At 63.2% G+C, this 45,791-nt stretch carries 43 protein-coding genes and 1 pseudogene; 25 read left to right on the top strand and 19 right to left on the bottom strand.

What is annotated here, in order from left to right; genetic code table 11:
• The first annotated feature begins 11 nt into the window (after nucleotides 1–11).
• Nucleotides 12–1,100: a Zn-dependent alcohol dehydrogenase gene (locus tag BRAS3843_RS35270; RefSeq protein ID WP_008974045.1), complete on the top strand. Its 1,089-nt coding sequence runs from the start codon at nucleotides 12–14 to the stop codon at nucleotides 1,098–1,100.
• 183 nt (nucleotides 1,101–1,283) lie between these two features.
• Here the strand turns inward: BRAS3843_RS35270 and BRAS3843_RS35265 are convergent, their stop codons facing one another.
• From BRAS3843_RS35265 to mbfA, 4 genes are all read right to left on the bottom strand, one after another.
• Nucleotides 1,284–2,753 (bottom strand): amidase, encoded by a 1,470-nt coding sequence (locus BRAS3843_RS35265; RefSeq protein WP_008974044.1) that lies wholly within the window; start codon nucleotides 2,751–2,753, stop codon nucleotides 1,284–1,286.
• A 73-nt stretch (nucleotides 2,754–2,826) separates the two neighbouring features.
• Nucleotides 2,827–3,369, bottom strand: coding sequence for a cytochrome b (locus BRAS3843_RS35260; protein ID WP_008974043.1), 543 nt, complete (start codon nucleotides 3,367–3,369; stop codon nucleotides 2,827–2,829).
• A 27-nt stretch (nucleotides 3,370–3,396) separates the two neighbouring features.
• Nucleotides 3,397–4,269, bottom strand: coding sequence for a hypothetical protein (locus BRAS3843_RS35255; RefSeq protein WP_008974042.1), 873 nt, complete (start codon nucleotides 4,267–4,269; stop codon nucleotides 3,397–3,399).
• An 11-nt stretch (nucleotides 4,270–4,280) separates the two neighbouring features.
• The gene (gene mbfA, locus BRAS3843_RS35250) at nucleotides 4,281–5,252 is read right to left on the bottom strand and encodes an iron exporter MbfA (protein WP_008974041.1); all 972 of its coding nucleotides are present in this window, start codon (nucleotides 5,250–5,252) and stop codon (nucleotides 4,281–4,283) included.
• A gap of 200 nt (nucleotides 5,253–5,452) precedes the next feature.
• Here mbfA and BRAS3843_RS35245 point away from each other — a divergent pair, with 200 nt between their 5' ends.
• Complete coding sequence (locus tag BRAS3843_RS35245; RefSeq protein ID WP_008974040.1) at nucleotides 5,453–6,175, top strand: hypothetical protein; 723 nt, start codon at nucleotides 5,453–5,455, stop codon at nucleotides 6,173–6,175.
• 73 nt (nucleotides 6,176–6,248) lie between these two features.
• Here the strand turns inward: BRAS3843_RS35245 and BRAS3843_RS35240 are convergent, their stop codons facing one another.
• The 4 genes from BRAS3843_RS35240 to BRAS3843_RS35225 all read right to left on the bottom strand — a co-directional run bounded on the left by BRAS3843_RS35240 (nucleotide 6,249) and on the right by BRAS3843_RS35225 (nucleotide 11,078).
• Nucleotides 6,249–6,638, bottom strand: coding sequence for a hypothetical protein (locus tag BRAS3843_RS35240; protein WP_008974039.1), 390 nt, complete (start codon nucleotides 6,636–6,638; stop codon nucleotides 6,249–6,251).
• A gap of 114 nt (nucleotides 6,639–6,752) precedes the next feature.
• Nucleotides 6,753–7,826, bottom strand: coding sequence for an alpha/beta hydrolase (locus tag BRAS3843_RS35235; RefSeq protein ID WP_008974038.1), 1,074 nt, complete (start codon nucleotides 7,824–7,826; stop codon nucleotides 6,753–6,755).
• A gap of 361 nt (nucleotides 7,827–8,187) precedes the next feature.
• Nucleotides 8,188–9,717, bottom strand: a complete 1,530-nt coding sequence (locus tag BRAS3843_RS35230; RefSeq protein ID WP_008974037.1) for an acyl-CoA synthetase — start codon at nucleotides 9,715–9,717, stop codon at nucleotides 8,188–8,190.
• Nucleotides 9,718–9,905: 188 nt separating this feature from the next.
• The gene (locus BRAS3843_RS35225; RefSeq protein ID WP_008974035.1) at nucleotides 9,906–11,078 is read right to left on the bottom strand and encodes an acetyl-CoA C-acetyltransferase; all 1,173 of its coding nucleotides are present in this window, start codon (nucleotides 11,076–11,078) and stop codon (nucleotides 9,906–9,908) included.
• A gap of 137 nt (nucleotides 11,079–11,215) precedes the next feature.
• Between BRAS3843_RS35225 and BRAS3843_RS35220 the strand changes: the two genes are divergently transcribed.
• The 7 genes from BRAS3843_RS35220 to BRAS3843_RS35190 all read left to right on the top strand — a co-directional run bounded on the left by BRAS3843_RS35220 (nucleotide 11,216) and on the right by BRAS3843_RS35190 (nucleotide 19,687).
• Nucleotides 11,216–11,875 (top strand): TetR family transcriptional regulator, encoded by a 660-nt coding sequence (locus BRAS3843_RS35220; RefSeq protein ID WP_008974034.1) that lies wholly within the window; start codon nucleotides 11,216–11,218, stop codon nucleotides 11,873–11,875.
• Between the two features lie 86 nt (nucleotides 11,876–11,961).
• Nucleotides 11,962–12,720 (top strand): SDR family NAD(P)-dependent oxidoreductase, encoded by a 759-nt coding sequence (locus BRAS3843_RS35215; protein ID WP_008974033.1) that lies wholly within the window; start codon nucleotides 11,962–11,964, stop codon nucleotides 12,718–12,720.
• A 224-nt stretch (nucleotides 12,721–12,944) separates the two neighbouring features.
• The gene (locus tag BRAS3843_RS35210) at nucleotides 12,945–14,816 is read left to right on the top strand and encodes an AMP-binding protein (RefSeq protein ID WP_008974032.1); all 1,872 of its coding nucleotides are present in this window, start codon (nucleotides 12,945–12,947) and stop codon (nucleotides 14,814–14,816) included.
• A 153-nt stretch (nucleotides 14,817–14,969) separates the two neighbouring features.
• The gene (locus BRAS3843_RS35205) at nucleotides 14,970–16,097 is read left to right on the top strand and encodes an acyl-CoA dehydrogenase family protein (RefSeq protein ID WP_008974031.1); all 1,128 of its coding nucleotides are present in this window, start codon (nucleotides 14,970–14,972) and stop codon (nucleotides 16,095–16,097) included.
• Nucleotides 16,098–16,220: 123 nt separating this feature from the next.
• Nucleotides 16,221–17,465, top strand: coding sequence for an acyl-CoA dehydrogenase (locus tag BRAS3843_RS35200; protein WP_008974030.1), 1,245 nt, complete (start codon nucleotides 16,221–16,223; stop codon nucleotides 17,463–17,465).
• 121 nt (nucleotides 17,466–17,586) lie between these two features.
• A complete protein-coding gene (locus BRAS3843_RS35195; protein WP_008974029.1) occupies nucleotides 17,587–18,834 on the top strand; it encodes an acyl-CoA dehydrogenase in 1,248 nt (415 codons plus the stop codon).
• A 205-nt stretch (nucleotides 18,835–19,039) separates the two neighbouring features.
• A complete protein-coding gene (locus BRAS3843_RS35190; RefSeq protein ID WP_008974028.1) occupies nucleotides 19,040–19,687 on the top strand; it encodes a nitroreductase in 648 nt (215 codons plus the stop codon).
• 89 nt (nucleotides 19,688–19,776) lie between these two features.
• Here BRAS3843_RS35190 and BRAS3843_RS35185 read toward each other — a convergent pair whose 3' ends face one another.
• From BRAS3843_RS35185 to BRAS3843_RS35165, 5 genes are all read right to left on the bottom strand, one after another.
• Nucleotides 19,777–19,959: a hypothetical protein gene (locus BRAS3843_RS35185; protein ID WP_008974027.1), complete on the bottom strand. Its 183-nt coding sequence runs from the start codon at nucleotides 19,957–19,959 to the stop codon at nucleotides 19,777–19,779.
• 160 nt (nucleotides 19,960–20,119) lie between these two features.
• Nucleotides 20,120–20,803, bottom strand: a complete 684-nt coding sequence (locus BRAS3843_RS35180) for an acyl-homoserine-lactone synthase (protein WP_008974025.1) — start codon at nucleotides 20,801–20,803, stop codon at nucleotides 20,120–20,122.
• 106 nt (nucleotides 20,804–20,909) lie between these two features.
• Nucleotides 20,910–21,644, bottom strand: coding sequence for a LuxR family transcriptional regulator (locus tag BRAS3843_RS35175; RefSeq protein WP_008974024.1), 735 nt, complete (start codon nucleotides 21,642–21,644; stop codon nucleotides 20,910–20,912).
• 485 nt (nucleotides 21,645–22,129) lie between these two features.
• Entirely contained in the window at nucleotides 22,130–22,927 is a 798-nt protein-coding gene (locus BRAS3843_RS35170; protein WP_008974023.1) for an enoyl-CoA hydratase/isomerase family protein, read from the bottom strand.
• Complete coding sequence (locus BRAS3843_RS35165) at nucleotides 22,924–24,039, bottom strand: cyclic nucleotide-gated ion channel (RefSeq protein WP_008974022.1); 1,116 nt, start codon at nucleotides 24,037–24,039, stop codon at nucleotides 22,924–22,926. The genes BRAS3843_RS35170 and BRAS3843_RS35165 overlap by 4 nt, the downstream gene beginning before the upstream one ends.
• A gap of 310 nt (nucleotides 24,040–24,349) precedes the next feature.
• Between BRAS3843_RS35165 and BRAS3843_RS35160 the strand changes: the two genes are divergently transcribed.
• The 6 genes from BRAS3843_RS35160 to BRAS3843_RS35135 all read left to right on the top strand — a co-directional run bounded on the left by BRAS3843_RS35160 (nucleotide 24,350) and on the right by BRAS3843_RS35135 (nucleotide 31,308).
• Nucleotides 24,350–25,018: a cyclic nucleotide-binding domain-containing protein gene (locus tag BRAS3843_RS35160; protein WP_008974020.1), complete on the top strand. Its 669-nt coding sequence runs from the start codon at nucleotides 24,350–24,352 to the stop codon at nucleotides 25,016–25,018.
• A gap of 20 nt (nucleotides 25,019–25,038) precedes the next feature.
• Entirely contained in the window at nucleotides 25,039–25,923 is an 885-nt protein-coding gene (locus tag BRAS3843_RS35155) for a DUF6537 domain-containing protein (protein WP_008974019.1), read from the top strand.
• A gap of 369 nt (nucleotides 25,924–26,292) precedes the next feature.
• Nucleotides 26,293–26,643, top strand: a complete 351-nt coding sequence (locus BRAS3843_RS35150; protein ID WP_008974017.1) for a DUF3307 domain-containing protein — start codon at nucleotides 26,293–26,295, stop codon at nucleotides 26,641–26,643.
• Nucleotides 26,644–26,773: 130 nt separating this feature from the next.
• Nucleotides 26,774–27,166, top strand: coding sequence for a hypothetical protein (locus BRAS3843_RS35145; protein ID WP_008974016.1), 393 nt, complete (start codon nucleotides 26,774–26,776; stop codon nucleotides 27,164–27,166).
• Nucleotides 27,167–27,632: 466 nt separating this feature from the next.
• A complete protein-coding gene (locus BRAS3843_RS35140) occupies nucleotides 27,633–29,639 on the top strand; it encodes an alkaline phosphatase family protein (protein WP_008974015.1) in 2,007 nt (668 codons plus the stop codon).
• A 100-nt stretch (nucleotides 29,640–29,739) separates the two neighbouring features.
• Complete coding sequence (locus BRAS3843_RS35135; protein ID WP_008974014.1) at nucleotides 29,740–31,308, top strand: sulfotransferase; 1,569 nt, start codon at nucleotides 29,740–29,742, stop codon at nucleotides 31,306–31,308.
• Between the two features lie 16 nt (nucleotides 31,309–31,324).
• Here BRAS3843_RS35135 and BRAS3843_RS35130 read toward each other — a convergent pair whose 3' ends face one another.
• A complete protein-coding gene (locus tag BRAS3843_RS35130; RefSeq protein ID WP_008974013.1) occupies nucleotides 31,325–31,636 on the bottom strand; it encodes a YkgJ family cysteine cluster protein in 312 nt (103 codons plus the stop codon).
• Entirely contained in the window at nucleotides 31,629–32,327 is a 699-nt protein-coding gene (locus BRAS3843_RS35125; RefSeq protein WP_008974012.1) for a YafY family protein, read from the bottom strand. Before BRAS3843_RS35125 ends, BRAS3843_RS35130 begins: the two co-directional genes overlap by 8 nt.
• Nucleotides 32,328–32,433: 106 nt before the next feature.
• On the opposite strand from BRAS3843_RS35125, the gene BRAS3843_RS42555 reads away from it, so the two are divergent.
• Nucleotides 32,434–32,556, top strand: a complete 123-nt coding sequence (locus tag BRAS3843_RS42555) for a hypothetical protein (RefSeq protein ID WP_277996502.1) — start codon at nucleotides 32,434–32,436, stop codon at nucleotides 32,554–32,556.
• Nucleotides 32,556–33,284, top strand: a complete 729-nt coding sequence (locus tag BRAS3843_RS35120; protein WP_008974010.1) for a glutathione S-transferase family protein — start codon at nucleotides 32,556–32,558, stop codon at nucleotides 33,282–33,284. Before BRAS3843_RS42555 ends, BRAS3843_RS35120 begins: the two co-directional genes overlap by 1 nt.
• On the opposite strand, the gene BRAS3843_RS35115 is transcribed toward BRAS3843_RS35120, so the two are convergent.
• On the bottom strand, nucleotides 33,285–33,914 hold the full coding sequence (locus BRAS3843_RS35115) for a pyridoxamine 5'-phosphate oxidase family protein (RefSeq protein ID WP_008974009.1): 630 nt from the start codon (nucleotides 33,912–33,914) through the stop codon (nucleotides 33,285–33,287).
• A gap of 121 nt (nucleotides 33,915–34,035) precedes the next feature.
• Between BRAS3843_RS35115 and BRAS3843_RS35110 the strand changes: the two genes are divergently transcribed.
• On the top strand, nucleotides 34,036–34,920 hold the full coding sequence (locus BRAS3843_RS35110; protein ID WP_008974008.1) for a LysR family transcriptional regulator: 885 nt from the start codon (nucleotides 34,036–34,038) through the stop codon (nucleotides 34,918–34,920).
• A gap of 6 nt (nucleotides 34,921–34,926) precedes the next feature.
• On the opposite strand, the gene BRAS3843_RS35105 is transcribed toward BRAS3843_RS35110, so the two are convergent.
• On the bottom strand, nucleotides 34,927–35,346 hold the full coding sequence (locus BRAS3843_RS35105) for a PaaI family thioesterase (RefSeq protein WP_008974007.1): 420 nt from the start codon (nucleotides 35,344–35,346) through the stop codon (nucleotides 34,927–34,929).
• Nucleotides 35,347–35,752: 406 nt separating this feature from the next.
• Between BRAS3843_RS35105 and BRAS3843_RS35100 the strand changes: the two genes are divergently transcribed.
• The 4 genes from BRAS3843_RS35100 (at nucleotide 35,753) to BRAS3843_RS35085 (ending at nucleotide 39,290) form a co-directional block, all read left to right on the top strand.
• Nucleotides 35,753–36,769 carry a TRAP transporter substrate-binding protein gene (locus tag BRAS3843_RS35100; protein WP_008974006.1) on the top strand — a complete coding sequence of 339 codons (1,017 nt, stop codon included), beginning with the start codon at nucleotides 35,753–35,755 and terminating at the stop codon, nucleotides 36,767–36,769.
• A gap of 206 nt (nucleotides 36,770–36,975) precedes the next feature.
• Nucleotides 36,976–37,485: a TRAP transporter small permease gene (locus tag BRAS3843_RS35095; RefSeq protein WP_008974005.1), complete on the top strand. Its 510-nt coding sequence runs from the start codon at nucleotides 36,976–36,978 to the stop codon at nucleotides 37,483–37,485.
• A 6-nt stretch (nucleotides 37,486–37,491) separates the two neighbouring features.
• Complete coding sequence (locus tag BRAS3843_RS35090; RefSeq protein WP_008974004.1) at nucleotides 37,492–38,811, top strand: TRAP transporter permease; 1,320 nt, start codon at nucleotides 37,492–37,494, stop codon at nucleotides 38,809–38,811.
• Nucleotides 38,811–39,290, top strand: coding sequence for a DUF3237 domain-containing protein (locus tag BRAS3843_RS35085; RefSeq protein ID WP_008974003.1), 480 nt, complete (start codon nucleotides 38,811–38,813; stop codon nucleotides 39,288–39,290). The genes BRAS3843_RS35090 and BRAS3843_RS35085 overlap by 1 nt, the downstream gene beginning before the upstream one ends.
• Before the next feature lie 878 nt (nucleotides 39,291–40,168).
• Here BRAS3843_RS35085 and BRAS3843_RS42425 read toward each other — a convergent pair.
• Nucleotides 40,169–40,477, bottom strand: a pseudogene (locus tag BRAS3843_RS42425) (transcriptional regulator); the annotation flags it as partial.
• A gap of 159 nt (nucleotides 40,478–40,636) precedes the next feature.
• Between BRAS3843_RS42425 and BRAS3843_RS35075 the strand changes: the two are divergent.
• The 3 genes from BRAS3843_RS35075 to BRAS3843_RS35060 all read left to right on the top strand — a co-directional run bounded on the left by BRAS3843_RS35075 (nucleotide 40,637) and on the right by BRAS3843_RS35060 (nucleotide 44,086).
• Nucleotides 40,637–41,554, top strand: a complete 918-nt coding sequence (locus tag BRAS3843_RS35075; RefSeq protein WP_008974001.1) for a DUF1127 domain-containing protein — start codon at nucleotides 40,637–40,639, stop codon at nucleotides 41,552–41,554.
• Between the two features lie 636 nt (nucleotides 41,555–42,190).
• Complete coding sequence (locus BRAS3843_RS35065; RefSeq protein ID WP_008973999.1) at nucleotides 42,191–43,654, top strand: hypothetical protein; 1,464 nt, start codon at nucleotides 42,191–42,193, stop codon at nucleotides 43,652–43,654.
• A 192-nt stretch (nucleotides 43,655–43,846) separates the two neighbouring features.
• A complete protein-coding gene (locus BRAS3843_RS35060; RefSeq protein WP_008973998.1) occupies nucleotides 43,847–44,086 on the top strand; it encodes a DUF1127 domain-containing protein in 240 nt (79 codons plus the stop codon).
• Nucleotides 44,087–44,264: 178 nt separating this feature from the next.
• Here BRAS3843_RS35060 and BRAS3843_RS35055 read toward each other — a convergent pair whose 3' ends face one another.
• Entirely contained in the window at nucleotides 44,265–44,573 is a 309-nt protein-coding gene (locus BRAS3843_RS35055) for a hypothetical protein (RefSeq protein WP_008973997.1), read from the bottom strand.
• Between the last annotated feature and the right edge of the window lie 1,218 nt (nucleotides 44,574–45,791).

Raw genomic sequence — 45,791 nt, 5'->3', positions numbered from 1 at the left:
GGGAGGATACGATGAAGGCTGCCGTGCTGATGGAGGTCAACCAGCCGCTGGTGATCGAGGGTGTCAGTGTGCCCAAGCCGGGGCCGCGCGAGGTGCTGATCCGCACCGCGGTGGCCGGCCTCTGCCATTCCGACCTGCATTTCATGGAAGGGCTCTACCCGCATCCGCTGCCCGCGGTGCTCGGCCATGAATCCGCTGGGATCGTCGAGCAAGTCGGCTCCGACGTCACCTATGTGAAGCCGGGCGATCACGTCGTGACCTGCCTCTCGGTGTTCTGCGGCACCTGCGACAACTGCACCACCGGCCGGCCGGTGCTTTGCACCGATACGACCGTGAAGATGCCGCCGGGTGCCTCCAATCGTCTGTCATGGGCACGGTCGGAGAAGCTGCACCAGTTCCTCAATCTCTCATCCTTCGCCGAGCAGATGCTGGTGCACGAGAATGCGATCGTGAAGATCCGCAACGACATGCCGCTCGATCTCGCGGCGCTGATCGGCTGCGGCGTCATCACCGGCTACGGCGCGGTGGTCAACACGGCGAGGGTGCAGGCCGGCGAGACCGTCGCGGTGATCGGTTGTGGCGGCGTCGGCATGGCTGCGATCAACGGCGCGGAGATCGCAGGCGCCGGCCGCATCATCGCCATCGACACCAATCCGGCCAAGCTGCAGCTTGCGACGAAACTCGGTGCCACGGACATCATCAATCCCGCGGATGGCGATGTCGTGCAGCAGGTGCGCGAGCTGACAAAGGGTGGCGTGCATCACGCCTTCGAGGTGCTGGGACGCAAGGAGACCGCCGAGCAGGCCTTCGCGATGCTGGCGCCCGGCGGCACCGCGACCATCGTCGGCATGATTCCGTTCGGACAGAAGATCGAGCTGCACGGTTTCGACTTCCTGCGCGAGCGCCGTATTCAGGGCTCGTCGATGGGTTCGAACCATTTCCGGGTCGACATGCCCCGTCTGGTCGAGTTCTACCTCCGCGGCAAGCTGCATCTGGAGGACTGGATCTCGGCCAAGCTGAAGCTGTCGGAGATCAACGAAGGCTTCGCCAACATGAAGGCCGGCAAGACGCTGCGCAGCGTGGTGGTGTTTGATGCGTAGCCCGCTATCGTTCGGGGGCACAGGACGGCGAACAGAGGCGGACTGTTAGTCTGTCGTCCCGGCCTTGAGCCGGGACCCAGAACCAATGACTATCGTTGTGTGCGCAACGAGCAGTTCAACAGAATCGAGGCAACCCGCGGTATGGGTCCCTGCTTTCGCAGGGACGACAGATGAGCAAGCCGCTCAATCATCGAACATCGGCGGGGGGACGAAGCCGCCGAATTCGCGCTCGATCAGCTCGGCGAGCTTGAGCGGGGTGCGGTCCTCGAGAAAGGGTCCCACGATCTGCACGCCGACCGGCAGGCCGTCCGCCAGGCCGAGCGGGATCGCGGTCGCGGGCAGGCCGGGCAGGGTGGCGATCCCCGGCCAGGTGAGCTGATCGGTATAGACGTGATCGACGCCGTCGATTGTGATGCGGCGCTGCTCCTGGTCCGGCGAGTGGTCGTGCGGGAAGGCCGGTGTCGGCATGATCGGGCAGATCACGGCATCGAAGCTTTCGAACAGGCGGTGCCATTGCATCTTGAGCCGCGCGCGGGCGCCATCGGCCGCCAGCCAATCGCGATGGCCGAGGGCAATGCCGCGCAGGCGTTCGGCAGCGAGGCTCATGTCGTCAGTAGCAAGCTTTACTGCGGCGTCCTTCGCGCCGGCATAGGCGTCGGCGGGCATGCCGAGGCTCAGCGCGGACAGCAGCATCCGCATGTAGACTCGGCTGGACGCGGCGAAGTCCGGCAGCAGCGGGCTCTCGCGCACCACCGCGACGCCGGCCTCGGCGAGGTTGGTCGCAAGTCGCTCGATCGCCCCGCGCACGGCCTTGCCGGTCGGCATCACCGGGTCGGTTGCGATCAGCAACACGCGAAAATCCTGCAGCCGGGTGTGGCGCGGCGGCGGCAGCTCCAGCCGATACGCCTTGCCTGCATCGAGCGGGTCGGGACCGGCGAGGACGTCGAGCAAGAGCGAGAGGTCGGCGACCGAGCGCGCCATCGGGCCGATCACGCTGAGATCGCGCTGCATCGGGATGGCCGGAAGCGCCGGTGGCAGATGCCCGCGCGTCGCAACGAGTCCATAGCTCGGCTTATGCGCGGTGATGCCGCAATGAAAGGCCGGCACCCGCAGCGAGCCGCCGATGTCCGTGCCGAGCGACAGCGGACCATATCCTGCGGCCAGCGCCGCAGAAGAACCGCCGGACGAGCCGCCCGGCGTCCGGCCGAGGTCGAACGGATTGTTGGTGGTGCCGTAGATCTCGTTGTAGCTCTGCCAGTCGCCGAGCGCGATCGGCACGTTGGTCTTGCCGAGGATCACGCCACCGGCGTCCTTCACCCGCGTGATCGCCAGCGCGTCCTCCGCCGGCTTGAAATCCTTGTGCTGCGGAAAACCCCAGGTGGTCGGCGTGCCAGCGACGTTGAAGGATTCCTTCACCGTCAGGGGAACCCCGAGCAGCGGCCTGGTCTCGCCGCGGGCCAGCGCCGCATCAGCGGCGCGGGCCGCCTCCAGCGCCCGGTCGAAATCGCGGACACAGATCGCGTTGATCTTGCCGTCATGTCGCTTGATGCGGTCGATGGCATGCTGCGCCAGCTCGACCGCCGAGACCTCTCTGGCCGCCAGCGCTTTCGCGGTGTCGACGGCGGTGGCAAAACTCCATCGCGATTTGGTCAAGGCGCGCTCCCCCCATTTTGATCTGCTGGGGCGCTTCTAGCCGAAGCGAATGGCGATCGTTTGACTTTAATTGCTAAACGCTCGGCTCGCCCGGCAGCATGCGCTGCATGATGCGGTCGCGATAGACGTAGATGTGGACCAGCGCCGCACCGACATGGATCACGATCAGCGCGAGCAGCAGCCATTCGGCGGCCTGGTGCAGCCCGTCGATGACGCGGCCAGCCGCCGCATTGTCGGAGGCCAGCATCGGGAACGGAAACAGGTAGAAGAATGTCAGCGTCCAGCCGCGGAACGAGGCGAACAGCCAGCCGGTCAGCGTGGTTGCGAGCACCGCGACATAGAGCATCCAGTGCACGGCTTCGGAGCTCAGCCGCTGCCAGGCCGGCAGCGTGCTTTCCGGCGCCACCGGGTGGGTGAGCCGCCAGATGAAGCGCAGCACGATCACGACCAGGAGCGTGAGGCCGAACGAGACGTGCAGCGTCATCGGCACGCCCGGCTGCATGCCGCGATGAATGTCCGGCATCAGCCAGCCGATCGGATACTGGACAGCGAGCAGCACAACGACGAGCCAGTGAAAGACCTTGGCGGGTGTGCCGTAATGCAATTGACGCGTCATGGCGGAGATCCTTGCTGATGGACGCCGTTACGGCTGGAATGTCCGCATCGACGCATGCGCCATCGGATTGATGCCCCCGGTCGGTGTGCGTTCGCTGGAGGATGGATTGCCGCCGGGCACAGGGAAAGCGTAGCCGATGATGCTCTTGACCACCCAGCGATCGGAGGACGGCGTCAGGCCATAGCCGACACCGAAATTGACGTCAAAGACTCCGACCTTGAAATCGGTGACCGCGAACAGCGTATGCTGCTGTTCCTGCAGCGGTGAGAAGGAGCCGATCTTGCCGAAATCGGCATAATATTCGAAGCCGGCAAACAGGTCCTGGCCGAACTTGCGCACCAGCCGCACCGCCGGGGCAAAATCCGCCTCGCCGTACTTGCCAAAGCCGACGTCGACGATCGGGTTGACGATGAACTCATAATCGGCGTTGCGCCAGCCGATGATAGGACGGATTTCCAACGCCCAGCGCGTTTGCGCGAAGGCGGGCGCATCGTTGGAGAGCTCGAAATTCATGCCGTAGAAGAAGGTCTTCTGGTCGGCGTGTGGTGTCACGAACAGGGTGCGGATCTTGAAGTAGTCCGAGTAGAACTTGTTGTCCTGCACCGAGAACGGCAGGTAAAGGCCGAGCTCGAACCAATCAGTGATGCCGTAGGCGAATTCCGGCGTGCCGTTCAGGCTGTGATTGGAGACCAGGCCGCCAGGAAACGGCGCGTCTTTGACGCCGAGCGGGATGTAGTTCAGGTGCTGCTGGATCGTGAACTGTCCGGGCGCTGCGATGCCGGCGTTGTAGACCTGGATCTCGTCGGTGGCGCGGGCGGGGGCGGCGAGCGCCAGCGACAGTGCCGCCAGGCCGACCGGGATCGAGGCGCGACCATGTGTCGAACCGAAAAAGCCTATCATGATAGCCCCACTTAAGCTGCGCCGATGAGAATGCCCACGCCGAGCACGATGATGCCGCCCAGCACGATCTGGAACACCGCCTGCAGGAACGGCGTATCCATGTAGCGGGCGCGGATATAGGCGATCGCCCACAATTCGAAGAACACGACGAGGCTCGCGATCGCGGTTGCGATCCAGAACGCGTTCGGCAGCGAGTCCGGGACCAGATAGGGCAGCGAATGCCCGAGGCCGCCCAGTGCCGTCATGGCGCCGCAGACTGCGCCGCGCAGCCAGGGCGAGCCGCGGCCGGTCAGCGAGCCGTCATCGGACAGCGCCTCGGCAAAGCCCATGCTGATGCCGGCGCCGATCGAGGCGGCAAGCCCGACCAGGAATGTCTGCCAGTTCTGATGGGTCGCGAAAGCGGCTGCGAACAGCGGCGCGAGGGTGGAGACCGAGCCGTCCATCAACCCGGCGAGACCGGGCTGGACGTATTGCAGCACGAAGATGCGGCGCCGCGTCTCGTCTTCCTTCTCCCGCACGCCCTCGGTCAGGATCTTGTCGGTCAGTTGCGCCGCGACCTTCTCATGGCCCTTTTCGGCCTCGGCGAGATCGCCGAGCAGGCGGCGCACGCCGACATCCTTGGCCTGTTCGGCGGCCTTGGCGTAGAAGCGCTCGGCCTCGAACTCCATGGTGCCGACCTCCTTGCGGATGGTCTCGAGCGGCAGGTTCTTGGTCAGCCAGATCGGGCGGCGGCGCAGAAAGCCTTTGACGTTCTCGCGGCGGATCGGGGGCAGGTTGGGGCCGAAGCGCTGCTCATACATCTCGAGCAGCATGTGCCGATGGCCCTTCTCCTCCTCGGCCATCTCCTCGAAAATCTTTGCCGAGTCCGGGTAGCGCTCCGCCAGATCTTCGGCGAAGGTCATATAGATCCGACCGTCTTCCTCTTCCGCCGAGATCGCGATCGCCAGGATCTCGCGCTCGGTCAGATCGGCAAAATTCTTCATTCCAAGAGTCCCCGGATTGGCTCTCCAGCCAACGTTTTCTGATTTAGAACGTTTCTAAAGTCTATATGGATTTGCCGTGACCCGGTCAAATTGCTGCCGCTCTGCTTCCGCGAAACATTTGCAGGCGTTGCGCGGCGGCCACGGAACCTGTTTGGGCGGTCGCGGTTCGAGTTCCGCATTGAGACACTACGGGAGTTGCTATGGAGACCGTCAAATTCCGCATGAACGATCCGCGACTGGCGCCGCGGCGAACCAAGATGGATATTCCCGGCTGGGCCGGCGAGCGTCAGCCGCGTGCGGACGGCTCGCACGAGCAGGTCTGGCATTGCGTGCCGTTCTCGGAAGGCGCGCAATATGGCATCGAGCTGTTCTATCCGTATGATTTCGAACTGCACGTCACCACGCGCGACGGCAAGCTCAGCTTTTCAGGCGATTGGGGCGAGCCGCCGTCACCGACCCTGCAGTGGCCGCCGTTCCGCAACTTCGGCGATCATTTCTACACCTATCAGATCTTGCTCGATCTGAAGGCGCCGAAGGGATACGCGATTCGGACCGAGCCGCATCCGCGCTTCTACGCCGACCCAACTGACACCGTGCCGATCGCTGTGCCCGCGCTGATCCGCAACTGGTGGCCGATGCTGTTCTTCTGCGTGTTCAAGGCGCCGGCGGAAGGGCGCACGCACATCTTCCGTCCTGGCGAGCCGTTCGCCCAGGTGATCGTGATCCCCGAAGAAGCGAACTTTGCGCTCGAGCCGATGACCCCGGATGAAGCGGCCGAGCGCGAGTTGCAGGCGCGCCGCATCCATGCCAGCCGGCCGAACTTGGCCCAAGGCACGGAATGGACGTCGACCACCGACACCGTGTTCGACGGCACCTATCGCCATCTCCATCGCGCCGCGAAGGAGAAGGCGCGCAAGTCCTGAGGCTCGCGGCCAAAAAGCGAGGCGCCGACCCCGTCGGATCGGCGCCTCGTTCCGTCATGCCATCACCGCGCGATCAATAGCGGTCGTAGTACCAGTGATGGTGGTGGTGATGGTGATGATGGTGGTGGTGATACCAGCGCCGAGGCGGGGCCACGTAGACCCGCGGACCGCCCTCGTAATAGTCGTCGCCATAGCCATAGCCGCGCCAATAGCCGTGATGGTGGTGATGATGATGGTGGTGATGGTGATACCACTGCGCCACCTGCACCGTCGGCTCCGTCGATGGCGCCTGCTCGTCGAGCGCCTGCAGCACCTTCGCCGCATTCGGAATCGGTTCGAGCAGATCCGCGTAGGAATTGGCCCTGAGGACATCGGTCGGTGCCGGTGCCGGCGAGGCCTGCGCTGCGCCGAGCGCGCCGACGGCGGCAACCGCGCCCAACAAACTAGCGATCTTCTTATCCATCAATTCTCCTCCTGATGCGCATCGCCCGGATGCGGAAACGTCAGCCCAACGGGTTCGTTCCCCGACGCAGCTAAATGGTTCAGCACGACGTCGAAATTCAGGCTGTCGATTTGTTCATCCTGTCAGTCTGTTCATAAATCCGAGCAGCAACTCATTGACTGATTCGGCTTGCTCCTGCTGCACCCAATGTCCAGCGCCATCGATCAATTCGCACAGCACCATGTTGGTGCAGACGCGCGTTTGCATCGCTTCGAACGTGCCGGGCTTCTGATAAGTGCCCCAATCCCGCTTGCCCGAGATGAACGCCGATGGAATCTCGATGCGGCGATCGGACCACGTCTGCAGCTCCGCGTCGAAAAGTCGCGACGTGCCGCAGCGATACCATTGCAGTCCGCCCTGGAATCCGGTGCGTTCATATTCGGCGCTGTAAAAGGCAAGCTCGGAATCAGGAAGCCACCGATTGTTCGCAATCGCCTGTTGGTCCGGCATCACTTCGGCAACCGTCTTCGCCATCGTCTTGTCGAGGTCCATCACGTAATACGTCGGAAGCTTCGCAAGCTCTTCCGCCGTCCAGGCCTGGAGCGGGTAGGGTTGATTGCCGGGCCAATCCGCGCTCTTGTGGTGATAGTAGCCACGCAGAAAGGCATGCAGGCCTTGAGGCGGGCGATGCATGTCGGCGTTGACCTGTCGTGTCGAGTAGTACCATTGATAGTGCTTGCGTGGTCGCTGCAGCGCTGCAAGCGCGCGATGCACGGGATCTTCGGCCTGGGTAGCTGGCGGCGTATCCACCGTTCCGAACGGCAGCGATGGCGGTCCAGCGAACGGCGCGCTCATCATCACGACCGAACGGAAGACGTCGGGCCTGATCACTGCGCACCACGCCGCGACCAGGCTGCCGAAATCATGCCCGACCACGGCATCGACCTTGCGATGGCCGAACGCATAGACCAGACCGAGTGCATCCCGCACTAGATTGGTCAGCCGGAAGGGCGCGAGATCGCCGTCATAATCCGCGCTCCATCCGGTCGTGCGGCCATAGCCGCGCTGGTCCGGCGCGATCACGTGATAGCCGGCGGCCGCGAGCGCCGGCATCACCTTGCGCCAGCTGAAGGCCAGCTCCGGAAAGCCGTGGAGCAGCAGGATGCAGGGCCGCCCCTCGCTCTCGAAGCCAGCTTCCAGCACGTGCATGGAGAGACCGTTGACGCCCTCGACCTGGCGCGAACGGATGGACGGCGGAAGCGGTGGCGGCGGAAGAGGGGCTTCAGTCATGGCGGCGTACTCCTGTGCACCCTCTCCCCTCGGCGCGACGGCGGAGCCGTCGTCGCGGTGGGAGAGGGTAGCAGCCGCGCGGCGATGCGAAGCATCGTCCGAAGGCTGCCGGCTGAGGGGTTCTCTCCTCCTCGTAGATCTACGATTGCAGCACGAACCCCTCACCCAAGTGAGTATGTCGCAAGCGATTGTGTAGCCCTCTCCCGCAAGGGGAGAGAGTCATGATCAGCGCGACAGATCCTACGCCGACCTGTCGCCACGATGGCGGTTATGCTGATGCCTACTTCGGCCAATAGCGCTCGCGCAAGTGCCGCTTCACCAGCTTGCCGGTCGGCGTGCGCGGCAGCTCCGGTTCAAAGTCGATCGAGCGCGGGCATTTGATCGGGGACAGGTGCTTGCGGCAGAACAGGATCAGCTGCTCCTCAAACTCCTTGCCGGCGCGGCTCATATCATGTGGCTGCACCACCGCCTTGACCTCTTCGCCCATCTCCTCGTTCGGCACGCCGAACACCGCGACGTCGGCCACCTCAGGATGGGTGATCAGGATGTCCTCGGTCTCCTGCGGGTAGATGTTCACGCCGCCCGAGATGATCATGTAGGACTTGCGGTCGGTGAGATAGAGAAAGCCGTCGGCATCCAGATAGCCGACATCGCCGAGCGTCGACCAGCCCTTCTCGTTGTAGGCACGCTTCGTCTTCTCGGGATCGTTGTGATAGGTGAAGACCGGCGCATCGGCGAAATACACCGTGCCGATCTCGCCCGTCGGCATTTCCTCGCTGTCTTCACCGAGGATCTTGACCTTGCCGACCACGGCGCGGCCGACGCTGCCACGATGCGCCAGCCATTGTTGCGAGTTGCACACGGTGACGCCATTGCCTTCCGAGCCCGCGTAATACTCGATCAGGATCGGGCCCCACCAGTCGATCATCTTCGCTTTGACGTCGACCGGGCAGGGCGCGGCCGCGTGGATCGCGCCTTTGAGCGAGGAAACATCGTAGCGCTTCCGCACCTCGTCCGGCAGCTTCAGCATGCGCACGAACATCGTGGGGACCAGCTGCGATTGCGTGGCCTTGTGCTTTTCGACCAGCTTCAGGAACTCTTCGGCGTCGAAATGCTCCATGATGATCGAGGTGCCGCCGAGCACGATCGTCATCATGTTGAAGCGCAGGGGCGCGGCATGATAGAGCGGTGCCGGCGACAGATAGATGCTCTCTGCATTCATGCCGCACATGTCGGCGCAGAGCACCCGCAGGAACGGGTTCGGCTGGTCGATCTTGTTGTTCTCGAATGCCTTCTTGATTCCCTTCGGCCGGCCGGTGGTACCGGACGAATAGAGCATGTCGTAGCCCGCAACCTCGTCCGCAATGGGCGTCGGCGGCTGCGCCGCCACTTCCTTGTCCCACGCGCGGAAGCCGGGCTCGGCCTGGTCGAGCATGAAGAAGAGCGGCTCGCCCGGCGTGCCGGTCACGAGCTCGGCGACCTGCGCGGCGCAACCCGGCGAGGTGATGAAGACCTTGGCGCCGCAATCCCTGACGATGTAGGCGATCTCGTCCTTGGTGAGGTAGCGGCTGATCGCCGTGTAGTAGAGGCCCGAGCGTTGTGCCGCCCAGGCGATCTCCATGAAGGCAAGCCGGTTCTCCATCAGGAAGGCGATGTGATCGCCCGGCTTCAGCCCCAGCGCGCGAAACAGATGTGCGCCCTGATTCGAACGCTCATCGAGTTCGCGATAGCTGATGGCCGTGCCGCTGCCGGCCATCTGGTAGGCGATCTTGTCGGGATGTGTGCGGGCGTGGATGGAGGGGTGGGTCATGAGGGCACACCGCTGAGAGGAGCAAAGCTGTCGTCCCGGCCAAGCGAGCGGAGCGAGCGCGAGCCGGGACCCATGACCACGAAATCCTGTGTTGGGCCAAGCTGGAGTTCCAGCTTACGACTCATACTTGCATCGGTGGTTATGGGTCCCCGCGTTCGCGGGGACGACACCGTTGCTCGGGCCAGCGCTTACAATCGTTCCACGATCGTCACATTCGCCATGCCACCGCCTTCGCACATGGTCTGCAAGCCATAGCGCTTGTTGCGCTGCTTCAGCGCGTGCACGAGCGTCGTCATCAGCTTGGTGCCGGAGCCGCCGAGCGGATGGCCGAGCGCGATCGCGCCGCCATTGACGTTCAGCCTGTCAGGATCAGCGCCGGTGGTCTTCAGCCAGGCGGTCGGCACCGAGGCGAAGGCCTCGTTGACCTCGAACAGGTCGATGTCGTCGATGCCCATGCCGGCCTTGTCCAAAGCGCGCTTCGTCGCGTGCAGCGGCGCGTCAAGCATGATCACGGGATCGCCGCCCATCATGGTCATATGATGGACCCGCGCGAGCGGTTTGACGCCGAGCGATTTGAGGCCGCGTTCGTTGACGACGAGCACGCCGGAGGCGCCGTCGCAGATCTGGCTTGCGGTCGCCGCCGTCAGCTTGCCGTTCTCGGCAATCAGCTTGACACCCTTGATGCCGTCGAGGCTGACGTCGAAGCGGATGCCTTCGTCGATCGTGTGGGTGTCGGTCGAGCCGTCGGCTCTGACGATCTCGAGCGCAACGATCTCGTCCTTGAAATGGCCGGACTGCGTCGCCGCGATCGCGCGCTGATGGCTGTTATAGGCGTATTCGTCGAGCTCGTCTTTGGAGAGGCCGTACTTTTCGGCCATCATCTCCGCGCCGGTGAACTGGCTGAACTGGATGTTCGGATAGCGGCTCTCGATGCCGGGGCTCTTGTAATGGCCGAAGCCGTTCTTCGCCGGCAGGCTCGAGGCGAGCCCCATCGGCACCCGCGTCATTGATTCCACGCCGGCGGCGATCACCACATCCATGGCGCCGGACATCACGGCTTGGGCTGCGAAATGCAGCGCCTGCTGCGACGAACCGCACTGACGGTCGATCGAGGTGCCGGGCACGCTTTCGGGCAGCTTGGAGGCGAGCACCGCGTTGCGGGCGATGTTGTTGGACTGCTCGCCGGCCTGCATCACGCAGCCCATGATCACGTCTTCGATCTGATCCGGCGCCGCGCCGGAGCGATCGACCAGGGCATTCAGCACCTTGGCCGCGAGATCCGCCGGATGCCATCCGGACAAACGTCCCCCTTTGCGGCCGCCCGCGGTCCGGGCAGCCGCAACGATATAGGCTTCCGCCATGGGGTTTCCTCCCTAGACTTGGTCTTCGTGGTTGGAGGCGATTTAAACGAGCAGTTAGGGCTTAGTCAATCGATCAATTAAATCTTGTGATCGAGGACGCCTTCGGCTTATCTGGCGCGATCCTTGGAAGAGACCGGATGGGACCTCAGCTCCAGAGCAGCACACCGAACAAGCTTGCCGCCGGGCGGAATGCCACGGCGGAGAAGCTCCTGGTTGCGGCCAGCGAGCTGATGATCGAACGCGCGTCGATTGACGTGTCCTTGAGCGACATCGCCCAGAAGTCCGGCGCGAACGCCGCGTTGGTCAAATATCATTTCGGCAACAAGGATGGCCTGCTGCTGGCGCTGCTTGCGCGCGATGCCGCCACCGAGGTCGCCAATCTCGAATATCTGCTGGCGCAGCCGCTCTCGCCGACTGCAAAGCTGAAGCTGCATATCGGCGGCATCATCCGCGCCTATCACCGCTTCCCCTATATGAATCGGTTGATCCACTGCCTCCTGCACGAGAGCAGTGCGGAAGCCGCTGACGAAGTGTCGAAGTTCTTCGTCGCGCCGCTGCTGGAATTTCACCGCAGGCTGCTCGCGGAAGGCGTTGCGGCCGGCGAATTCCGCGAGGTCGATCCGGTGCTGTTCTACACCAGCCTGATCGGCGCCTGCGATCATCTGTTCTTCGGCCGCCACGCCATGTCGCGCGCGACCGGCGTGGGTCCGGTGACCGACGAAGTCTGCCGCCAATACATCACGCATATGGAAGCGCTGATCTGCGGCGGAATACTCAAGAGGGCGAGTGGCGATTAGGGAGTAGCGAATAGGGGAGTTAAGGCACTTCCCTACGCGATACTCGCTATCAGCCATTCGCAAAACAAAAAACAGGGAGGTTGCCCATGCAGTTGAAGGATGTTGCGGTTCTCATCACCGGCGGCGGGTCGGGGCTCGGTGCCGCCACCGCGCGTGCGATGGCCGCGAAGGGCGCCAAGGTCACGGTGCTCGACCAGAGCAAGGAGAATGCGGAGAAGGTCGCCGCTGAAATTCATGGTGTGGCTGTTCACGCCGACGTCACCGACGAGGAGCAGGTCAAGGCAGGCATCGCGAAGGCCGAAGCCGTCCACGGCATCGCGCGCGTCCTGGTGAACTGCGCCGGCATCGGCGGCTCGCAGCGCATCGTCGGCAAGGATGGCGTCTATCCGCTCGCGAAGTTTGCCCGCATCATCAATGTCAACCTGATCGGCACCTTTAATGTGCTGCGGCTGTTTGCCGAGCGCCTCGTCACCGCTGAGCCCATCGGCGAAGAGCGTGGCGTCGCCATCAACACCGCGAGCGTTGCGGCCTTCGAAGGCCAGATCGGCCAGATCGCCTATTCGGCCTCGAAGGGTGGTGTGGTCGGCCTCACGCTGCCGGCGGCGCGCGATCTCGCCAGCCAAAAAATCCGCGTCAACACCATCGCGCCCGGCCTGTTCCTGACGCCGCTGCTGATGGGCCTGAACGAAGAGGCGCGCAAGAGCCTGGGCGCGCAGGTGCCGCATCCGGCGCGGCTCGGCGATGCGTCCGAGTATGGCAATCTCGCCGTGCACATCGTCGAGAATCCGATGCTCAACGGCGAGACCATCCGTCTCGACGGCGCGATCCGCATGGCGCCGCGGTAGCTACCCATTCGGCTGTCGTCCCCGCGAACGCGGGGACCCATACCGCGTGATGTTGCTAGTGGAATCAGGTGGCTGACGTAGTGCCCATAACGACATCCTGTGGTTATGGGTCCCGGCTCGCGCTTCGCTTGGCCGGGACGACGGTGGAGAGAGATGCGAGCCGCTCTCGACCAACAAGCAAATATCAAGATCCGCAAAGGACGACTGTATTCGGGAGACGCAAGATGGACGGGAGTGCAGCGGCGGTGCTGGAGAAACCGGCCTTCCGCAAGGTCGACTGGCTGACGCGCGACATCGACGTCGAACGACGCGACGACGGCGTCATCGTCATGAGGTCGCGGATCCCACTGCAGGCCTACGAGCCGCACATTCCGGCACCTCTCGCAAAATGGGCCGAGCAGGCCCCCGAGCGCATCTGGCTGGCGCAGCGCGCAGGACCCGAACGACAATGGCGGAAGATGTCGTATGGCGAAGCCAAACGCATCGCCGACGGGCTCACGCAGGGCCTGCTCAATCTTGGCCTCGAAGCGGGCCGGCCCGTCGCCATCCTCTCCGGCAATTCGATCGAGCATGCGTTGCTCACGCTTGCCGCGATGCAGGCGCGGCTCCCGGCGGCGCCGGTGTCGCCGGCCTATTCGCTGATGAGCCATGATCATCTCAAGCTAAAATATCTGTTCGACCTGATCCGTCCGGCCGTGATCATGGTGCAGGACGGCCCGACCTTCGAGAAGGCGCTGAAGACGTTGCCGCTCGAGGGCGTCACCGTGATCCATGTCGCGCGCCCCTGCGACGGTATCGAAAGCCTCAGCTTCGCCGAGCTTGCCGCGACGCCGGTGAGCTCGGAGGTCGAGCGATCGATCGCAAAGATCACGCCCGACACGATCGGCAAGCTGCTGTTCACCTCGGGCTCGACCGGCATGCCCAAGGCGGTCATCAACACGCAGCGCATGATGTGCGCCAATGCCGCGATGATGATGCAGGTTCGTCCGCGTTCGCCTGATGCGCCCATTGCCACGGTGCTGGACTGGATGCCGTGGAATCACACCATGGGCGGCAATGCCTTGTTCAATCCGCTGCTGATCGATGGCGGCACGCTCTACATCGATGACGGGCGGCCGATGCCCGGTCAGTTCGAGGAGACGATCCGGAACCTGCGCGAGGTGTCACCGACCTATTATGCCAACGTGCCGGTCGGCTATGCCGCACTCGCGGCCGCGATGGAAAAGGACGATGCGCTTTGCCGCTCCTTCTTCAAGGACCTTGGCCTGATGGGCTACGGCGGCGCGCGACTGCCGGACGATCTGTACGACCGCATGCAGGCGCTGGCCGTGCGCGCCACCGGCGAGCGCATCGTGTTCTACACCGGTTGGGGCTCGACCGAGACCGGCCCAACCTCGACCGGAACCTATTGGGACACCGAACGCGTCGGCTTGATCGGTCTGCCATTCCCCGGCGTCGAATTGAAGATGGTGCCGTCAGGGACCAAATACGAGCTGCGGCTGCGCGGTGCGAATGTGATGCCGGGATATTTCGGCCAGCCCGAGCTGACAGAAAAGGCCTTCGACGAGGAAGGCTTCTACTGCATCGGCGATGCCGGCGTGTTTGTCGATCCTGACGATCCCGTGCAAGGCATCATCTTCGCCGGCCGCGTGGTCGAGGATTTCAAGCTGACGACGGGCACCTTCGTCCATGTCGGAGCGTTGCGAACCGATGCGATCGCCGCCGCGACACCGGTGATACAAGACGCTCTCGTCACGGGACAGGATCGTGATGAGGTCGGTCTGCTGGCCTGGCCGAATTTGCACGCCTGCCGCCAGATGATCTGCGATCCCAATGCCACCTTTGAGGAGGTCGTCAAACACCCTGCGGTGATCGCCTGCGTCAAGCGTGGGCTCGATGCGCACAACAGAGAATGCGAAGGCGCGACCAGCCGGCGCATCGCCCGCGTAATGCTGATGGTCGAGCCGCCGTCGATCGACGGGCATGAGCTGACCGACAAGGGCTACATCAATCAGCGCGCCGGGCTCGAACGCCGCGCCGCACTGGTGGAGCGGCTCTATGCCGATCCGCCGGCCGACGAGGTGATCGTGCTGTGATGAACGCACTCTTTCCACGCGTCATTCCGGGATGCGCCGCTAGGCACAGGCCCGGAATCCATAACCACCACCGGGAGTATGGATTCCGGGCTCGCGCCACGCGCGCCTCGGAATGACGTTCCTTATTGAGAATCATCAGGACGGGTAAAGCCCATGAATTTCGATTTCTCCGACGACCAGAAGCAGCTGCGCGATCAGGCGCGCAAATTCCTGGCCGAGAAGTGTTCGTCCAAGGCGGTACGCGCTGTGCTCGACGGGCAGTCACCTTATGACCGCGAGCTGTGGAGGGGGCTTGCCGAGATGGGCTTTCTCGGCGTCGCCATCCCTGAAGAGTTCGGCGGCGCGGGTGCGGGCCATCTCGAACTTTGCGTGATCGCCGAGGAGATGGGCCGGGCCTTGGCGCCGGTGCCGTTCTCCTCGACGGTGTATCTTGCAGCAGAGGCGTTGATGCTCGCCGGCAGCGAGGCACAGAAGCGAAAATGGCTGCCGAGGATCGCCTCTGGCGAGGCGATCGGCACGCTCGCTTTGTTCGAAGGCACCGGCAATCCGTCGCCCAAGGCCGTCAAGCTTGACGCATCGAACGGCGTGCTCAACGGCGTCAAGAAGCCGGTGGCGGATGGCGCGATCGCTGATTTTGTCATCGTCGCCGCACGCAGCGCTGCGACCGGCCGCGACAGCGACATTTCCCTGTTCATCGCGGACACGAAGGCCGGCGGCGTCGACGCCAAGGCGCTGACCAACCTTGATCCGACCCGCGGGCAGGCGGAGCTTGTCTTCGCGAACTGCAAGGCCGAGCCGCTCGGGGCGCCAGGTGAAGGCTGGGCCATCATCGCCCAGGTGCTCGATCGGGCGGCGGTCCTGGTTGCCTTCGAGCAGGTCGGGGGCGCCGATCGTGCGCTGGAGATGGGCCGCGACTACGCGCTCGATCGCATCGCCTTCGGCAGGCCGATCGGCTCGTTCCAGGCGGTCAAGCACATGCTCGCAGACATGTATGTATCTGCCACCCTTGCGCGCTCCAACTGCTATTACGGCGCCTGGGCGCTATCGACCAATGCGCCCGAATTGCCGGAGGCCGCGGCGTCGGCGCGCATCAGCGCGACCCAGGCCTTCCAGCACTGCGCCAAGAACAACATTCAGGTGCACGGCGGCATGGGCTTCACCTGGGAGTTCGACTGCCACATGTACTACCGCCGTGCCAATGCGCTGGCGCTCGGCCTGGGCAGTCTTTCCTACTGGGAGGATCAGTTGATCGATCGCATGCGCAAGCGCAATGCGGCGTGATCCATGCACGTCATTCCGGGGCGCAGCGGAACGCTGCGAACCCGGAATCTAGAGGTTGTCACATCGAGATTCCGAGTTCGAGACCTTTGGCCTAGCCCCGGAATGACGGGAAAGAGAACGACGATGAACTTCGACGACACCCCTGAGGAGGCTGCGTTCCGCAGCCAAGCGCGGGCCTGGATCGCCGCCAACGCGCCGAAAGAATACGAAGCAGAACTGCGCGCGTCCTCCTTGGGGCGCACCGCGCTGAAGAATGCCAATCTCCTCGAGGTCGCGAAAGCCTGGCAGAAGAAGAAGGCCGATGCCGGCTGGGCCTGTCTGCACTGGCCGAAAGAGTATGGCGGCCGCGGCGCCTCGCCGATCGAGCGCGTGATCTGGCAGCAGGAGGAAGGGCCGTTCAGCAAGCTCTCGGCTGTCTTCATCATCGGCCACGGCATGTGCGGGCCGACCATGATGGCCTACGCCTCGGAGGAGCATAAGCGACACTATCTGCCGCCGCTGGCCTCGGGCGAAAAGATCTGGTGCCAGCTGTTCTCGGAGCCCGCGGGCGGCTCCGATGTCGCCGGCCTGCGCACCCGCGCCGAGAAGCGCGGCGACGCGTGGGTGATCAACGGCCAGAAGATCTGGACCTCCGGCGCGCATTATTCCGACTACGGCATTCTGCTCACTCGCACCGATCCCGACGTGCCCAAGCACAAGGGGCTCACGATGTTCTTCCTGGACATGAAGAGCAAAGGCGTCGAGATCAGGCCGATCAAGCAGGCCAGCGGCCATTCGGATTTCAACGAGGTCTATTTCACCGATGTCGTGATTCCGGACTCACAGCGGTTGGGGGCAGTCAATGACGGCTGGAACGTGGCGCTGACCACACTGATGAACGAGCGGATGTCGATCGGGGCCGGCGTCGCCACCGGCTTCCCGGAGCTGTTCGAGTTCTGCTCCAATCTGATGCTCGACGATCGTCCGGCGATCGAGGACCGCAACGTGCGCGCCAAGCTCGCGAACTGGGCGGTGAAAGCGAGCGGCCTGAAATACACCAGCTTCCGTGCCATCTCCGCGCTGTCGAAGGGCGAACGGCCGGGCCCGGAGAACTCGATCGGCAAGCTGGTCGCGGCATCGATGGTTCAGGACGTCGCGACGTTCGCGCTGGATCTGCAGGGCGCGGCCGGCGTGCTGAGCGGACCGGAAGCCGAACTGGCCGGCAAATTTCAGGCGATGTTGTTGCGCGCGCCGGGCACCCGCGTCGAGGGCGGCACTGACGAGATCATGCGCAACATCATCGCCGAGCGCGTGCTCGGGCTGCCGGGCGATATCAGGGTCGACAAGGATCTGCCGTTCAATCAGATCCCGACCAGAGGACGGAATTAGTTCTCGTCATTCCGGGGCGGTCGCAAAGCGACCGAACCCGGAATCTCGAAGTGAGTCATCTCTGGATTCCGGGTTCGATGCTTCGCATCGCCCCGGAATGACGGTGCTGGAAGGAAGGACGATGAACTTCGACGACACTCCCGAAGAAGCCGCATTCCGCGCCAAGGCGCGGGCCTGGATCGACGCCAACGCGCCGAAGCAGTTCGAACAGGAGCTTTCGAGCGCCTCGCTCGGACGTATCCGTCTCAAGAACGCCGACATCGTCGAGGTCGGCAAGGCCTGGCAGAAGAAGAAGGCCGAGGCCGGCTGGGCCTGTCTGCAGTGGCCGAAGGATTATGGCGGCCATGGCGCCTCGCCGATCGAGCGCGTGATCTGGCAGCAGGAGGAGGGCGTCTACGGCAAGCTGACGCAGCCGTTTCAGATCGGCGAAGGCATGTGCGGCCCGACCGTGATGGCCTATGGCAGCGAACAGGACAAGCGACGCTATCTGCCGAAGCTGGCGTCCGGCGAGGAGATCTGGTGCCAGCTGTTCTCCGAGCCGGCCGGCGGCTCCGATGTCGCGGGCCTGCGCACCCGCGCCGAGAAGCGCGGTGACGACTGGATCGTCAACGGCCAGAAGATCTGGACCTCGGGCGCGCATTATTCCGACTACGGCCTCCTGATCACCCGCACCGACCCCAACGTGCCCAAGCACAAGGGACTGACGATGTTCTTCCTCGACATGAAGAGCAAAGGCGTCGAGATCCGCCCGATCAGGCAGGCCAACGGCATGCAGGAGTTCAACGAGGTCTACTTCACCGACGTCGTGATCCCGGACAGCCAGCGGCTCGGTGCGGTCGGCGACGGCTGGAACGTGTCGCTGACCACGCTGATGAACGAGCGCATGTCGATCGGCGCCCGGCTTGCGACCGGCTTCCCTGAGATGTTTGCGTTCTGCGCGAACCTGATGAGCGAAAACGGACTTGCGATCGATGACCGTGCGACGCGCTCGAAGCTGGCGTCATGGGCGGTGAAGGCGAGCGGGCTGAAATACACCAGCTATCGCGCGATCTCGGCGCTGTCGCGCGGCGAGCGGCCGGGGCCGGAGAATTCGATCGGCAAGCTGGTCGCCGGCACCATGCTGCAGGACATCGCAGCCTATGCCATGGATCTCCAAGGCGCAGCCGGTGCTCTCACCGGCGCGGACGAAGAGACGACACAGGGCCAGTTCCAGCAGATGCTGTTGACCTCGCCATCGATGCGGATTGCCGGCGGCACCGACGAGATCCTGCGCAATATTATCGCCGAGCGCGTGCTCGGCCTGCCCGGCGACATCCGGGTGGACAAGGATGTCCCCTTCAACAAGGTGCCGACGAAGGGGCGAGGTTAATCCTCATCCTGAGGAGCTGCGTAGCAGCGTCTCGAAGGATGAGGCCACAGCTTGGCCGCATGGTTCGAGACGGCGCTCCGCGCCTCCTCACCATGAGGGGGCGGCACTTTGGCTCGAATTGAAATTGGCTCGAATTGAAAGTCATTCCATGGAAGCAACGTCGACCGCTGGCCAGACAGATCCGATCACCACCCTCGAAACCCTGATGCGCGCGCGCTTCTCCTGCCGCCGCTTCCTGCCGGATCCCGTGCCGCGCGCCACCATCGAGCGGATCCTTGGCGTGGCGCAGACCACCGCGTCCTGGTGCAACAGCCAGCCCTGGCGGGTCGAGATCACCTCAGGGGCGGCCACGGAGAAATTCCGGCAGGCGATGTACGCCGCCGCCTCAGGCGGCAAGCCCACCGTCGGCGATTTCGAGTTTCCGCGCGAATATCGTGGCGTCTATCTCGAGCGGCGGCGCGAGAGCGGCTTTCAGCTCTACAACGCGGTTGGGATTCCTCGCGGCGACAAGGCCGGTTATGCGAAGCAGGCGCTGGAGAACTACAACTTCTTCGGTGCGCCGCATGTCGCGATCATCCATAGCGACGAGGCGCTCGGGGTCTACGGTGCGGTCGATTGCGGCGGCTATGTGACGAGCTTCATGCTGGCGGCGCAGGCGCTCGGCGTGGCCACCGTGCCGCAGGCAGCGCTCGCCTTTCATTCCGACGTCGTTCGTGCCCATTTCGGCCTCGGCGAGGACCGCAAGGTTATCTGCGGCATTTCCTTCGGCTATCCCGATCGCGACCACAAGGCGAATTCATACCGCACCAGCCGCGCGGCCATCACCGACACGGCTCGCTTTTTCGAGGAATGACCCGGCGATCGCTGCGTTGCCCTTAGCATATCGCAGTGCGCTCCTGCCTCCGCAGCTCGCTACGGGGCGGACTTCGGATTCGAAGCCCGTCAGTGGCAAGCGGTTCCGTTGCTGCGCTTGCCCAATTTATCCTTGAACTGGTCCTTCAGTTCATGGGCTTCCAGCAGCGATATTGACAAAACCCGCTCCAACATTTTGAGTTGAAGGGCTCTGGCGTCGACAATGCAAAATTGCAGGCGCTCAATGATCTTCTCGAGTGAAGCTTCGGTCACGGCTCATACCCTGAAAAGTCAGTGATGGATTCCATGCAGACGCCGCCTGAGCGCGCAGCCTTGGAACTGGCAGATTTGGAACTGGACGAGTCGACGGTCCATGGCCATCGGCTCTTCAAATCCTTCCACAAGCTGCGTCTGAAGCGGCATCGTGAGCAACTCATTGCGATGGCTGAACAGCTGGTGGAAGCGGAAGAAAGATGTCCGGAAGGGCCTGACGGCTGACGTCGTCGAGCCCCCGCCATGTCAGCGTCGGCTGGTTGAGGCCGATCTGCTGGCACAACGACTGCCACGTTGTGTCGTCGCAATCGACGAGCACCGCCAGCACCGACATCCCGTCCATCATGTGCGGTAGGCCGAGCGGGCGGGCTTTCCAGCCGCAGCGCTCGAAGCGCGGCAGCCACCAGCTCTCCAGCACGATGGAGAAGCCGGTCAGACCGATCGAAATGCCGTATTCCATGATCGCGGTGAGCAGCAACATGTCGATCCGCGGTCCGGCATGCTCGCCGCGCCGCTCCGGAATCACGAAGATGCGCGACAGCTCGTAGACGTCGGGCCGCTGGATGGGTCCCCGGATGTTGAGATAGGGGAAGATCTCGCTCATCAGGGTCGGCAGCAGGGTCGGCACCGCGCGCATCGCGCCGATCAGCTGTCCCTGGTCGATGCAGAACAGATAGACCGCATCTTCGGTGTCGAACTGGTCGATCTCGCGCCCATCCGGCCGGTCCAGCGCCATCCATTTGCGCTGCTTGACGTAGATGTCATGGCGCATCCGGAAATAAGGGTCGAAGTAGCGCTCGTAGAGATGTCGATTATCCCTTCGAACAACATGGATCTCAGGCATCGAAGCTCCCGCTCAATGTTCAATCGCGCGGTAAGCATGCCGATGCAGCTGAGAGATTCCACTGGGAGAAATGACAGCTCGGACCCTCGTCCCTGAAATGACCTAATCAGAGCAGGATTTCTCCATTGACCAATGCGGTCGCGACGGTCGCGGTCTTGTTGTTGGTCATCAGTTTGCGCTGCGCCTCCTCGAGGTGCCAGCGCACATTGCGCTCCGACAGGCCGAGAATCTGCGCCGTCTCCCATGCGGTCTTGCCGCGGGCCGCCCAGCGGAGCACCTCGGCCTCGATCTCGGACAGGCGGCGGCCTTGCTTTGTCGGTGACGAACGCCCCAATGCACGCAACCGCCCATAAGTGAAGATGCTGATCAGATGAACCGCGCTCTTGCTCTCGGTATCGAGGTGCGGCCGCTCGCCGGCGAGACTGATCGCGCCGACCGCATCGTCATAATGAATCGGGATACAGAAGCCCTCCTGGAGGCCGAAGTCCCGCGCCCGCATCATCACCTCATGGGCGGAACGGTCTCGCTCGCGATCATACGGCGCCTCCGACCACATGAAAGGGTTCAGCGTCCCCAGGCAATGCCGCGGGATTGGATCGGCCATATGGAGATTCTCGCGGGTGTAGAACTCGAACCATCCGGCAGGCCAACCGTTGGCCAGCATCAGTTGATCCAATGATTGGGTCGATGTCGGTATTCCCGCGATGATGTAGGAACGAAAGCCGATCTCGCCGATCAGTCGCTCGAATTGGGTGATCACGCTGGCGCTCGTCGTCGATGACTCCAGGGCATCGACAAAGTCGAGCGCGCGGCGCCCCCAATATGCGTCGGTCCCGTCCATGTTGCGCATCTCCGCCCACACTGAGGCTAGCCGCCGACGCATTGCTGTCAATCGTAAACTAGAATGAGATCAGCAATCCTGTTATCAACTGATGCGGGATACGGTGGCTTGAATGCACAGCTCCGCAGCCATTCTCATTATAGTATGTTGGTATAGTATGTTGGTCCTGCCTCCTGCGCTGACATTCGCATCAAATTGCAGCAAACCCTGATGCGACCATCAGCGGCTCGAGGACATCAGCGAATCAAAGTTTCTATTGTCCCGAATCGAGCTTCGTTTCATTCGAGGCGCCCTCGGAAGCGAATGTCGGATTCGAAGGACACCGGAAAACCCTCCGATCCGAGTGCGGTTTGCTTCGAATTCGCAACATCGATATCGCCGCGGAACTGAGCACCACGCTCGTGCCGTTCTGAATTTGCCATTCGCGTGCGAGGATTCGCGCTCGATCCTGCAGCGAATGTCACATCCGCATCTGGCATGCCTGTCTAAAATTTCGGCGGCCGCTTCTCGGCAAAGGCCTTGATGCCTTCCCGGATCTCCGCACCGGACATGCTGTCGCGATTCCTTTGCGCGGCGGCCGACTCGTCGAGGCTTCCGTGGGCAAACTCGTTGATCGCACGCTTCATGCCTGCCATTGCGGTCGGCGCATTGCCCGCAAGCTGCGTCGCAAGCCGGTCGACAGCGGAATCGAGCGCCTCCACCGGCACGAGAGTCGTGAGATAGCCGATGCGCAGCATCTCATTTGCGTCAATCTTCTCCGCGGTCAGAAACAACCGCTTCGCATTGTCGGCGCCGAGCCGCGAGACGTAACGCCTGATGCCGCTCGGATAGTAGTGCAGGCCAAGTCGTGCCGCCGGCATGAACATCTCAGCCGTATCGACGCCGATCCGGAAGTCGCAGGCCAGCGCCAGGTCGGTCGAGCCGCCATAGACGCCGCCATTGAGACGGCAGATGGTGGGCAGCGCGAGGTCTTCGAGCCGGTTGACCACGACCTCGAAGCTGGCGCCCGGATTGTCATGCCGGGCGCCCTCGGCGCGTTCGGCGATCGAGCCGAGATCATAGCCGGCGCTGAAGGCGCGGCCGGTGCCGGTCAGGACCACGACGCGGATGGCGGCATCGGCTTCGATGCGGTCGAACAGCGCCAGCAGCGCCTCGAGGTCCTCACGTTGCAGCCGGTTCAGATGTTTTGGCCGGTTCAGGCGGATGGTCGCGCGCGCCCCTTCGATGGAAAGCAGCGGCGTGCTCGCCTCGGGAGTGGCCTGCTCGGCCGGTGCGTCGGTCATGTCGTATTCTCCAATGCGCGCCGCTTGGCCTCGGCGTCGATACTTTGGACCAGATCAGGGTGGCGGGCCATCAGAAGGCGGAAATCCACCAGATCGAGCACCAACAGCTTCGAGAGCTTGGTGGTCGAGATATTGGCGGAGCGCAGATTATTCCCAAGCAGCGCCATCTCGCCGAAGAAAGCGCCTTCGCCGAGCCGGACCTTCTTGCCGGGCAGGTCGACCTCGACCTCGCCGGAGGCGATGAAGTACATGCAATCGCCCGGCTGCCCCTTGCGGATGATGGTGGTCCGCGGCAGCAGATCGATGGTGCGCAGCATATGGGTCACGTCGGCGATGGCGGACGGGCCGAGCGTGGCAAAGAAGGGAACCTTGCTGACGGACTCCCAGGTCTTGAGGAAATTGTCTCGCCTGGTCTCGGCGGCAAAGCTGGTGGCGAGAATACCGGTCCACAGCCCGAACACGCCCAGGCCCGAGATCATCACCATGGCCGCGATCACCCGTCCCAGCGGCGTGACGGGCACGACGTCGCCGTAGCCCGTGGTGGTCAGGGTCACGACCGCCCACCACAAGGTTTGCGGCACGCTGCCGAAGGTCGCCGGCTGGGCCTCGTGTTCCAGTGTGTATTCGGCGACCGAGCCGAGAAACAACACCAGAAGGAACAGCACGAATACGCTGAGCAGGGGCCTGGCCTCCATCACCAGCACCCGGCGCAGCCGCTGCAGACCGGGAATCCCGGGGATGACCTTGACCAGCCACAGGACCGCGAACAGCCAGGCCGATCTTTGCTCCACGCCGAGCGCCAGCGCGAACGGCACCCCAAGCGCCGAGGCGGTATCCAGCACGCCGCCTTCGGAACATAGATAAGAGAGGGTATAGCGGGCCTGCTGCGCCCAGTGAACCCGCACCCCCCACTGCAAGACGAAGAAGGCAAGACAAGCCCACAGCACGCCGCAAATTGCGCCCGCTGCCGCGTCATAGGCCGCATCCACCGTGAGCAGGACCATGGCGCCAGTGCCGATGACAACAGCCGCATAGTCCGCCCGCGTCGTCTGACGACCGGCCGTTGCGGTCAGGAACGACGCCAAATTCGGGAACAGTAACGGTTTGGACATCGAAAATGGGCGCCTGTGCTCGATGAAAATCCCGGTCTGGGGCGTTTATGGAAGGTGGCGGGGAAGGTGCCTGTCCGGGCCAGTGTCGTCAACGACACCGCCCGGGCGCCTTCTCTTACCTCTCCTCTTTTGCACCTGTCCCCTTTTCGGACGGCTTACGGAGCGGAATTTCTCTGCTGCACGGCGAAAGCCGGTTAAAACGTCGCTTTTTCGCCGTATATCAAGAGTCCTGGCGGACACAGTCAGTGAAGACCGAAACGTCCTAGTGGCGACGTTTCCGTCTCGCGTCCAGAAGTCTGGTTGAGCTCGAATGGACACTTCTCATCTCGTAGAGCACGCAGGTGCCGCCGGCAGCCTGTTTGCATCGATTTTCGTGGTAGCGACGCTGTCGATGCGGACGATGATCCCGCTTCGGGTCTTTGCGATCCTCACCAACATCGTCCTGATCGCGACCGCGATACCGACCCACAATTACCCGGTGATCGCGCTTCACGGCGTGCTGCTGCCGTTGAACAGCTATCGGCTTCACCAGATGCTGCAGCTCGTTCGCGACGTGAAACGGTCGGTCAGCAGCGATCTCTCGATGGAATGGCTGAAGCCGTTCATGACGGAGCGCAAATGCACCGCAGGCGAAGTGCTGTTCTACAAGGACGAGAAGGCCGACAGCATGTATTACATCGTCAGCGGCCGCTTTCGCCTGGTCGAGTCCGGCATCGAGCTGCCGGTCGGCGCCATCGTCGGTGAGTTCGGCATGATCTCACCCTCGAATACGCGGACGCAGACGCTGGAATGCGACGAGGACGGCCTCATCCTCTCGGTCAGCTATGACCAGGTCGAGCAGCTCTACGTGCAGAACCCTGCCTTCGCCTTCTATTTCCTGCGCCTCGCCAGCGCGCGGCTGTTCCAAAATATCGAGACCCTGGAGCGCCGGCTGGCACAGCAGACCGCCGCGGCCGCCGTTACGGCGAAGTCGGCCTGATCGGGAGGTCATGGCCAGAGGTGGCGAGCATTCTCTCCTCACTGCGTTACCTGTTCGCGGATGTCATCGGCGACGACGATGCGCCGACGCCATTCCTGCCTGAGGGCCTCCCGGAGGCGGCGGCGTCCATCGTCTCGGAGCACATCCATCTCCTGATCGACTATCAGGGGCCGAGTTACGCGCAGCTCTATGTCGATCGCATCAGGCGCTTTGTCGGCCGGCCGCACGTCGACACGGCCATGCTGTGTGAGCTCGCGCAGCTGCTGGCGCAGCGGATGGCCTATGAGGATCTGATTCGCATCGCGCAGCTCAAGCTGGCTGAATTGGAAGCCGGCGCGATGGCCCGCCATCGCGCAATCCACGACATCAGGCGGTTCCGCCTCGATGAATTGGTCGCCGTGCTGCCCGAGGCTGCGGCGAACTCCTTGATGACCGCGTTCGAGAAGGTCGGCTGGCTGCGCCGCAGGCGGATGTCGCTCCGTTTCTCGATTGCCTCCAAAGGCGCGGTCAGCCGCCTGAAATCCTTTGCCGCGCTCAAGAGATGGCGGTTGTCGTCTGTGCGCTACGCCGAAGAGCGGATCTGGGTCGAGCGCTGGCTGCATATGATCGCCCGCTGCCTGGACAAGCAGCCGGCTTCGGCGCCGGCCCTGATCGCGACGGCGACCATGGTCCAGGGGCAGGGCGACGCCTATTGGCAGGGGCTTGCCGATTGGCATGCGATCATCAACGGGCTGGCCAAGCCGACCTTTGACGGCGCGCTGCCGCTGGCCGACCTCGACGGCGCGATTGCGGAAGCACGGGCCGCCGCGATGCCTGATCCGCGGCAAGCCGCGCTGAAGCGTACCATCGCCCAGATCCGCGCCCGCGCCCTGGCGGAATATCCCGACGCCAAGGCTGCGGAGTGAAACCGGAGTGACGGTCTTCAGCGATGCTGCGCTGGTGGTATCTTTTTCCAATCACGCAACCAGCTGAGATGAAGATGATTTGCCGAGGCGGCGATCAGATCGGTAGTCAATGGAAAGTTGGCGCTGCATGGATTTACCGTTAAGTGCGGAAGCCGCCTTGCGACTGCTGTCCCGAGTTCCCTTTCACGTGCAATCCGAGATCGGAAATGTCATAAAAGCTGCACACGCGTCGAACTGGCCGGCCTTCGAACCGATGCCGCTGAACGCCTCCCGTTTCCGGTGCGTCGAAGCTTAGTCGTAGCGAGAGCGTCAGCTTTGTCTCTTCCTTCTCTATCGTCCTCGGTTCCGGTTGGTGCGCTCCTTGGCTGGATGCTGCTGCTCACCTTCAAGCACATCATTGCCGACTTCGTGCTCCAGACCGCCTGGATGGCCTATGGCAAGGATCAGAAGAAGGGGTGGGCACTGCCGCTTCTCGTGCATTGCCTGATCCACCTTGCCTGCGCTCTGGCCCTGATTCTGGTCGTCGCACCACGGTTCTGGTTTGTCGCCTTCATCGATTTCGCCATCCACATCACGGTCGATCGGGCCAAGGGCATCTGCTCGTCCCATTTCGGTATGACGCTGGAGCATCCCTGGTTCTGGACCTTGATCGGGGTGGATCAGGCTCTCCACCACCTGACCGGGTTCGGGCTGTCGATTTTCATGGCCGCGAACGGCTGATTCGGCCCTCAAACCCGGCCTGGACTGGGCAAATGCCGGAATATCAAGGCCCCCCGTACAACTACCGGTCGCGGTGGTTAACCCTTCGTTAGCGATTCGCATTGCAATCTGCGCATGAGGGGATCGAGCGATGTTTCCAAACCGCGACGCGTTTGACGACTCCTGCCCAGTTGGCGAGGAACTGCTTGGCGAGATGTATCGCGCCAGCGAGAACGGTCTGCCGGCGCTGGTCGAAAGCGTTTCGAGCGACGTGAGGGCGATGCTGGCGCTGTTCTGTTACCGCCGCAGCCACCTGCATTCGCTGGCTCTCGCCATCGCCGCAACCTGCAGCGAGCGTGAACTCCTGCAATCCGGCGGGCGGGTTGGCGCCGTGCTCTATGCCCAATCGCGCGACAGCAAAGTGTCGCAGGGCAGCACCGCCTCGAGCGGTCGCAAGCCGATCTCGCTCTCCACCAAGCCTTTGTCGGTGCTCGCCCCGCTCGAGGACGACCTCGATGATGATCTCGCGGCGGTGACGGGGTAAGCGATCAATCAAGGCCGGGCCGGCTGCTTACCGCCAACATTGCCTCGGCAAGGCGCAAGCCGTTGCAGCGCGAGTGTTCCTCACCAGCCGAGCGCAATTGATCGCAGCCGGTGGTTCTCCGCGCAGCCGCTGAGTCGTCAGCTCGTGACAGTTTCTTTAAAGCTGCATGACAGGCGCGGCGCGTCAGGTCCGTGTCGGTTTACCTCCGCGCTTGCACCTCGCTGACCTGTCTGCATTTTCTGCACGCCGCCCAAAATCCAACCTGTCATCGGAACGACGGCGTTGGGGCCAGGTCGCAGCTCCAGTCAAACCTCCGTAATCAATGCGACATATTCCCGCAGTCAGGCTGACATGAGTGCGGCTTAGCGTCGCAACGTTCTGCAACAGAGCGTAACCGATTTGAAACGCGGCGCGCCCTGCGCCGCCCGCTTTCCCCGCACCCCCTATCGATCTGCACGAGGACTCGATGCTGAAGCAGCTGACGAAACAGATGCGTGATCGCACTGTGATCACCGCAGCCATTATCTCCCTGATGGGAGGCAACGCCCATGCGATCGATGCCGATCTTGGCGGACCCAAAGTCAACGATCATAAGACCAGGAGCCCGATCAAGCATGTGATCGTGATCATGGGCGAGAATCGCACCTTCGATCACGTGTTCGCCACCTATGAACCGCGCTGGGGCGAGACGGTCGACAACCTGCTGTCGAAGGGCATCATCAACAAGGACGGCACGCCGGGTCCGAACTATGCCAAGGCCGCCCAGTTCGCGGCACAGGACACCAACGTCTTCACGCAATCGCCCGGCAACAAGACGCCCTACAACCAGACCAGCAACAAGCTCCAGGCACCCGGCACCTCCTACGCGCCGCAGACCTGCTACACCGATGTCAAGACCGCCGCGGTCAACGGGCCGGGCTGCGTGGCGACGCCCGCATTGGCCAAGCAGGCCGAGAGCGATGACAATGGCGCCCATTACAGCATCGCCAACCTGGCACTGATCACGACAGGCGCGACCGGCCTGCCCGGCGGCTCGCCGGATTCGCGGATTGCCAACTACAGCAACCTGCCGAACGGTCCTTATCCGCTCGTGACGGGGCAGGGCGGCAGCCTGTTCGACACCTATGGCGGCAGCCCGGTGCATCGCTTCTATCAGATGTGGCAGCAGCTCGACTGCGACGTGTCCAAGGCGACGCATGGCAATCCGAGCGGCTGTCAGGCCGATCTGTTCCCCTGGGTCGAGGAAACCGTGTCGTCCGGCGCCAATGGCGGCCAGCCTCATGCGCTGAGCGAGGGCAACATCGCGATGGGCTTCTACAACGTCGCCAAGGGTGACGCGCCCTATCTGACCAAGCTCGCCCGCGAATACACCCTGCTCGACAACTATCATCAGCCGGTGATGGGCGGCACCTTCGCCAACCAGATGATGTTCGGCTATGCCGACGCACTCTATTATGAGGACGACAGCGGCAATCCGGCGACGCCGCCGGCGAACCAGATCGAGAACCCCAATCCGCTGGCCGGTACCAACAACTGGTACATCAACGACGGCTATAGCGGCGGCAGCTACACCAACTGCTCCGACCAGACCCAGCCGGGCGTCGCCCCGATCACGGCCTACCTCAAGGGCATCAAGGTTTCGGCGAACTGCGCATCGTCGAGCTACTACCTCCTCAACAACTACGTCCCGGCCTATATCGGCGCCGGTGTCACCGATCCGACCAACAATGGTCCGTTCACGCTGCCGCCGGTCAAGAGCCAGAAGCACATCGGCGACGTGCTCAACGAAGCCAAGGTCTCCTGGGCCTATTTCGGCGAGCGCTGGAACGACTTCAAGACCGCGCCCGGCCTCGGCCTTAACCCGGCGATCGCGCCGCTCGCCTATCTTTATTGCAACATCTGCAATCCGTTCCTCTACTCGGCGTCGATCATGACCCATGCCGAGCAGCGGGAGGATCACCTCGCCGACACCAATGATCTGTACGACGCGATTGCCAAGGGCAAGCTGCCGGCGGTGTCGTGGGTCAAGCCGTCGACCTTCAACGACGGTCACCCGGCGTCGTCGAAGATCGATCTGCTCGAGTCCTTTGCGCAGAACATCATCGACAAGGTGCGCGCCAATGAGGAGCTCTGGGAATCGACCGCGATCCTGCTCACGGTCGACGAGGGCGGCGGCTACTACGACTCCGGCTACATTCAGCCCGTCGATTATTTCGGCGACGGCACCCGTATCCCGATGATCCTGGTCTCGAAGTACTCGACCGGCGGTCGTGTCTCGCACGAATATGCCGATCACGCCTCGATCCTGAAGTTCATCGAGCGCAACTGGGACCTGCCGAAGATCTCCTCGCGCAGCCGCGACAATCTGCCGAACCCGAAGGCTTCGTTCGAGAACCCTTACGTTCCGCAGAATCGCCCGGCGCTCGGTGATCTCTTCGCCAGCTTCAATTTCGGCGATCGTGACGATCACTGAAACGGCTTGATCGGTCCGGTCCAATATGGGCTTTGTTTGGCGGCTCCGTTTCGGGGCCGCCAAGCGTATTTGAGGGGTCGGCCGTCAGCCGTCGCTTGTGATGAATTCGCGAACACCCACTGAAGCATCGCCGCGATCGGCGGCCATCCAAGCTGCGCGATCTGCGTTTCGGACCGGGGACATCGAGACCACGGAACGGATCTGCGCACAAATCGTGGCAGCAAACCCGGCGGACTACGATGCCTGGTCGCTGCTCACCGAAACTGCTTTGCAGCGTGGCCGCCATGATGCGGCGATCGTTTGCGCCGATCGCGCCCTGGCCTCCGCACCCCACGACCCGATTGCCCTGGCGCTGCGCGCGAAATGCCTGTTCCTCAGCGGCGATCCCCAGGCAGCCCTGCAGACGACGGAAGCGGCGGCGCAGCGCGTCACCGATGCGGCTGACACGCTCGATGCGGTCGGCGCCATGTTCGGCCTGCTTGGCCGGCACCACCGCGCGGTGAGCCTGTTCTCACGGGCCGTCGTGCTGCGGCCTGACGTGCCGCAATATCTGTTCAATCTTGCTGCCACCGAGCGCATGGTCGGCGCGCTCGACGATGCGGAACGGCATTGCGATGCTGCCATTGTGCGCGACCGTGGCTATGCGCTGGCGCACTACTTGCGAAGCGATCTGCGGATTCAGACTTCCGAAAGCAACCATGTCGCGGAGATGGAAGCGCTTCTGGGCGAGCGACGTCTTGCCCCGTCCAGCGAGATTCTGCTGCGCTTCGCGTTGGGCAAGGAATGCGAAGATCTCGATCAGCACGACCGCGCCTTCGCGCACATCCAGGCGGGATGCGATCTGCAGCGTGTTTCGGCCAATGCCGATCCCGCTTCTGGCCTGGCCGAGATCGAACACATCATCCGTACGCACACGCGCGAATGGATCGCGCAGGCACCGCCCGGTCACGCAGGGGCCGCTCCGGTGTTCGTCACGGGCCTGCCGCGCACAGGGACGACGCTGGTCGAACGGATCATCTCCAGCCATCCCGCCATGAGCTCTGTCGGTGAAACCGGCGCGTTTGCGGCCGAGCTGAAGAGGGCGATGTCGGCCGGCGTACGACCCGATCCGGCCGAGCTCGGTCGCCGCTATTTGGAAACGGCGGCTGCCCTGGACCAGGGCGGCGGAATACGCTTCGTCGACAAGACGCTGGAGAACTATCTGTATTGCGGGTTGATCCACGCCGCGCTGCCCGACGCGAAGATCGTCCTGGTGCAGCGGCATCCGCTCGACGCAGGCTGGGCAATGTACAAGGCGCATTTCCAGGGCAAGTTTCAGTTCTCTTACGATCAGCTGCAGCTGGCCGACCATGTTCTGGCGTTCCGGCGGCTCTCCCAGCATTGGAGGGCGACGTTGCCTGCGGATAGGCTGCTGGAGGTACACTACGAGGACATTATCAATGACCACGCGGCCGTCAGCCGCCGCCTGATCGACTTCGTCGGTCTGACCTGGGACGACGAGGTGCTGCAGTTTCATCAGAGCAAGGCGCCGTCAGCGACGGCCAGCGCCGTACAGGTGCGGCGGCCGATCTATGCGTCCTCGATCGGCAAGTGGCGACATCACGCCGACCGTCTTGCGCCGTTGCGCGAGCGGCTGGCACGCGAGCTTCCGCCGTCGGAGCTGTCCTGACGCAGGCGCGCAGTCGTCAGAGCACTGGCAAGCCGTATTTGCGGCGCGCCATGGCGCATTCGGGGTCGCCGGGCATGCAGGTCCGGCATACCTCGGGCCGCAGGGCATAGATGCCGCAGGCTGTGGCCTTGCCGATCTCGCCCTTCAGCGCCGAACAGCGATCGCCGTCGCAGCGCATCCCCGATAGCCGCTCGTTGACGAGTTCGGCCGGAATCAGCTCGAGGTCGGCATCCTCTTCGACGGTGAAGCGCGGCCAGTTCGCGGAATAGGCGCAGCAGGCGCCGCAGGTCTGGCACGGATTGGCGTCGGGCGGGAGCAGGTCAGACATCCTTCGGTGCCTCCCAGACCAGGCTGCGTCGCCATTTCGCGCGCAAGGCCTCGCGCCTTTCCGGATATCTTTCGTCGAGATAGTCCGCCTCGATGACGCGATCGGTGCGGAAGCTGCGGAAGTCGTGCCGCAGCTCGCACCAGGCGGCCAGGATCCGCACCGCCTCGTGATAGCCGATCGCGATCGGCCAGATCGTGCGCTCGCTGTCCCGGCCCTGCTCGTCGCGATAGCGCAAGCTGATTTTCTTGCCTTCGTGAATCTGGGCACGCGTGCGCGCCATGTCGATCCGGTCCGGTTCGCGCGCCCAGGCTGCCCGCGCCCGGCTTGCAGGTTCCAGCACGAATGGCCGCAGCCGTTCGGGAACCGTGTCGGCAATCTTGGCCATCAGGTCCTCGGCGGCGCGGGCGAGCACCGGATCGGCGTGTCCGACCACCCATTGTGCCCCGAGCACGGCCGCCTCGATCTCGTCCGGTGTCAGCATCAAGGGCGGCAGGTCGAAGCCCTTCTCCAGGATATAGCCCATGCCCGCCTCGCCGCGGATCGGCACCCGCTGGCCGATCAGGGTGGCGATATCGCGATAGATGGTGCGCTTCGAGGTCTCCAGTTCGGCCGCGATCGCGTCCGCCGTCAGCGGGTTTCGCGTTCGTCGCAGCACCTGGATGATCTGAAAAAGCCGGTCGGCGCGTCTCATGATCTCGTCCTGCCGGCTCCCTGACGACTGCCGGCTTCCCTGATGCTGACAGCATGTTGGCAGCAGCCGGGTTTTATACCGGGGCAACGCTGCAATTGAAGGGGTGATGTCGATGATGATGCTTTATGCCTATGGGTTTTGGACCGCGCTACTGCCGCTGCTGACACCATGGTGGCAGCAGGGTCTCGATAGCGTCCGCCGCCTGTTGAAGAAATCGGGAGCGATCTGATGATTACGCTGTTTGGCCTGGGTACCGGGTTCGGCCTGCCGGAGATCAGCCCCTTCGCCACCAAGACGGAGGTCCAGTTGAAGATGGCCGGGCTCGCTTATCGCAAGCAGCGGGCGATGCCGCCGGCCTCGCCGAAGGGCCAGTTGCCTTTCATCGAGGACGACGGCGAGCTGATCGCGGATTCGACCTTCATTCGCGCGCATCTGGAACGCAAATACGGGTTCGACTTCGACGACGGCTACGACCTGGAGGCGCGCGCGCAGGCCTGGGCCTGCGAGCGCATGATCGAGCATCACCTCTATTTCGCGCTGGTCGGAGCCCGCTGGGTCGATCCGGTGAACTTCGCCAAGGGGCCGTCGCACTTCTTCGACGGCGCGCCTGACGACAAGCGCGAGCGGCTGCGCGAGGACGCACAGTTCCGCGTCGCCGAGAACTACCTGATCTCCGGGCTCGGCCGTCACGCGCCCGGAGATGATATCGAGCTTGCGGTCCGCTCGGTGCGCGCGCTCGCGGTGCAGCTCGGCGACAAGCCCTATCTGATGGGAGACAAGCCCTGCGGCACCGACGCGACCGCATTTGCGGTGCTCGCAGGCATCCTGACGCCGTTTTTCGAATCGGACCTGCGCCGCCGCGTCGAGACTTTCGGCAATCTCGTCGCCTATGTCGACCGCATGATGGCGCAGTACTATCCGGAGTTTGCGTGGAGCACTGCGGCGGAAGCCGCCTGATCAGACCGTCGCGCCCGGCTCCCCCTTCAGCCGGGCGAGCTCGGCCTCGAGCTCGGCGATCCTGCTGTCGCGCGCGGCGAGCGCTGCCGCGACGTCGGCCGCATCGAATTTCTGCGGGATGTGCTGCGGGCAATTGGTGTCCCAGGCCGTGATGGTGAACAGGATCACCTGCTCGGGACGCGCGCGGTAACCCTGCGGCATCAGCGAGCGCGTCAGTGCCGGATCGTCCTCGATCACGCGCGCCTCGCCCCAGATCTTGACGCGCCGGCGGTGCGCGTAATCCATGATGAAGATCTGCGCCTTGGGGTTTTCCGACAGATTGCCTTGTGTGATGTATTGGCGGTTGCCGCTGTAGTCCGCAAAGGCCAGCGTGCGCGTATCGAGCACCTTGAGGAAGCCGGCGGGCCCGCCGCGATGCTGGATGTAAGGCTGACCGTCGGCCGAGGCCGTCGCCAGATAGAAGCTCGTGGTCTGCGCCAGGAATGCCGCCAAATCGGGATCGATCTCGGTGCGCCAGCCGCGGTCCTGCTCGACATGGGCATAGGCCTCGCGCGAGCCCTTGCGCGATTGGATCGCTTTGACGGCGGGCGAGAAGGCGACGTCGCTCGGATAAATGAGGGTATCGGTCATCGGGATGCTCCCTGATGCAGGCGCGCCATGGGTTGCCTGCCGCCTCCATGTGCGTCTTCAGGCGTGCCGAAACAATCTTGCAGATTGACACTTCATCATTGCTCATTATGCAATAATCTCCATGGACCGCATCGACGCCATGCAAGCCTTCGTGACGGTGGCCGAGCTCAACGGCTTTGCGCCGGCGGCCCGAAAGCTGAAGCTGTCGCCGTCGGCCGTGACCCGGCTGGTGGCGGCGCTCGAGGAGCATCTCGGCGCCAGGCTGTTGCAGCGGACCACGCGCTCGGTGGCACTGACCGACGCCGGCTCGCGCTATCTGGAGCGCGCCCGGCGCATCCTCGCCGATATCGAGGAGGCCGAGCTCGCCGCCGAGGGCGAGCGGCAGACGCCGAGGGGCCGGCTGGTGGTCTCGGCGCCGGCCGGCTTCGGCCGGCTTCATGTCGGTCCGGTCGTCACCGCCTATCTGCAGCGTTATCTGGAGGTCTCAGGCGAGCTGCGGCTCGAGGATCGCATCATCAATCTGGTCGAGGATGGCGTTGACCTCGCCGTGCGCGTCGGGCATCTGCCGGATTCCACGCTGGTCGCGCGCCAGGTGGGCGAGATGCGGCGGATCGTCGTCGGCGCGCCGGCCTATCTGAAAGCGCATGGCGAGCCGCGGTCGCCCGACGGGCTTGCTGCGCACCAGATCATCCAGTTCGGACCGGCGTCCGACTGGCGCTTTGTGAAAGACGGCCATGAGCTGCGGATCGCGACCGCGCCGCGCTTCGTCAGCAACAATGCCGACGTCGCCGTCCAATATGCCGAGGCCGGCGGCGGTCTGACCCGCGTGCTCGCCTATCAGGCCGCGGATGCGATCCGGCGCGGCCGGCTCAAGATCGTGCTGGCGAAGTTCGAGCAGCCCCGGCTGCCGATCCACATCATCTATCCGACCTCGCGGCTGTTGTCCGCGAAGGTCCGCGCCTTTATCGATCTCGTCACCGAGACCTGCGACTGGCGCTTCGATTAAGCATCGTCACTGCTGCTTCGGCACCACGCGAAAGGTACCATTGGCGCGCGCGATCACGGCGTCATCGGCCTTGATCAGGCTCTGCGCGAAGCAGATCGTGCTGCCCGTCTTGATCACGTCGCTCTCGACCGCGAGCCATTGCCCGATTTTTGCGTTGCCGACATAGTCGACCGACAGGTTGATCGTGACCAGCGACACCTCCCAGCCAAGCGCCTGGGCGCAGCTGTAGCCCATCGCATTGTCGGCGAGCGCGGCAATCAGCCCGCCATGGATGAGGCCGCGCGCATTGGTGTGCGGCGTTGCCAGGCGCAGGCCGATGATCACCGCCTTCTCTGTCTTGTTCGCATAAAGGGGCTCCCAGGGATCGGTGAACGGGCTCTTGCGGAAATGCGGTTCGAATCCGGGCGGAATGGTTTCAAGGCTCATGCGCGTCGTCCGTGGTTTTCCGGGGCGCGGCCATTGAACGTCATGCGCACGCGGTTTGCATCGCCTACAAAGTTTTAAACCGCGTTCGCGCTTTGAAATGCTGTATCGTCTTTTGCGCGTGTCGCCCTCCAGCTTTGGGCTTCGCTGCGCGAGTACCGGCGGTTGTCCGGGACGAAGGCGATGGCGGTCTCGATATTCCGGCAGCCGGGTCGCGAGGGTCAATTCCGCGCCGGTCAAGCCTGCGGTTGCGCCTGCAACTTTCTTCGCAATATTTGCATCTGCTGATGCTATAGGCTCGGTTTCGGCAGGTGGTCGCGTGCGGCGCCGCGACGCTTGCAATGATGGTTATATCATATAACAATGAACCAAAGGGCCCGCGGAGGCCCGGTACAGGGAGACGATCTCGATGAGGAAGACGCTTCTGGCGTTGTGGCTTGCAGCCGCCGTGACGCCCGCGTTTGGGCAGGAAAAAACCTTCGATCTGAAGATTTCACATTGGGTGCCGGCCAGCCATCCGCTGCAGAAGGCGCTCGAGGACTGGGCGGCCGCGGTCGAAAAGGCCTCCGGCGGCACCATCAAGTCCAAGGTGTTCCCGGCGCAGCAGCTCGGCAAGGCGTTCGACCATTACGACATGGCGCGCGACGGCATCGCTGACGTCACCTACGTCAATCCCGGCTATCAGCCGGGCCGTTTCCCGATCATCGGCGCCGGTGAGCTGCCGTTCCTGGTTTCCGACGCCAAGGGCGGCTCGGAGGGGCTCGATGCCTGGTATCGCAAATATGCCGACAAGGAGATGAAGGACGTCAAATACTGTCTCGCCTTCGTCCATACGCCGTCGTCGTTCCACACCCGCACCAAGAAGGTCGTGGTGCCGGAGGACGTCAAGGGCATGAAGATCCGCCCGGCGGATGCGACGATCGCGAACTTCGTCACCCAGCTCGGCGGCACCAATGTGCAGTCCTCGGCGCCGGAAGTGCGCGACATCATCGAGCGCGGCGTCGCCGATGGCGTCACCTTCCCGGCGGGCTCGCTGGTACTGTTCGGCGTCGACAAGGTCACGAAGTACCACATGGACGCGCCGCTCTATGTCACGACCTTCGTCTTCGTGATGAACAAGGACAAATATAACGAGATGTCCGATCACCAGAAGAAGGCGATCGACGACAGCTGCACCCCCGAGATGGCCGGCAAGGTCGGCGAGCCCTGGGGCAAATTCGAAGATGCCGGCGTCGACAAGATCAAGGCGGAGCCGGGCCAGGAGGTCTACAAGCTGACGCCGGAAGAGACGGCGCAGTGGAAGAAGGCCGCCGAGCCGCTGTTCAAGACCTGGGCCGACGGCGTCAAGAAGACCGGCATCGACGCCGACGCGGCGATGGCCGAGCTGAAGGCCTCGCTCGCCAAGTACAACGCGCTGGCGCAATAGCCTCCGTACATCGCGGCGATGGAGGGCGTGGACGCCTGCCGTTGTCATTTGGATGCTAGCAGCATGCACAGATCTCGCCGCATGCTGGGTGTAACCTCACCCTAACCCTCTCCCCGCAAGCGGGGCGAGGGAGCCTACCGCCAGCTGCACAACAGCTTACTCATAAACTCGAGGATGTGTGTGCCTAACGTACGGATAGAGGCCCCATGAATCGCGTTGTCATGGACCGGATCATCGATGGGATCGAGTGGATCGCGGCGTTCTTCGTCGGCATCGTCGCGCTCGACATCTTCCTGTCGGTGCTGCTGCGCAACACGCTGAACTACTCGATTCCCGATTCCTTCGACATCGGGCGCATGCTGCTCGGCATCCTTATTTTCTGGGGCATCGCCGCGACCTCCTATCGTGGCACCCACATCACGGTGGACCTCATCTGGGGCAATGTCGGGCCGCGCTATCAGCGCTGGATCGACATCTTCGCCACGCTGGTGCTGCTGTTCGTCGTCACGGTGCAGACCTACACGCTGTTCGACAAGGTGCGCGGCACCTATCGCGACAACGTGCTGACGTTCGATCTCCACATGCCGACCTGGCCGTTCTTCGCGATCGCCTGGATCGGCGACGTCTCGGCGGTGCTGCTGATTGCGATCAGAACCTATCGACTGATCTTCCATCCCGAGGAGATCCATGAACCCAAAGTCAAGGTCACGGAGTAGCCTTTGATGAGCACGGATGCGGTCGCCGTCATCGGCTTCGTGTCGTTGTTTGCGCTGATGCTGTTGCGCGTGCCGGTCGGCATGGCGATGGGCCTCGTCGGCGTGTCCGGTTTCGGTTATCTGGTCTCGGGTCCGGCCGCGCTGAAGCTGGTCGGCCAGACCTCGATGCGCACGGTGACGGACTACACCTTCGGCGTGATCCCGATGTTCCTGCTGATGGGGACCTTCGTCTCCAATTCCGGCATGAGCCGCGAGCTGTTCCGCGCCGCCAACGGCTTCGTCGGCCATATGCGCGGCGGCCTCGGCATCGCCACCGTCGCCGCCTGCGGCGGCTTTGCCGCGATCTGCGGCTCGTCGGTCGCCACCGCCGCCACCTTCTCCGCCGTCGCCTATCCGGAGATGCGCCGCTTCGGCTACCCGCAATCCTTCGCCACCGGCGTGATCGCGGCCGGCGGCACCCTGGGCGCGATGCTGCCGCCCTCCACGGTGCTTGCGGTCTACGGCATCATCACCGAGCAGGACATCGGCAAGCTGTTCATCGCCGGCATCATCCCGGGTCTGCTCGCAATGAGCATGTACATGATCACCATCGCGGTGATCGGCCGCGTCGCCCCTGGCTTTCTCCCGAAAGGCGAGCCGCTGCCCTGGCGCAAGCGCTTCGCGGGCTTGCGCGACATCTGGGCGCCGGTGCTGCTGTTCCTGTTCGTGATCGGCGGGCTCTATGGCCTGCCGTTCCTGCCGCGCTTCACGCCGACCGAGGCCGGCGGCGTCGGCGCCACCGGGGCCTTCATCATCGGCCTCGTCACCGGCCGGCTCGACAAGGAGAAGATCCTGGCCTCGCTGCTGCAGGCCACGCGAACCGCGGCGGCCGTCTTCACCGTGCTGATCGGCGCCCTGATCTTCGGCTACTTCCTCACGGTCACGCAGACCCCGCAGAAGGTCACCGAGTTTCTCACCGGCCTGGGGCTCGGGCCCTACGGCGTGCTGGCGCTGATCATGGTGATGTATCTCGTGCTGGGCTGCCTGATGGATGCGATGGCGATGATCATCCTGACGGTGCCGATCATCTTCCCGGTGATCCAGCATCTCGGCTTCGACCCGATCTGGTTCGGCGTCATCATCGTGATGACGGTCGAGCTCGGGCTGATCCACCCGCCGGTCGGCATGAACGTGTTCGTGATCAAGAGCGTCGTGAAGGACGTCTCCTTCGCGACCATCTTCAAGGGCGTGCTGCCGTTCGTCGCCACCGACCTGGTCCGGTTGGTGATCCTGATCGCCTTCCCGCTGCTCGCCACCTGGCTGCCGCAACAGATGATGGCCCGCTGATGTCGACACCCACGCTTCAGACGAAATACGTCTTCACCATCACCGCGCGGATCGGCGATGTCACCTCCGCCGGCGAGATCGGTACTGGCGTCCGGCGGATCATCCCGATCACAGGCGGCGAGGTGAAGGGCCCGGGTTTGGACGGCGGAGGCATTTGGGGCACGGTCTGCGGCTTCGGTGCCGACTTCCAGATCATCCGTCCGAACGAGCTGATCGAACTCGAGGCCAAATACGCGTTCGAGACCGACGATGGCGCCATCGTCTATGTCGAGAACCGCGGCATCCGCTTCGGGCCGGTCGAGCTACTGCAGAAGCTCAAGCGCGGCGAGCCGGTCGATCCCGCGCTGATCTATTTCCGCACCACCCCGCGGTTTGAGACCGGCCACGACAAATATCGCTGGCTGATGCAGCATATCTTCGTCGCCTCCGCCGCGCGTTACGCCGACCGCGTCGTCATCGACGTGCACATAGTGCTGTGAGCGGCGCGCGGCGACAAAGCAGCCATGTAAAATTACGACGTGCCGTCCACAGGGCGAGCTCGCGCCTTTTCCATCTGCCCTGTCGGCCGGTACGCCGAGATCAGATCCGGGTAAGGTTGAAAGTCCACGCCGGTCATATTCAACGAGCGGCTGCACGGTTCGACGGCTTCTTCATATTGCCGGAGGTGCAGATAGGCAACGCAGAGAAGTCGCGCCGTGATTTTGTCGCGCAAGATCGCCAGATTTGCATGGTCGCCATCGAACCGATCTGACCAGATGTCGCGGGCGCTCTGAAGATCGGTCAGCGATACGTTGACCCGCACCTGGTCGCCGTTGCGTTTGACCGCGCCGCGTACGGCCCAGCGGATGCCGAGATCCATCCCGAGCTGCTTCAGGTCGATTGGCTTGTTCTTGTAGGCGAAGGCCGTCTCGCGTCCGACCACGAAACTGGCCGGCGTCCTCGCGAGCTCGGCCGTCAAATCCGCGGTGATGGCGTCAGCAAGATGGGCCTGCTCCGGATCGTTGTTGAGGTCGGCGAACGGCAACACGACGACAGCCAGACGGGGCGCGGTGTCGCGTCTGAATTGACCCTGGATCTTTTGGGCGTCCCGAACGACGTCGCTACGAACTGTCCTCCAGACATTCCAATAGCCGATCAGGCCACCGGCAATTGCGCCGATGGCGGCAATCGACGTCAGCGCCCCGCCGACGAGCCTCAAATGATTTCTGAGGTGATGCAGCCAGCCATTCGCGTGCTGTTTGCTAACCACCTTTTGAGAGAGATCAGGGCCCGACACCGCTGTCTTCCCGGCCGACCCGGCGAGCTCGGACGGCTCAGCGAGTGTGTCTGAGGCCACCACGGTTGCTGTGTGCCGATCCTCCTCGCGGACATCGCTCACGAAACGAATGCCCTTGCGTGGAAATGTCTTGATGAGCCGCTGTTGTTCGCCGGAGTCGCCGATCGCGCGTCGAACGGCGTTCAGCCGGGTTGTCACCGCCGCGTCAGATACGATCCGACCATTCCAAACCGCTTTGATGAGATCGTCCTTGCTGACGACGCGATCCCTGCTGAGGATCAGATAGGCGAGCAGATCGAGAACCTGCGGCGTCGTAGGCACGACATCAGCGCCCCGCCGCAACTCGCGCCGTTCGGTGTCCAACGCAAAGTCCTCGAAGAAATAGCGCATGGCACCATTCCTCTGGCTTGCCCTCGGTCGCCCGAGAGTGTGGCAGCGCTGCCCTCAAAGAATAAGCCCTCGGTAAGGAAAATGTAAGCCAGATAACAAGCGCACCCGTCGTGGTGTGGCAGCATCGTGCCGGGTGGATCAATCGGCGGAGCTACCGCGATGAGCAAGACCCACGACACGATCAGCTCGGCACACACCTTCGTGCCGGCGATATCCTTCGGGCTTTTCGAGCGATTTCGGGTTGCCTATCGGGATTGGCGCGAACGCCGAATGGTCCACGCGACCTTGTCCAGCCTGAGCGATAGGGAGCTCATGGATATCGGCACGACGCGTAGCGAGATCGACTACGTCGCCTCACAGAAAGGTATCGCGAGGCCGCCTCGTTCGACAGGCCGGCACAGCGGCATTACCTTCGTTGTCCTGCTGCTTTGTCAGACGCTTATTCTCGCTTTCGCAAATGACGCCCAAGCTCAATGCACTGCGCGAGACGTTCTGCGGAACTACGCGACGCTCAAGACCGCTCCGCGGCCACCGGAATCGCTGGTTCCTGTCAGCTCGGCCACCGGTGTTCCGGTGTGGAAGACGATTGCGATAGGGACGTTCACGGACTCGCTCGCTCTCCGCAGCGCCATGCGTGCGATGGGTTGCGGCGTCGGAAATTCCGCTGCCGATATACTTGGCCAGCCGTACTTTGCTGTCAGCGGAAAGAAAGCTGACGTGCAGCTTGTTGCTGTCTCGGGCACCGAACTCGGCTTTAAGGGCGAGACGGCTCCCTTGAAGGACATCTATCTGCGTGCACAACGGCTGGGTTTCCGGCTCGCGCCCGCCGAAATCGGTCCACAACTGAGGCTTCAGTATATGGATCAACCGATCGGTGAATTTCTGATCATCGGGATGGAGCCGATCAGGACGTCGGCGGGTGAACCGGTCATCCTGACGGTCGCCAATGGCGGAGCAGGCCTCATTCTGATCGGCCAGGCGGCCCGCGACGATGCGGAAATTTCGGTGACATCACGTTTTGTATTCGAGCGGCCCAATCCATCCGCCGCTGCGGAGACTGCAGCACTGGCCAATTAGTAAGTCATGCACGGATCCGACGTGAGCTGTTCTCAGCTCTGAAGTGGCGACCACGGTCGATGGGCCAAAGGCCGATATCCACGTAGATTGCGTTCAGAGGGCTTTCACCTTTGACGTGTTGAATTGTCCCTATGACGCCACGGCGGGCAGTTGTAATAGGGATATGGGTGATAGTCGCGACTGGCTTCATTTTGGCCGGGTACAATGGCGCGGCAATTTATATCTGGTACACGACAGGGAAGGTTGAGCTTCTCGGGAGCCTCAGGGATAGTTCTTATTCTCCGATCCTCTTTTCGAAGGCGTTGGTGCAAGACTTCCTAGGATTTGCAATTGGTGCCTGTCTTCTGGTTTTGGCACCATTCGTGATCGCGACTTTCTTAAAGGCACTCGGCAGAAGAAAACAGCCCTGACGGCTTGGTCTGCCAATGGGGAAAACCATCGCTGGCTGATGCAGCAGCTCTTCGTCGCCTCTGTCGTCCGCCACGCCGACCAACGGGTTGTCGAACGTGCATCTGGTGCTGCAGGGGCACGGCGCTGCCAGGCCGCGATTCACGAAAAATTACGGCTTGCCTGCTTGCATGAGGCGTCCGCCGTCGTACCCAGCGTTTCCCTTGGCGGTCCGGCAGGGTTCTCACCATGAGCGTTACCAGCGTCGACAGGGCGCGCGGCTGCGGCCTCATGGACGGCCGCGCCCAGATCCTGGCTCGGGTGCCGGCCTGGTTCTGGGCCGCTGTCATCGTTGGCGTGCTGGTCGTGCTCCAGGGCAACAACCTGCTCACCGACACCGATACGTTCTGGCAGATCAAGGTCGGCGGGTGGATCCTTGCGCAGCATGCGGTCCCCCATGTCGACATCTACTCCTGGACCAAGGCCGGTGCGCCCTGGATATCATCGTCATGGCTGTCGCAGCTGCTGTTCGCAGCTGCTTACCAGTTGGCGGGATGGCCTGGCGTGGTCGCGCTGTCCGCGCTCGCCATCGCGGCTGCGTTCGCGCTGCTGGTGCGGGTGCTGAGTTCGCGGATCTCCATCGCCGCCGCCGGTGTGGTGGCGATGGTCGCGTTCGCGCTGGCGCAGCATCATCTGCTGGCGCGGCCGCATGTGCTGGCGATGCCGGTGATGGTCGCCTGGGTCTCCGGCCTCATTGCTGCGGCCGATCGTCGCGCCGCGCCGTCACCGTGGCTGCTGCCGCTGCTCGCGCTCTGGGCCAACATTCATGGCAGCTTCCTGCTCGGGCTCGGACTGGTCGCCCCGATCGGTTTGGATGCGGTGTGGAATGCACCGGCGCCGCGGCACAAGATCCTCGCATTCAAATGGGCATTGTTTGGCATCGGCGCGTTGATCGCCAGCTGTGCAACGCCCTATGGCTGGGACACGCTGTTCGCGGCCCGGAAGATTCTCGATCTCGGCGGCGTGCTGGCGTTGATCTCTGAATGGGGGCCAGTCAGCTTCGCGCAAGTCAGCACGTTCGAAGTCTGCCTGCTGCTGGCGATCGCGGCGGTGCTTTACTTTGGCGTGATGCTGCCGCCGACGCGGATCCTCCTCGCGCTCGGACTGCTGCATATGGCGCTGAGTCATGACCGCCACATTGAGGTGTTCGCGCTGCTGCTGCCCCTGGTGTTGCTGACGCCGCTTGCCGAAAAGTTCGGCTGGCCGAGCGACGCTGCTCCTGCAGCGCGGAGCGTGGCGACGGTCACGGCGGTTGTCGCGGCAGTGTTGCTGATCATCGGCGTCGCCGCGCTGCGCCCGATCCGATTAGCGGCCGATGAGCAGTTCCAGCCGGCGATTGCGGCGCTGCGCGCCCAGAACGTGACGCGGGTGTTCAACGAGGACGCACTCGGCGGCTACATGATCTGGAAGGACATGGCGCCGTTCATCGATGGACGTTCCGAACTCTACGGCGAGCAGTTCGGGCTTGATTACTTCAACGCGGTGTCGTTGCAGGATCCCAACGTGTTGTTCCGCATTCTCGATGAGAACAAGATCGAGGCCACGCTTCTGCTTCAATCGACACCCGCCGCGCAGCTGCTCGATCGTCTCGATGGCTGGCACAGAGTGTTCGCCAACGACTGGGCCGTGGTGCACGTTCGCGCTGTGAAGTAGACGCAGGCCAGCGCGCTGCTATTCCCACCGGTGAAGCCAGATCAGATCGCCCCCCCGCCGGCTGCAATCGCGACGACGTGATGTCCGAAAAGAACGAGCCTGCGATCAGCAAAATGTAATCTGGGTAACAAGCGCACCCGTCGTGGGTGTGGCAGCATCGTGCTGGGTGGATCAATCGGCGGAGTTACCGCGATGAGCACGACCCACGACGTACTGAGGTTACCGCGCACCTTCGTGCCGATCAAACCCGTCGGATTTTTCGCGAGGCTTCAGGTGACGTTTCGGGACTGGCGCGAGCGCCGAATGGTCCGCGCCACCTTGTCCGGCCTCAGCGACAGGGAACTGCTGGACATCGGCACCACGCGCGGCGAGATCGACTACGTCGCGTCGCATCGGGATATCGACCCCAGAGGCGTTGTATCCGCCGAATAGGTCCGAAATCCGCTGGGGTGTCGCAGACCTCCGACATCCCCGTCGTTGCGAGGAGCGACAGCTCCGAAGGAATCCAGTCGTTCTGCAGACGTCGTCTGCATCGCGTCCGCCATAGCCGTTCGGGCCTATGGCGGACGAATCATTTCGCTCGCAACGACTGCCTGGATCTGCCAGTCGTCTAATCGTCGTCGTCCCAATCCGAAGCGCTGCCGTAGTCGTGGTCGCAATTTCGATATCGGTAAGCCGGCGCGTAGCCGTAACCGTCATAGGCCGGGTAGCGATAGTGGGAGCGGTAGGCGGGAGCGCGCTCATACGCTTGCGTTTCCGAGGCCAGTGCGCCGCCGATGAGAGCCCCGACAACCAGGCCGCCGATCAGCGCCGCGTTGCGTCCGTCGTGGGCTTGAGCTGGCGCCGTGCCGGCGAACAGGGTTGCGGTCACGGCGAGCGCGGCGATACCGCCTGTGAGAGATGTCTTGAGCGAAGCCATGTGTCCCCTCCATTTGAATGGTGGTTACCTTCTACATGGCGCGCATTGAAGCCATGCTGAACATGCCGTTGTTAGCCGTTCATCTCCGAAGCCGGCCTCCGCGCCTAGGCATCCAGAATTGCCGCTGCCCGCCTGGGATCAAGTCTGCATGGGGCCTCATTCCGGACAGATGAATTTACGGTTTGTTCGGGAGACCTGGGCAACACTTTTGGTTCGGACGCCGGCCTGCTCGCACCTGAGTGGATCGTCGAGGTAAACTCATCATAGTTCGTGAACGTGGCGAGCCAAATCCCTTCGCTCATCTGAGGCATGTGGAAACCCCTCTCACCCGTATTGGAATTCCTTGATCGGTATCACGGCTGGATCGTTGGCTTCGCTGCCCTGGCGGCAGTCCTGCTACTCAACCAGTTGATCTATCGCCGTCGCTGGAAGTCTTACCCCACGCTTGAACAGTATCTGGCAACCCACCCCGGCTGCCATGAAGCGGAGGGCGTCGTTTGTAGCCGATGCCGGCGGAAGGCATTGGGAGCCCGAGTGATCAATGCGGGGCGCATCTACCGCTGCGCATGGTGTGAAACCGAACTTTATCGAATCGACAAAACTGGATGAGAGCCTATCCGGCTCTCGATTGAGTGCGCTAGGCGCGCCGCACATTCGATATCGTCCCGGCGAACGCCGGGACCCATACGCACCGGATTTCGTTTGGCGAAGGCTCGGCGCGATCATCTCACTTCATCACCTCTGCCTGTGGTTATGGGTCCCGGCGTTCGCCGGGACGACACCGCGGATGTGACTGGCTGACGGGCAAATCAGTTAGCGGGTTTGCGGGGCAGCGCCGCACAGGAGAGCTGCCGAACACGTGAGATTCGCCCACGCGGAAAAACTGATTTCGCAAGCCGCTTCAGTGGGGTGCGTCGCGCCAGCCTTGCAGCGTCGAATTTATCGCTTTCGTTTTATCAGAAAATATGCATCCTGTCTGCATCCCGCCTCATCGAAGAGGGGCGTTGCGCGCGATCGTCACGACACGCGGGGCGGGGAGCGGTGGCCGCGAGATGTCGCAGCATGTCCTTTGCGGAGATGCGGACGAACGATGCTCTTGCGGACGTGAAGTCGTGTGGTCCTGGCCTCCCGGTGCTGAGGCCGCGCTGACGCGCAAGCGTCATGCGCAGCGCGATGAAGCTTCGCTTCACGCAGACGGGGGCAATCAAGCCGGTCCCC

This window comes from Bradyrhizobium sp. STM 3843, assembly GCF_000239815.1.
In the GTDB taxonomy this organism is placed as follows: domain Bacteria; phylum Pseudomonadota; class Alphaproteobacteria; order Rhizobiales; family Xanthobacteraceae; genus Bradyrhizobium.
Note: the sequence above shows the minus strand (reverse complement) of the source record. Positions and strands in the feature narration are given on the sequence as shown.

Excerpts from the sequence above, each read along its gene's own strand:
- BRAS3843_RS35270 (WP_008974045.1), top strand. The coding sequence starts at position 12 with ATGAAGGCTGCCGTGCTGATGGAGGTCAACCAGCCGCTGGTGATCGAG.
- BRAS3843_RS35260 (WP_008974043.1), bottom strand. The coding sequence starts at position 3,369 with ATGACGCGTCAATTGCATTACGGCACACCCGCCAAGGTCTTTCACTGG.
- BRAS3843_RS35255 (WP_008974042.1), bottom strand. The coding sequence starts at position 4,269 with ATGATAGGCTTTTTCGGTTCGACACATGGTCGCGCCTCGATCCCGGTC.
- mbfA (WP_008974041.1), bottom strand. The coding sequence starts at position 5,252 with ATGAAGAATTTTGCCGATCTGACCGAGCGCGAGATCCTGGCGATCGCG.
- BRAS3843_RS35245 (WP_008974040.1), top strand. The coding sequence starts at position 5,453 with ATGGAGACCGTCAAATTCCGCATGAACGATCCGCGACTGGCGCCGCGG.
- BRAS3843_RS35240 (WP_008974039.1), bottom strand. The coding sequence starts at position 6,638 with ATGGATAAGAAGATCGCTAGTTTGTTGGGCGCGGTTGCCGCCGTCGGC.
- BRAS3843_RS35235 (WP_008974038.1), bottom strand. The coding sequence starts at position 7,826 with ATGCACGTGCTGGAAGCTGGCTTCGAGAGCGAGGGGCGGCCCTGCATC.
- BRAS3843_RS35230 (WP_008974037.1), bottom strand. The coding sequence starts at position 9,717 with ATGACCCACCCCTCCATCCACGCCCGCACACATCCCGACAAGATCGCC.
- BRAS3843_RS35225 (WP_008974035.1), bottom strand. The coding sequence starts at position 11,078 with ATGGCGGAAGCCTATATCGTTGCGGCTGCCCGGACCGCGGGCGGCCGC.
- BRAS3843_RS35220 (WP_008974034.1), top strand. The coding sequence starts at position 11,216 with ATGGGACCTCAGCTCCAGAGCAGCACACCGAACAAGCTTGCCGCCGGG.
- BRAS3843_RS35215 (WP_008974033.1), top strand. The coding sequence starts at position 11,962 with ATGCAGTTGAAGGATGTTGCGGTTCTCATCACCGGCGGCGGGTCGGGG.
- BRAS3843_RS35210 (WP_008974032.1), top strand. The coding sequence starts at position 12,945 with ATGGACGGGAGTGCAGCGGCGGTGCTGGAGAAACCGGCCTTCCGCAAG.
- BRAS3843_RS35205 (WP_008974031.1), top strand. The coding sequence starts at position 14,970 with ATGAATTTCGATTTCTCCGACGACCAGAAGCAGCTGCGCGATCAGGCG.
- BRAS3843_RS35200 (WP_008974030.1), top strand. The coding sequence starts at position 16,221 with ATGAACTTCGACGACACCCCTGAGGAGGCTGCGTTCCGCAGCCAAGCG.
- BRAS3843_RS35195 (WP_008974029.1), top strand. The coding sequence starts at position 17,587 with ATGAACTTCGACGACACTCCCGAAGAAGCCGCATTCCGCGCCAAGGCG.
- BRAS3843_RS35190 (WP_008974028.1), top strand. The coding sequence starts at position 19,040 with ATGCGCGCGCGCTTCTCCTGCCGCCGCTTCCTGCCGGATCCCGTGCCG.
- BRAS3843_RS35180 (WP_008974025.1), bottom strand. The coding sequence starts at position 20,803 with ATGCCTGAGATCCATGTTGTTCGAAGGGATAATCGACATCTCTACGAG.
- BRAS3843_RS35175 (WP_008974024.1), bottom strand. The coding sequence starts at position 21,644 with ATGGACGGGACCGACGCATATTGGGGGCGCCGCGCGCTCGACTTTGTC.
- BRAS3843_RS35170 (WP_008974023.1), bottom strand. The coding sequence starts at position 22,927 with ATGACCGACGCACCGGCCGAGCAGGCCACTCCCGAGGCGAGCACGCCG.
- BRAS3843_RS35165 (WP_008974022.1), bottom strand. The coding sequence starts at position 24,039 with ATGTCCAAACCGTTACTGTTCCCGAATTTGGCGTCGTTCCTGACCGCA.
- BRAS3843_RS35160 (WP_008974020.1), top strand. The coding sequence starts at position 24,350 with ATGGACACTTCTCATCTCGTAGAGCACGCAGGTGCCGCCGGCAGCCTG.
- BRAS3843_RS35150 (WP_008974017.1), top strand. The coding sequence starts at position 26,293 with ATGCTGCTGCTCACCTTCAAGCACATCATTGCCGACTTCGTGCTCCAG.
- BRAS3843_RS35145 (WP_008974016.1), top strand. The coding sequence starts at position 26,774 with ATGTTTCCAAACCGCGACGCGTTTGACGACTCCTGCCCAGTTGGCGAG.
- BRAS3843_RS35140 (WP_008974015.1), top strand. The coding sequence starts at position 27,633 with ATGCTGAAGCAGCTGACGAAACAGATGCGTGATCGCACTGTGATCACC.
- BRAS3843_RS35135 (WP_008974014.1), top strand. The coding sequence starts at position 29,740 with ATGAATTCGCGAACACCCACTGAAGCATCGCCGCGATCGGCGGCCATC.
- BRAS3843_RS35130 (WP_008974013.1), bottom strand. The coding sequence starts at position 31,636 with ATGTCTGACCTGCTCCCGCCCGACGCCAATCCGTGCCAGACCTGCGGC.
- BRAS3843_RS35125 (WP_008974012.1), bottom strand. The coding sequence starts at position 32,327 with ATGAGACGCGCCGACCGGCTTTTTCAGATCATCCAGGTGCTGCGACGA.
- BRAS3843_RS42555 (WP_277996502.1), top strand. The coding sequence starts at position 32,434 with ATGTCGATGATGATGCTTTATGCCTATGGGTTTTGGACCGCGCTACTG.
- BRAS3843_RS35120 (WP_008974010.1), top strand. The coding sequence starts at position 32,556 with ATGATTACGCTGTTTGGCCTGGGTACCGGGTTCGGCCTGCCGGAGATC.
- BRAS3843_RS35115 (WP_008974009.1), bottom strand. The coding sequence starts at position 33,914 with ATGACCGATACCCTCATTTATCCGAGCGACGTCGCCTTCTCGCCCGCC.
- BRAS3843_RS35110 (WP_008974008.1), top strand. The coding sequence starts at position 34,036 with ATGGACCGCATCGACGCCATGCAAGCCTTCGTGACGGTGGCCGAGCTC.
- BRAS3843_RS35105 (WP_008974007.1), bottom strand. The coding sequence starts at position 35,346 with ATGAGCCTTGAAACCATTCCGCCCGGATTCGAACCGCATTTCCGCAAG.
- BRAS3843_RS35100 (WP_008974006.1), top strand. The coding sequence starts at position 35,753 with ATGAGGAAGACGCTTCTGGCGTTGTGGCTTGCAGCCGCCGTGACGCCC.
- BRAS3843_RS35095 (WP_008974005.1), top strand. The coding sequence starts at position 36,976 with ATGAATCGCGTTGTCATGGACCGGATCATCGATGGGATCGAGTGGATC.
- BRAS3843_RS35090 (WP_008974004.1), top strand. The coding sequence starts at position 37,492 with ATGAGCACGGATGCGGTCGCCGTCATCGGCTTCGTGTCGTTGTTTGCG.
- BRAS3843_RS35085 (WP_008974003.1), top strand. The coding sequence starts at position 38,811 with ATGTCGACACCCACGCTTCAGACGAAATACGTCTTCACCATCACCGCG.
- BRAS3843_RS35075 (WP_008974001.1), top strand. The coding sequence starts at position 40,637 with ATGAGCAAGACCCACGACACGATCAGCTCGGCACACACCTTCGTGCCG.
- BRAS3843_RS35065 (WP_008973999.1), top strand. The coding sequence starts at position 42,191 with ATGAGCGTTACCAGCGTCGACAGGGCGCGCGGCTGCGGCCTCATGGAC.
- BRAS3843_RS35060 (WP_008973998.1), top strand. The coding sequence starts at position 43,847 with ATGAGCACGACCCACGACGTACTGAGGTTACCGCGCACCTTCGTGCCG.
- BRAS3843_RS35055 (WP_008973997.1), bottom strand. The coding sequence starts at position 44,573 with ATGGCTTCGCTCAAGACATCTCTCACAGGCGGTATCGCCGCGCTCGCC.